This is a genomic window from Vibrio sp. V04_P4A5T148 (genome assembly GCF_963875605.1).
GTDB lineage: Bacteria > Pseudomonadota > Gammaproteobacteria > Enterobacterales > Vibrionaceae > Vibrio > Vibrio anguillarum.
This window is the reverse complement of record NZ_CAWNMS010000049.1, coordinates 1-57,671: the sequence shown is the minus strand read 5'-3', so window position 1 is coordinate 57,671 and position 57,671 is coordinate 1. Positions and strand designations below refer to the sequence as shown.

The window sequence follows — 57,671 nt, the reverse complement described above, 5'->3', positions numbered from 1 at the left end:
GTTTTTGAACGTTATTGATGAAATAAAGGCTTTGCTATTGTCAACAACGTGTAAAACTTGCTAACTATATGCGCAACATTTGTGCATGATTTAAGTCAAAAATGGTCTTAATTTCGGTTAAAATCGGTAAAATTGTGGTTTGACCAGCAATGACCCACTTGCAACTTTCCCTAGTTAGAATAAACTACGGAACCATCGCATTAGGCGAAATCTGTAAAGGAAAAGAAAACATGAGCAACATCGAAGAACGCGTAAAGAAAATCATTGTTGAACAGCTAGGTGTAGACGAAGCAGAAGTAAAGAATGAAGCTTCTTTCGTAGAAGATCTAGGTGCTGATTCTCTAGATACAGTTGAGCTAGTAATGGCTCTAGAAGAAGAATTCGATACTGAAATTCCAGATGAAGAAGCTGAGAAGATCACTACTGTTCAAGCTGCAATCGACTACGTAAACAGCGCTCAGTAATATCTCTCCCCAGGCGGCCCTCTGGCCGCCTGAGTTTTTCTAACTCTTCTATACCTCTCATAGAACTTTTCAACTCCGGAGAATATGATCGTGTCCAAGCGTCGTGTCGTTGTCACTGGCATGGGTATGTTGTCACCGGTAGGCAACACTGTAGAATCTTCTTGGAAAGCCCTGCTAGCTGGTCAAAGCGGTATCGTTAATATCGAACATTTTGATACCACCAATTTTTCAACTCGTTTTGCAGGTCTAGTCAAAGACTTTAACTGCGAAGAGTATATGTCTAAAAAAGATGCCCGTAAGATGGATCTCTTTATCCAGTACGGTATTGCGGCGGGTATCCAAGCACTTAATGATTCTGGTATCACAGTAACTCCAGAAAATGCCCCAAGAATCGGTGTTGCTATCGGCTCTGGTATTGGTGGTCTTGACTTGATTGAAACTGGCCATCATGCCTTGGTAGAAAAAGGCCCACGTAAAGTGAGCCCGTTCTTTGTACCCTCAACGATTGTCAACATGGTTTCAGGCAACTTGTCTATCATGCGTGGTCTTCGTGGTCCAAATATCGCTATTTCTACCGCATGCACAACAGGTTTACATAACATTGGCCATGCGGCACGTATGATTGCATACGGTGATGCCGATGCGATGGTGGCAGGTGGTGCAGAAAAAGCATCGACACCACTTGGCATGGCGGGTTTTGGCGCAGCAAAAGCATTGTCTACGCGTAATGATGAACCGCAAAAAGCGTCTCGTCCTTGGGACAAGGGCCGTGATGGCTTTGTTCTAGGTGATGGTGCGGGTGTTATGGTTCTTGAAGAATATGAACATGCTAAAGCACGCGGTGCGAAGATTTACGCTGAGTTAGTTGGCTTTGGTATGTCTGGTGATGCTTATCACATGACTTCACCAAGCGAAGACGGTTCAGGCGGTGCGTTAGCGATGGAAGCCGCGATGCGTGATGCGGGCGTAACAGGTACTCAAATCGGTTACGTCAACGCTCATGGTACTTCGACTCCAGCTGGTGATGTTGCGGAAATTAAAGGTGTTAAGCGCGCTTTAGGTGAAGAAGGTTCGAAACAAGTTCTTGTCTCTTCTACTAAATCGATGACTGGTCATTTGCTAGGCGCGGCTGGTTCTGTAGAAGCCATTATCACCGTTATGTCATTAGTTGACCAAATTGTTCCACCAACCATTAACCTTGATGATCCAGAAGAAGGTTTAGGCATTGATCTTGTTCCACACACTGCCCGCAAAGTGGAAGGTATGGAATATGCAATCTGTAACTCTTTTGGTTTTGGTGGTACAAACGGCTCGTTGATTTTCAAAAAAATCTAATGATTGTGGTTGTGACACTTGAGTTTGAACGGCTTGATGCTTAGCATTGAGCCGTTTCTTTTTGTGGAGTAAGCACGATGTTTTGGGTAAATGGACAACCTAGTGACACTCTATCTCTTACTGATCGCTCTTTTCAGTATGGGGATGGTTGCTTCACAACGATTCTCGTTTGCGATGGTGAGCTTCAATATTGGGATATGCACGTTGAACGCATGGAATCTTGTTTGCGGTGTTTAGCTATTCCCGCCCCTGATTGGCGGCAAGTTGAACATTGGCTCTCAACGATCGTTCCTAGTACCGCGAAATCCGGTGTGAAAATTCATATTAGCCGCGGACAAGGTGGTCGGGGTTATAGCCCTGCTAACGTTGGCGATTCTCAAGTCACTATCAGTACCTTTGAGTATCCAGCCCATTATGGGCAGTGGATAGCCGATGGTATCGAGCTTGGTGTTTGCCAACAGCGGATGGGACTCTCGCCATTATTGGCGGGTCACAAACATAACAATCGACTAGAACAAGTTTTATTGAAGTCAGAGATGGATGCAAAAGGGTACGCTGACGGCATCGCGCTAGACATCAATGAGCATGTCATAGAAACTACGGTTGCAAATATTTTTTGGGTGTCAGGGGATAGGTTATGTACGCCAAGCTTAGACAATGCAGGCGTAGCTGGGGTTATTCGCCGTGTATTATTGGCGGCGGCTACCGATCTCAAGGTTGAGGTGAGAGCATTCTCATTAGAAGAGTTATTGTCGGCAGATGAAGTGTTTATTACTAACTCCTTATTAGGCGTTGCGCCTGTCACGGCAATTGCAAATACGATTTTCCCTATTGGTAAAATAACACGCTATTTTCAGGAGCGTTTTAACTCGTGATTAATCGAATTCTCGTTGTATTACTACTGATCATTATCGCCGTTGGAGCTGGATATTTCTACATTGAGCGACAGGTAGATGCTTATTTAGAACAGCCTCTATCGCTTCCTTCATCGCAAGTCGTGACCATAAAATCTGGTACAAGCCTTAATGGCGTATTAACGCTATTGAATGAGAAAAAATGGATAACGGATTTTTCGATGTACAAGTTAGTGCGACGTCTGCATCCTGAAATAACCAAAATTAAGGCGGGAACTTACCAAGTACAACCCGGAGATCGATTGATCGATCTCTTAAGTGACGTGATATCCGGTAAAGAGCATCAGTTTTCTATTACCTTTGTCGAAGGGAGCCGCTTTAATGAGTGGCGAGCTCTGCTTGCACAAACCGAAGGCGTGACAAACACGATAGCTGATTTGGCAGAAGCCGACATTGCCCAAAAATTAGGCATTGAGCAGCAAAAGCTTGAAGGATTGTTTCTAGCGGAGACTTATCATTTCCCTTTTGGAACGACCGATCTTGAGATCCTAAAAAGGGCCAATAGACGTCTTGAGAAAATACTCGATCAACATTGGGTCAATCGCCAGCCAAATCTGCCAATTAAAACGCCTTATGAAGCGTTGATTTTGGCGTCAATTATTGAAAAGGAAACGGCTATTGCTTCAGAGCGAGGGCGCATTGCCTCCGTTTTTGTCAATCGACTCAATAAACGGATGCGGCTACAGACTGATCCTACGGTCATTTACGGGCTTGGCGATGCCTACGATGGCAATCTTCGTAAAAAAGACTTAAGAACACCGACGCCATTTAATACTTATACTATTTTTGGTTTACCTCCTACGCCTATTGCGATGGCGGGGGAAGCCTCAATCAAAGCGGCATTAAACCCAGAGCAGAGCAATTATTTGTATTTTGTTGCCAGTGGCTCTGGTGGACACGTTTTTTCTAAAACATTGAATGAACATAATCGCGCTGTTCGCGCTTATTTAAAACAGTTAAGAACCCAGTCATGAATGCTAAATTTATTGTTGTAGAAGGTTTAGAAGGCGCAGGAAAAAGCACTGCTATTCAATCCATTAGAGAAACACTTATTGAGTTCGGCGTGACAAATATCACTCATACTCGTGAGCCGGGTGGAACTGTTTTAGCAGAAAAAATGCGCGCCTTAGTTAAAGAAGAGCATGAAGGTGAAGTGCTTCAGGATATGACTGAGCTGTTATTAATGTACGCCGCTCGTGTTCAATTGGTTGAAAATGTGATTAAGCCTGCACTTGCGGCTGGTTCGTGGGTGGTTGGTGATCGCCATGATATGTCCTCTCAAGCCTATCAAGGTGGTGGGAGGCAAATTCCGCTAGAAACGATGCAAAACCTTAAAAAGGTAACGCTAGGTGATTTTAAGCCAGATTTTACTCTCTATTTGGACCTAGATCCGAGCATCGGTTTAGAAAGAGCCAGAGGTCGAGGTGAGCTTGACCGTATCGAAAAAATGGATATTGGTTTTTTTGAGCGCACGCGTGAACGTTACCTTGCCCTAGCTAAGGAAGATAAAAGCGTGGCTGTGATTAATGCTGAACAAACAATAGAAGCGGTGGCATTCTCTATCAAAGCAGCGTTAACCCAGTTTCTAGAAACCAATATGCTAGAGAGAAACTAGGGCTAAACATTGAGTAACAAATTAATGATAAATGATCTGTATCCTTGGTTAGCAGGCTATTGGCTTCAGTGGCAAACCAGCCTCAATAACCAGCAGTTCCCAGCGGCGAGCTTACTCGTTTCTCCCTCAGGGCTGGGCGCTGAACGGCTCATTGAGAAGTTGAGTGCAGCAGTGATGTGTTCGCATAGCCATTCAGAAGCGTGTGGGTTTTGTCATAGCTGCGAATTGATGAAGTCTGGTAGTCACCCTGATTTTCATCTGATCTCGCCTGAAAAAGAGGGGAAGGCGATTACCGTTGATCAAATTAGGCAATGCAATAAGTTGGCTCAAGAATCGGCGCAGCTTTCTGGTGCTCGCTTTATCGTTATTAATCCCGCCGATTCCATGAATGAATCAGCAGCGAATGCACTGCTCAAAACGTTAGAAGCTCCGGGGCGCAATTGTTTTTTCTTACTTGTCGCCTCTCGTGTCAACCCATTACTCCCAACCATTATCAGTCGCTGTCAAAAAACGGTGCTGACACCACCGAGCAGTGAACAAGTCTCGCATTGGTTAAGTGAACAGACATCGCAACCTGTCCCTCCTTATGCGGCGCATTTAAATGGTTATTCACCACTAAATACGTTGGCGTTTATTCAATCGGGAGAGTTAGCAAAATATCAGGCTTTTGAGCAAAATATTGCTCATTGCTTAACCGATACTAGTGCCGATATTTCCGCTTGTGTGAAGCAGATTAATGAGGCGCCTACCCAATATTTGGCTTGGTTGTGGACCATGTTGACCGATACGCAAAAGGTACAATTTGGCGTGGTTGAACAGCAGCAGCTTCCGATTAGCCTTCGATTAGCAAAACAGATCAGCTACCCAGTACTTTATCGCCAAACCAAGGCATTAACTCGTTTGATGGAAGAACTAAAGACGTTTAGTGGGCTCAATAGCGAGCTACTGATCAGCGATTGGCTATTTAACTTTAATGATGAGAAAACATGTTTGTAGATTCGCACTGCCACTTAGATAAACTTGATTACGATACGCTCCATATCGATGTTGCTGATGTAGTAGAAAAAGCTCGTCAAGCCAATGTTAAGCAATTGCTTTCTGTTGGCGTAACGCTGGATTCTTTTGAACCAATGTTAGAGCTTATTCAGCCCTTTGATAATGTTCATGCTTCTTGTGGTGTTCATCCACTTGACGTTGAAAATCATTTTGAATTGACCCGCTTCCATCAATACGCGAGTCATCCCAAAGTGGTCGCGATTGGCGAAACGGGGCTAGATTATCACTATCAACCGGAAACGGCTGAATTACAGAAGTTACGGTTTTCACAGCACATTGAAACCGCCGTTGCCCTTAACAAACCTTTGATTATTCATACACGAAATGCCCGGGCCGATACTCTTGAAATGCTCCGTGATGGTGGGGCAGAAAGGTGCGGTGGTGTTATCCATTGTTTTACTGAAGATCTTGCCTTTGCACAAGCCGCTATGGAGCTTGGCTTTTATATTTCTATCTCAGGAATTGTCACGTTTAGACAAGCGACAGAATTGAAAGAAGTTGTGAAGGCGCTGCCCTTGGAACGCTTGCTGATTGAAACTGATTCCCCTTATCTTGCGCCGGTTCCACACCGTGGTCAGCAAAATCAGCCGGCCTACGTTGTTGAGGTTGCTGCTTATATCGCACAGCTAAAAAATCTGTCATTAAAAGAAATTGAAGAAAAAACGACCGAAAATTACCAAAATCTTTTTTTGCGACGGAAAGTTGAATTGTCGTGAGAAATGCGTGTAAGACGGCGTTTTTTATCAAGTTAGCGTGATAATTAACAACTTATTACCTTGTTTACTTAATCTGTTGAAAAAATAAGCTTGAAAGTTAAAATTGTAATTTTGTTACTAAAAATAACAAGTGCGCTAATTTTATTCACTCTGTGAAATTAATGGTATTGTTAACAATGTCATTATAAAACATGTAGTTATATTAATTGATTGGCAGAGTTTACACCCTCCCGCATTGTGATCGGTCTATTGTTTTGAAACAAAATTTCGTTACTAACTAGAAAGTTTGAGTGGCATCAAGATATATTTAGAGGCGAAAAATATAATGCGATATGTGGTTACATTTTCATTGGGTGCTAACATTTAGGCTACGGGGGTGTGCCGTTAGAACCCAAACAATTCTAATAACTTAATCAGGAGCATAAACATGTTTAAAAACCTTTTTGCAAACCTGCAGAAAGTTGGTAAGGCTCTGATGCTTCCAGTATCAGTTTTACCAGTTGCGGGTATTTTGCTTGGTGTGGGTGCAGCGAACTTTAGCTGGCTACCAGAAGTTGTTTCACATTTAATGGAACAAGCTGGTGGTTCGGTTTTTGGTCAAATGGCACTACTCTTTGCAGTAGGTGTAGCATTAGGCTTCACGAATAACGATGGTGTTTCAGGCCTGTCAGCAATTGTTGGCTATGGCATCATGGTTGCGACGCTAAAAGTAATGGCAGTCGTAATGGGTGTTGATAACATCGAGACGGGCGTTCTTGGTGGTATCCTTGCAGGTGGTGTTGCTGCTTGGGCATTCAATCGTTTTTACAAAATTCAACTTCCTGAATATCTTGGCTTCTTCGCGGGTAAACGTGCAGTACCAATCATTACGGGTTTCCTTGCGATTGCTCTAGGTATTGTTTTATCTATCATTTGGCCTCCTGTAGGTTCAGCTATCGCAACATTCTCTGATTGGGCTGCTAACCAAAACCCAGTAACCGCATTTGGTATCTACGGTGTTGTTGAGCGTTCATTGATTCCATTTGGTCTTCACCACATCTGGAACGTGCCTTTCTTCTATGAAGCAGGTACATGTACCAACAATGCAGGAACTACCGTTCACGGTATCATGACTTGTTTCTTGACTGCTGATGATGCGTCTCGCGCTGCAGGTAACGGTTTCGGTCAACTAGCGGGTGGCTACCTATTCAAAATGTTCGGTCTTCCAGCTGCAGCAATTGCAATTGCACACAGTGCTAAACCAGAAAACCGTGCCAAAGTAATGGGTATCATGGCGTCAGCTGCATTGACTTCATTCCTAACGGGTATTACAGAACCTATTGAGTTCTCGTTCCTATTCATCGCTCCAGTACTTTATGTTGTTCATGCTTTGCTAGCTGGTCTTGCTTATGTATTGACTAACGCTCTAGGTGTTGTTCACGGTCACACGTTCTCGAACGGTTTCATTGACTTTGTTGTTCAATCTCCTCGTGCTGAAAACATGTTGCTATTGGTTGGTCTAGGTATTGCTTATGCAGTTCTATACTATGTCGTGTTTACTTTCGTTATCCGTACGATGAACCTGAAAACTCCAGGTCGTGAAGATGAATCTGAAGAAGCTTCTTCTGCTACAGGTAGTGAGTTAGCTGGTGAACTTGTTGCAGCCTTTGGTGGTAAAGAAAACATCACTAACCTAGATGCATGTATTACTCGTCTACGCGTTTCTGTTGCTAAAACAGAAGCAGTAAACCAAGAGAAATTGAAACAGCTTGGTGCTGCGGGTGTTGTTGTTGTATCGGGTGGCGTTCAAGCTATCTTTGGTACTAAGTCTGACAACCTTAAAACTGAAATGGATGAGTGGATCCGTAACCACGGTTAATTCATATCTTTTCATTCCCCTATAAAAAAGGAGGCGAAAGCCTCCTTTTCTTTTGCCGCTAACTCGCTCATTAGCCATTCCCTATTTTTATAAGTTGATCATTGCCATCTCATTTATTAGTTGAGTTGTCCGCTTGCGGCGATAAGACGGATCTCTCGCTTGGCTTGTTGACTTAACTCTCTTTTATCTCAAACGATAATCAAGTAAGGGCTATTTCGCTCTATTCCTTTATTCACATCACTTGTTTAATTTTGCTGTGGTTTGGGTGGCATGAATAGGTTTGGCTTCAAGAGGCAGGTGTAGCGGTTGTCGACAGGCATAAAAAAAGCCGATGATGACATCGGCTTTTAGAATCAACAGGATTATTGTTTGTTCATGGCTTTTTTAATGCAGATGGCGGCGCCACCCCACGTAATGCCCAAACCAATAATCATCATAATAATTGCACTTGTCGTCATTAGTTGCACTCCTTGCGGCTTGTTGCATTGATTGTTACGCCTATAGCGAATAGTAACCCGATCATGACCCATCCTAGGGTGAGGTCATAACCACCGTAACCCTCTGTGAATAGAGCGTTCAGTTTTGTGGCGACAATAATGGCCAAAATCACAGGTGAGATAAAGCGCAGACAAATATCAAACCACACGCCAATATTGAAATCGGAAATGCTGTTCACGTATTTGCGTACGTCAGAAATCTTAAATAGCCATGCCATAAGCGTAAGTTCCACTAGACAGCTCGCCATAATGCCCACGTTGTTTGCGAAGTGGTCGACAAGGTCGAGTAGCAACAGGCCACCGTTGGTCGCAAAGGCCATTGAAACCAAAAACCCTACGCTGATAACTACATTAGCGGCCTTTTTACGGCTCCATTTTAGCTTATCGATGACGGCTGAGGTGACGGCTTCAATGATTGATATGTGTGAGCTTAGGCCTGCAACAACAAGTGCAAAGAAGAAGATTGGCCCAAGAATATAGGGCGCTGGCAATAGGTTGATAGCCGCTGGTAACGTAACGAATGCAAGCCCAACGCCCGCAGACACGACTTCTGTCAACGGTTTGCCTTGTTCATGAGCCATGTAGCCAAGAACAGAGAAAATCATAATCCCCGCCAGAATTGAGAAACCACAGTTGATCAATACTGTCATGAAGGCGTTATTCGTTATGTCTGATTTCTCAGGAAGGTAGCTGGAATACGCCAGCATGATGGCAAAACCAATACTTAGGGTGAAGAAAATCTGTCCATAAGCAGCAGCCCAAACCTTCACATCCCAGATCTTGTCAAAGTCAGGCTCAAACATGTAGTTCACACCATCTAATGCACCTGGTAGGAAAATCATGCGGCCAATCAAAAGCAGTACCATGATAAACAGTATTGGCATCATGATTTTTGAAGCGCGTTCGATTCCAGATTTCACTCCACCGACGATAGCAGCATAAGTAATGGCCCATGCAATCAGCATTGCAATGGCGATTTTCCATTGAATACTACCGAGATTGGTCGGTGAATTATCGCCTAGTGCTAAATAGTTGCTAAAGAAGAAAGCGTTAGTATCGGTTCCCCAACTTTGTGTAAACGACATACCAAAGTAGGAAATAGCCCAGCCAATAACGGCCACATAATACACAGCAATAATAGCGGCAACCCCTACTTGGAACCAACCTAACCATTCAAATTTTGCGTGAATTTTAGCCAGAGTGGCTGGTGCTGAACCGCGATGCTTTTGACCCATGCTGAACTCTAGGATCATAAACGGTATACCCGCTGTGATCATGGCGAAAAGGTAAGGGATGAAGAATGCACCACCCCCATTCTCATAAGCCATATAAGGGAAACGCCATATGTTTCCAAGACCGATAGCCGAACCTACGGCAGCCAGAATGAACCCTGCACGGGATCCCCATTGTTCTCGCTTCATTGTTTACTCCTTTACGACTTCCCTGAGGTATGAAGCTTCTCTTCGGCTGCGGAGCCAGTGTTGGAGTGATGAATACTATCGGTACACTAAATAGACCGTGAATATTTGCGCCATCATCCATGAACTGGCAAAAAGTTAGTGTTATATGTTGTCAGCTTTCAGAGAACTCAGAATATTGTTCTTAATAGTTCGATGTGTGTTTGCTGTATCTGAAATAATCAGCTACGCATGGGTTCGAGACTACAGACTAATCTAAGTTAAGGCAATAGATTGTAAATGTTATTCTCTGGTTTTTTGATGGTGTATTAGTTGTTAATTAATTGGGATTTAGGTGGAATGAACGTCATTTTTTAATAAGAATGGAATTTATAACTTCGTTGTCTAAAAAATATAAATGATAAAACTATTTTTTGTCGAAGAGTGTATGACTGAAAAACATACACTCACTAGTGAATCACACCACAATTTTATCTTGGTTTAAAAACGAACTGTTAGGCCGATATTAGCCGAAAATTGATTGATCCAATCAGATTTAAAACGAATCGCGCACGTTTCTGAAGAGGGCAGTGTGCAGGTTTCTGAAGTTTCGTTGTCAACAGAGGTACCTAACCAACGCACTTGGCTATTCAGCGCAATGTTATCGGTAAAGGCATACTCAAAACCCCCAAACAAGCTTGAAGAAAAACCATATTTATCTTTAGCCCAGTCAACATCCGTATAAGAACCACCGATACCTAGGCCTATATAAGCGGTCAATTGTTGGCTTGTCGGATAATAAATGCTGCTTTGAAAGTGGAGATAATGGATGTTGGCATCCGTGTTAATGGTTTCAACAGAGGTGTTTTGAGTGGCATAAAACAGACCAATTCGGCCTTTTTCGTAATCAGTTTCTATAGCGAGGCCATAACCAGAGGAAGCTTTTAAATCGTATTCATTGCTGGCTTGATCCTCGACTTCGCCCCCAATGATATACCCAAAAAAGGGAGAGACGATGACTTGCGCTTGTGCATAGTGAGCAGATAAAGCTCCTATGATAAGAATGATTTTATTGTATTGATGCATAATTATTAACCTAAGCCACTTTTTAACGATTAGGTTATTGTGATGGTAACTCCATAATTGTGCACGAAAAACCAACGATTCTTGAAGATACTTCACACTGATGTTATTACTTTGTTATCTGATAGGAGGTGGCTATGGAACTTGATCTAAAATATGCATTAGTGATTACTGCAACGGTCTTTACTATTCTCGTCGGTTTTGGTTTGATCGCTATCAGCCATTAATCAACGAGGGTTCTGCTGATGAACACTAGTGGAACTATCTCTGATAAAGAGACGAGAGCGGATTTAGATCGGCTCTCGAAGTACATTGGAGGAAAAAATGCATTGGTTGCCCAAGGTGGTGGCCAAAGAGGTATTTTTACCGCAGGTGTGTTAGATGCGTTCCTTCTTTCCAATTTTGATCCCTTTGATGAATTTTATGGCACCTCTGCAGGTGCATTGAATTTGTGCGCTTACCTATGCCGTCAACATGGGTTAGGCAAGGCTTTTATTTTAGAACTAACCACGGATGCTAATTTTTTTAATCTATTTAGCTACGTTCGGCGTAAGCAGTTCATGAACTTGGATTGGGCTTTAGATCGCATATCGGAATTTCCTTATCGGTTGGATGTCGATATGGGAGCCCAAGTCCTTGCGAAAAGAAAAGCTTATGCTGCTGTTACCTCAGCACACTCACTCCACGACCATTATTTCCCGATATTAGCAAGTAACTGGAGAGAGGTGTTGATTGCCACCTGTGCGATTCCCCGCTTATATCCGCATGAAGTCAAGCTGAGTGATGACCTATATATTGATGGTGGAGTATCGGCATCAATTCCAGTTCAGGAGGCATGGCGTAGAGGTGCCCGTTTTGTCGCGGTAATCCGCACTGAATGTCCTGATGTCGACGCGGTAGAGAGTGGGTTACCGATGAAGCCGTTGCCTTCTGCTAAGCCTTACAACGAGGCTCATTGGTTACATGAACCTTTGCAAAATATTCAAGGTCAGTGGCGACAAAAATTGTCTTACTGGAAGCAAGAGTGGAGTGGTCTTCTCCATCAACAAATAGAACGTTCTAAGCTACAAAAACGTGAGCAAATGAATTTGGAGCTACTCAATGGTGGACGCTGGTTATTTGGCGCTGATGATATTTATCGCTTGAGTCATTTAATTGGTGACAAGTTTGATTCGGGGTTAGCGGATATGTTAATGGTGCATTACCAAACTTATTCTCTTACTCAAGAATTTTTGCGTGCGCCGCCGGATGATGTTTACATCCTACAGATTGTGCCCAGCGAACCATTGAGGTCAAGATCTCTCTTAAGCAGTCAAGAAGATCTGCTTTATGATTATGAGCTGGGACTGACGGCGGGTTATCGCTTTATCGACCAATTTAACCAAGCGCAGTCGGCATATCAGTCCCGTATTGCATCATCGGATTATTTTCCCCGCGACCATTAAGTCAACGGGGATCACGGGTTATTCAAGGACCGGCAGGATACGCATGCAGTTGGTTGACCCTTCGACATCCATAATGTCACCTTGAGTGATGATCACTAAGTCACCGAACTCTAACAATTTTTTCTCCTTAAGCGTATTGAGAGCTGCAACGGCCACATCAAAACCAGTGTCTGCTTTGGTATCAAAATAGACGGGTGTGACTCCCCGATATAGAGCGCAGCGGTTTAAACTTCGTTCATTGGGCGACATAGCAAAGATAGGCAGTACAGAATTTAAGCGTGAGGTCATAAGCGCTGTTCTTCCTGATTCGGTCAGAGTCACCATGGCTTTGATTCCTTCCATGTGATTGGCCGCGTAGATAGTGGACATCGCAATGGTCTCTTCAGCAGTCACAAACGAAGTATCGATTCGGTAATTTTGTTGGCTAGCTTCGATCATTTTTTCCGCGCCGACACACACTTCGGCCATCGAACGAACCGTTTCTACTGGGTATTTCCCAGCAGCAGTTTCACCTGAAAGCATCACCGCATCGGTTCCGTCAAGCACCGCATTGGCAACATCCATTACCTCCGCGCGGGTTGGCATTGGGTTCTCTATCATTGACTCCATCATTTGTGTTGCTGTGATCACTACTCTATTGAGTGCCTTAGCGCGGCGGATCAGCTTTTTCTGCACACCAACCAGCTCAGGATCACCAATTTCTACCCCCAAGTCACCACGAGCGACCATGATCACATCGGAGGCCATAATGATGTCATCAATATTGTGATCACTGGCCACGGTTTCTGCCCGTTCCACTTTCGCCACGAGCTTGGCCTCAAGGCCTGCATCACGAGCGAGGCGGCGCGCGTATTTCATATCTTCGCCATTGCGAGGAAATGAAATGGCCAGATATTCAACCTGTATTTCGGCGGCGAGTAGTATGTCTCGTTTGTCTTTTTCGGTCAGCGCTTCCGCCGATAAACCGCCACCCTTTTTATTGATGCCTTTGTTATTTGAAAGTGGACCACCGACGGTGACTATGGTGTGTATTTTAGCACCATCGACTGCTGTGACGAGTAGTTGTACTCGTCCGTCGTCCAATAGCAGCAAGTCATCCTGTTGCACATCTTGTGGTAGTTTTTTGTAGTCAATGCCAACCGAGTCTTGGTCACCTTGCCCTGGGGGGAGCTCTGCATCAAGAACAAATCGGTCACCTTCATTTAAGTAGACTTTTCCTTCTTTAAATGTGGAGACTCTAATTTTTGGTCCTTGTAAATCACCAAGTAAAGCGACATGGCGACCCAACTTAGCAGCGATAGCTCTTACTCGTTGCGCTCGCAGTTTATGGTCCTCGGAGCTACCATGTGAAAAATTCATGCGCACAACATTTGCGCCAGCTTTGATAATCGCCTCTAATATCTCGCCTTTGTCTGTTGATGGGCCTAAAGTAGTCACGATTTTTGTTCTTCTTAACACAGCGGTCATTGTGTTCTCCTGATGGGGCGGGAATCTAGATTGAGTATATGCAAGATCTGGCGAAAGAAAGGGAATAAGAGTGAAATTTATCGACAGGTGTCAGATGATTTTTGTCACAAAAAAAGAGGAGTTTCATATTTTTTGAATGTAAACAAATGGCAGTTTATTGGCTAAATACACGAAGATCTAGGTATATCCGTGATGCTTGTCACGGCAATATACTAAAGCGCTTCACAATTACTTCGCAAAGTAAAAAAATTGGCATGTTATTGATTTCTGGAGCTCCCAATGTATATGGCGCAACCAGGCCATATTGATCATATCAAACAGGTCAATGCTGGTCGTGTATATAAACTCATTGACCAAAAAGGTCCCATTTCTCGCATCGATTTATCGAAGGAGAGTGAGCTTGCTCCGGCAAGTATTACCAAAATTACTCGTGAGTTAATTGAAGCTCATTTAATCCATGAAACGACAGTACAAGAAGCGATCAGCCGTGGCCGCCCAGCCGTTGGTTTACAAACCAATAATGAGGGATGGCAATTTTTATCCATGCGTTTAGGGCGTGGTTACCTAATTATTGCCCTGCATGAGTTGGGTGGTGAAGTGTTGATCGACACCAAAATTGAGATCCATGAGCTAGACCAAGATGACGTGCTCGCTAGGTTGCTTTACGAAATTGAAGAATTTTTTCAAACCTACTCGTCGCAATTGGATCGAGTGACGAGTATCGCAATTACCTTGCCCGGTTTAGTGAATTCAGAGCAAGGGATTGTGCTGCAGATGCCTCATTACAATGTGGAAAATCTGGCTCTTGGTCCTGAAATTTATAAGGCAACGGGCCTACCTGTATTTGTGGCGAATGATACCCGAGCTTGGGCACTGGCTGAAAAGTTGTTTGGCCACTCGCAAGGCAATGAAAATTCGGTTCTTATCTCTATTCACCACGGTTTAGGGGCCGGCATTATCCTTGATGGCAGGGTGCTGCAAGGTCGGCACGGGAATATCGGTGAGTTAGGTCATATCCAAATTGATCCGCACGGTAAACGTTGCCATTGTGGCAATATTGGCTGTTTGGAGACAGTCGCCAGTTCGCAAGCAATTCGTGAAGAAGTGGCGCTGCGTATTGCAAACGGTGAGGTTTCATCATTGACTGAGCACAGTGAAATCACTATTGAAGATATCTGTGAGGCCGCAGCAGAGGGTGACCCATTAGCGGTGGATGTGATAGAGAAACTAGGGCGTTATTTAGGGGCCGCAATCGCAATTGTGATCAACCTGTTTAACCCAGAAAAAATTCTTATCGGTGGTGTTATCAACCAAGCTAAGAACGTGTTATACCCTGCATTGCAAAAATGCATCGAAGAGCAGAGCTTACCTGTCTATCATCAAGATCTCGAATTAGTGGAATCACGTTTTTATAAACAGGCAACCATGCCCGGTGCGGCTTTGATTAAACAAGCTCTCTATGATGGACTTTTGCTGATGAAAGTTGTCGAAGGTTAATTTTTTCGCGGTTAGATCATTTATATTTTTTACAATTAACCCATATGGCTATACTGTTATGTGAGTTCACTATAATTTTCGGGATTTCGTATGTCAGGTGTTTTAAATACGGTTGACCAGCGCACCAATCTTGTCGGAGAGAATCGACTTGAGTTGCTTTTATTCAGCTTAAATAGCCGGCAAATTTTTGCGATCAATGTATTTAAGGTGAGGGAAGTGATCAAAGTTCCTCAGTTAACGAAATTGCCCGGTTCTCATCATAATATTACGGGTGTAGCCTCATTGAGGGGAGTGCCAGTTCCTGTCATTGATTTGCGCAGTGCGATCGGTTTTCCTCCATCTCGCTTGGATAGCCAGGAACAGAACCTCATCATCACTGAGTACAATCGAACCATTCAAGGTTTTTTGGTTGGGCAAGTTCGCAATATTATCAATACCGCATGGACTGAAATTCAGCCACCACCGCGTTTAGCTGGCCGTTCTAATTACCTTACCGCTATCACCCATGTTAAAGAGGTCAACAGTAGCCATATTGTTGAAATCATTGATGTTGAAAAAGTGTTAGCTGAGATTATTGATTATGACGTTTCTATCTCAGAAGGTGTTCTTGATCATGATTTGGTTGCGGAGATGGTCGGGCGAAAAATTCTGATTGTGGATGATTCTTCAACGGCTCGTAACCAAATAAAAGGGACGCTCTCACAGCTTGGTTTGGAAATTGTCGAATGCAGAGATGGCTTAGAAGCATTGAATCTTCTGAAGTCGTGGAGCGATGAAGGAAGAGATGTAACGAGTGAGCTTTTACTGATGATCACCGATGCTGAAATGCCAGAAATGGACGGCTATAAACTGACTTCCGAGATCCGTAATGATCCGAGAATGAAATCACTATTTATTACGTTAAACACGTCACTCAGTGGCAGCTTTAATGAAGCCATGGTACAAAAAGTGGGTTGTGATCGTTTTATCTCTAAATTCCAACCCGATTTATTAGTACAAGTGGCACAAGACCGATTACGTGATGTGCTTTCGTAAGATTTTTAGCCATCATTACAATAAAGTCGTCTCTAATGTAATGTGCTGACATGAAATAGTAACGTTCACCTCAAACGACAATGCCTTGCTGATGAGGCAAGGCATTGAAAGATTAAGAAAAAGCTAAGCCATTACTCTTTCGGTTGTGCATCGATACATTGACCATTCACGGCTTGGCTTTCCGGCGCCATTAAATAGAGATAAAGCGGCATGATATCTTTAGGCGTTTTCAACAGCTCCACATCTTCAGCGGGATAAGCTTTGGCGCGCATGCCTGTGCGCGTGCCACCGGGATTAATTGCATTCACTCGAATTGATGTGTTGCTTAGCTCATCAGCTAGCACTTGCATCATCCCTTCTGTGGCGAATTTTGACATAGCATAAGTGCCCCAAAAAGCACGACCATCATGGCCTACGGTTGAAGACGTAAATACAATCCGCGCATCTGGAGATTTGTGCAGCAATGGCAGCGCCGCTTGGCTGAGTAAGAATTGCGCTTTGACGTTGACCTGCATGACATCGTCATAAGAATCTTCACCGATCTGCTCAAACGGGCTGATCACACCCAAAAGACCCGCGTTATGTAGCACACCATCTAAGCGACCAAACTGCTCTGCAATGGTATCGATCATATCGAGGTAATGTTGCTTGGTGGCTCCTTTCATGTCCAGCGGAACAATCGCAGGTGTTGCGTAGCCAGCGTTTTCTATCTCATCATAAGTTTGTTCTAACTTTTTCACCGTGCGGCCGAGCAAAATGACGGTTGCGCCGTGGGCTGCATAGCTGATGGCGGCTTGTTTACCGATACCGTCGCCAGCACCTGTAACTAAAATGACTCTATCTTTGAGGGCATCTGCAGAAACTGAATAATCCACCTTGTGCTTCCTTATTGTTATGATTTGCTTTAAGTCTTCGTGACAAGGTGGTTACAATACACCAAATTAAAACCTATGAGGATTAGGACGTTGGAATTTTTATTGGACTACGGCCTATTTTTGGCCAAGATTGCGACAATCGTCGTCGCTCTTGTTGTGCTATTGGTCATTGTGAAATCAGTGGGCGGAAAAAACAGCGCGCAGAAAGGCGAGCTGGAAGTGGTGAATTTAACCGAGCGTCATAAAGAAATGGTCGAGCAGATGGAACAGCATCTGCATGATGATGCTTTCTTGAAGGCTCGCGATAAAGCAGAAAAGAAAAGCGAAAAAGAGAAAAACAAAGTACGTGACAAAGCGATCAAAAAAGCGGCCAAAGAGGGAGCGTTAGATACCAAACGTGAACCGCATCTCTTTGTCTTGGATTTCAACGGCAGTATTGATGCCAAAGAAGTGAGTTCGCTACGCGAGGAAGTGACCTCCATTCTCGCCGTTGCTCGTCAAGGTGATGAAGTGTTGCTGCGTTTAGAGACTGGCGGTGGCATGGTGCATGGCTATGGTTTAGCTTCTTCGCAGCTCGATCGCATTAAAGCAGCTGGGTTACCCCTAACCATCGCAGTTGATAAAGTGGCCGCCAGCGGTGGTTATATGATGGCGTGTATTGCTGATAAAATTGTGGCCGCTCCTTTTGCGATTGTCGGTTCTATTGGCGTTATCGCGCAACTACCTAACTTTAATAAACTGCTTAAAAAACATGATATTGAATTTGAACAACTGACCGCAGGTGAATACAAACGCACGCTGACTATGTTTGGTGAAAACAGTGATAAAGCGCGCGATAAGTTCAAGCAAGAACTCGAAGAGACTCACGAACTGTTTAAAGATTTTATCCGCGAGCATCGCCCAGCGCTTGACCTTGAGAAAGTGGCCACTGGCGAACACTGGTTTGGGACTCAAGCTCAAGAGCTCGGTTTAGTTGATGAGATCAAAACTTCTGACGACTTAGTGGTTGCTGCGTGTAAAGATAAAACGGTACTGGCAATCCATTATGTGCAGAAGAAAAAACTGACTGATAAATTGGCTGGTGTTGCGGGCGAAGCGGCTGATAGCGTGCTTCTGAAATTGATCAGTCGCGGTCAACGGCCAATCGTTTAGGTTAGGTGCGTCTTTCTCGAAGCAGGCAGATTATTTTTCAAGAGAGTATTAAGCGGAGAAGTGCGTTACTTCTCCGCTTTTTGTATCGAGAAAACCCCCAGCTAGGCTGGGGGTTCCGTAAAGCTTACAGCTATAAGTCAGTTATATAACCCCTTTCAATTTGATAAAAACGTCTTGTGGTCTGGCAACTGCAAGAGTTAATTAAGAATTGAAAGGGGGTCCCAATGGGGGACGAAAAGAGCTTAGCGCACACGCGATAGAATTGTAAATATCATGTAGTTTTTGCACCTAAGTACCGAAGGCAGGTGTTCTATGGTNTTTTTGTATCGAGAAAACCCCCAGCTAGGCTGGGGGTTCCGTAAAGCTTACAGCTATAAGTCAGTTATATAACCCCTTTCAATTTGATAAAAACGTCTTGTGGTCTGGCAACTGCAAGAGTTAATTAAGAATTGAAAGGGGGTCCCAATGGGGGACGAAAAGAGCTTAGCGCACACGCGATAGAATTGTAAATATCATGTAGTTTTTGCACCTAAGTACCGAAGGCAGGTGTTCTATGGTGAGAAACGAAGGGCAGTAGGCGAGATACTTAGAAAACTATGTGAATGGAAAAGTGTGAATATTATTGAAGCGGAGTGCTGCGTAGATCATATTCATATGCTTTTAGAAATACCACCGAAGATGAGTGTTTCATCATTTATGGGGTATTTGAAAGGAAAAAGTAGCCTGATGCTATATGAGCGATTTGGAGATTTGAAGTTCAAGTACAGGAATCGAGAATTTTGGTGTCGAGGGTATTATGTAGATACGGTAGGAAAAAATACCGAGAAGATACAAAGTTACATAAAGCACCAACTAGAGCAGGATAAAATGGGAGAGCAATTATCGCTCCCGTACTCAGGTAGCCCGTTTACGGGCCGCAGGAAATAGTCATATGCAAATGTCAGATCACTATGCGCCTGCTAGGGCGCTGCCAGTAGGAAAGCCTTATAGGCGCATATGAAAAACCACCGGCTATGCCGGTGGATACTTTTTTATCACGTCGGCTGTTAATTATACGCGCGTGCGACACGTCCAAGTGATGACAGTTGATAATGTTCAGCGTATGCGGGGATGAAGATTGAGTGACCTTTTTTCACGGTTAGAGACTCACCATTGTCATGGGTTAAGGTCGCATCAGCATCAATGGCAAAGATAATTTCGGCACTGTTGATTTTCACGTTAACTTGCGCGGCATTGAGGTAAATCGCAAACTTAAAATCGCGGACTGGGACAGGGAACAATAATGCTCCATTTTCTTCGATAGGTTTCAATAACAGGCTTGAAGCGGGTTTTTCTTCAAATAGCGTGCATGATGCGAGCTCTTCAATATCCATGTGTTTGGGTGTTAGGCCAGCGCGCAACACGTTGTCTGAATTGGCCATGATTTCAAGCCCGGTACCTTTCAAGTAGGCGTGTGGCGTTCTGGCGTCTAAAAACATGGCCTCACCCGGAGCTAAAGTGAGTACATTGAGCATTAATGGAGAAAATAGACCGATATCACCGGGGTACTGTTGTGCCAGCTCTAAAATGAGCTCAAAAACATCATCATCTGAATGATGATGGGCATACGCTAATAATGCATTCACCGCATGTTCTTTTTGCTCGCCAGTTAATGATAGCAATGCACTAAAAAAGGTTTTTAAACCTTGTGATGTTGGGTTGTGTGCAAAAGCATCGACCAGGGTTGAAATCGCATTGATATTCAGCGTTTGAAATTGTTCAACAATCTCTGTGATTGGGCGAAACCCATTCATCGCTTGATAAGGGGTAAGGGCGTAAACCAATTCCGGCTTGTGGTTAGGATCTTTATAGTTGCGATGTCCGGCATTGAGTGGGATCCCCGCTTGGTTTTCTTTCTCAAAACCAATTTCCGCTTCTTGCTTACTTGGGTGAACTTGAATCGAAAGGGCGTTCGCTGCGGCAAGTACTTTGAAAAGATAAGGTAACTCACCAAAGGTTGTTGCAGTAGCAGCAGAAAGAAACGCTGTTTTATCTTGGTTGATCATCTCAAGCAACGAAACAGGTTCTCCATTCACATGAATTTGTGAGCATCCATTTGGGTGTGCTCCCATCCAAATTTCTGCTTGTGGAACGTTGTTTGGGTTAGCAATATCAAACAAGTGCTGAATCGAAGTCGTGCTTCCCCACGCATAGTTTTGGATGACATTGTCCATCAAAAAGAAAGGTTGTTTGTTATTGGTCATAGTACATCTCACAAAAAATCAAAATAAAAACAAAGCAGCAGTACATAGAGTAAGCGAAATAAAAAACTCCCGAGTTAAAGCGGGAGTACAACATAAAGTCAGAAGCTCAGCGTTGATGAACATCAAGCACTCTCGGGGGAGAGTGCTTGATCATTAAGCCGTTGCTTGTTGTAATTTCGCTTGGCGCATTTTTTTCAGAGTGATACAAACAACACCTGTCACTACAGCACCGGTTGCCATGCAAAGCAAAGCTAGCAAAGGCTTATTCATGGCACCGAGCAATGCTACTACAGGACCGCCGTGGGCAACACTGTTTGTAATACCAAAAGTGAACGCCATAACCGCTGCAACCATCGACCCCAAGATGTTTGCTGGAATGACTGACATCGGATCTTGCGCGGCAAATGGAATCGCCCCTTCAGAGATACCAACCAAGCCCATTGCACCGGAAGCTTTCCCTGCTTCAATTTCAGAGGCTTCAAACAAGTTCAGTTTACGGCCCAGAACGGTTGCTAAAGCCATACCGAGTGGCGCGACTGGAATGGCACACGCCATTGCACCCATAAATTGAGTTTGACCGCTGGCAATCATACCAACAGAGAAGAGGAATGCCACTTTGTTAAATGGGCCACCCATATCAAAGCCAGCCATGCCACCGAGCACAATACCGAGCAGTATCACGTTACCTGAGCTCATGCTCGTAAGTAGTGCGGTTAAGCCATCCATCAAGCTTGCAATCGGCGCGCCGATAACAAAAATAAAGAGCCCAGAGATAAAGAGTGAGCCTGCGATGGGTGCAATCATGATTGGCACAAGTGGTTGAATAAACTTGTGAAAATGGATGCTTGTTAACCATTTGATGAAATAACCGACTAAAAGGCCTGCAATAATGGCACCGATAAAACCTGTACCGGCATCTGCGCCGTAGAATGACCCGTTGTTAGCGATCCAACCACCAATTAAGCCAGGAGTCAGAGCGGGGCGATCGGCGATCGCATACGCGATGTAACCTGCAAGAATGGGGATCATCAACGTAAAAGCAACCACACCGACGTTCAGCACTTGGTTCCACATACTGCCGTCAGGAATGGCCATACCAGCTTCGGTTGGCTCGCCGCCAATAGCGAGTGCTAAAGCAATCAACAAACCGCCAGTAACAACGAATGGGATCATATGCGATACACCATTCATCAAATAGCGGTATAAATCGGAGCGAGCTTGCGCCGCTTTGCCTTTCCCATCTAAAGTCTTGGCACTGGCATCGGCTTGATATTTTGGTGCGCTGAGGGCTTTTTCAATCAACCCTTTTGCATCACGAATCGGCGCTTTAACACCAGTTTCAATCAGTTTTTTACCCGCAAAGCGCACCATGTCAACTTGCTTGTCGCAAGCCACGATGATCGCATCAGCTTTAGCGATCTCTTCATCCGTTGGGCTGTTTTTCACCCCAATCGAACCGTTGGTTTCGACTTTAATTTGATAACCCATCGCGGCGGCCCCTTTTTCCAGCGCTTCAGCGGCAAGATAAGTGTGTGCAACACCGGCTGGGCAGCCCGTTACGCCAATCAAAAAGCCTTTATTAGCTTCAACATCGGTTGCTTTTTCGGTTTTTTGTAGCAACAAATCTAGCGCTGCTTGCTCTGTTTTGGCGTCTAAGAAACGTTGGATGAACCCTTCTTCAATCAGCTTAGAAGAGAGCTCTGCCAGCACTCCAATATGATGATTTGAACCACCATCAGGAGAGGCTATCATGAAAAATAATTTAGAAGGCAAGCCATCTTCCGCGCCATATTCGATACCGCTTTTGCTGATGCCTATCACAACTGCAGGCGAGATAACGGCGGAACTTTTGGCATGAGGCAGCGCGACACCATCTTCAAATCCAGTGTTACCAAGCTCTTCACGAGCATAGATATCGGCTAAAAACTGCGATTTATCGCTGATGCGTCCTTGTTCTAACAGTACATCGACCAGCTCTGAGAAAACGCCATCTTTTGATGTTGCTTTCAAATCAAGCCGGATCAAGTTCTCATTAATGAGTTGAGTGATCATGTTTCGTCCCCTATATGGTTTTTATCCCCTTCGCACTTAGAGCTGAGCCATGTTGGCTGAAACTTCAAACTGTTTGGGGATATTGTTATTGCGCACCGCGCTTTTTGTTGGAGATATTGTGAGCGCCTCGGGTGAACAGTGGTAGTGTACGAAACTGGCATTTACTGGATTATTGTAACCTGTGGCTGCAAACGTGATCAGGCTCTTATTTTGGTTTTAGGGTGATAATTTGAATTTATGATTAATTTTTTATTTTAATTCAATTAGATAAATTGATTATTTTGCTTTTTCGATCGGAGTTATCGAATGCGTAATGATTGGTGATTCATGAGGTATTGGATTATAGTTGCCTCGTTTATTGATGGGTATAGGGTGAATTTTGTGATCCCAGTATTTAAAAATGTGATTGAAGTGCTGCTCTCGGAGCGAGAAAGTTTTAATCGAATATGGTTTGCTGGGGACAAAATAACGCCGCCAGCGTTCAGTTACCAAGTCAATTTCCCTCGTCTAGAATTGGTTTTAAGCGGCGTGTATAGCAATGAAATCGAAGAGATTGAACACGGTATCAGTAAGGTCAACATTTTATCTGGTGATGCGCTTTATATACCCCCGAACTGCTGGAATAAACCCGATTGGCAAGAGAGCTGTTCGGTCTTGAGTTTGCTATTTGGCCGTCGTCAAATGGGGTTTAGTTTGGTCAGTAAACACAAAGGCGAGAGTGGTTTTTATGATGTTCAGAAACACAGTATCCCAACGCGTACTGGGCACGCGATTGATCACATGCTCGAAGGGCTAAATGCATTAGCACGTGAGCCTCAGAAAAGCCCAATGGACGAACATTTGTTGTTGGCTCTGTTGAGTTACAGCGCCACAATGCTTGATCAACCGACCGCTTCTCCTAAAAAGCGCAGTGAAGATTTATATCAAGGCATCTGCATCTATATCCAAGAAAATTTTCATCGCAATATTTGCCGTGACAGCATCGCACAGCGGTTTAACATTTCCGCCAACCATTTATCGCGCATGTTTCGCCAACAAGGACACATGACTCTTGCTGATTACATCACTTGGGTAAGAATTGAACGGGCAAAATTTATGTTGAAGAAATACACCTTTCGTTTAGCCGAAGTGGCCACGCGCTGTGGATTTCAAGATGTGAATTATTTTTTCCGCGTATTTAAAAGCAAAGCGGGTATGACTCCATCTGAATATCGAACTCTGTCGCAATAAAGCTATTCATTTTGTATTGGGTCGCACGGCTTAGCCATCACGTGCAGCAAAATGGCTTTAAGGGTTTCTTCTCTTTTTGCCGTAAGTAGCCATTGACGATGTTCCTCTTCCAGCAACCAACGAGTTAACTGCGTGACCGGTTTAATCACGGTTCGCGGCGCTGATGTCGGCAGTAATAAGGTGATGATCAGCGACACATCGCCGGATTTTTCTGACCATGATAGCGGGTTTGCTAACCAGTGAACCGCCAGTGTTGGCTGGGCAACTCGTGCGTGAATGATATGGGGTAGCGCTATTCCACGGCCAATAATGGTCGGGGAGATGGCTTCTCTTTTTTCCAGCGCATGCAAAATATCATGGCAATGTGCGGGCATGATCTGCTTAGCAATCGTGTCGAGTGCCTCTGATTTGCTAACCACTGAGCCTAATGTGGCGTAATGCCACTGTAGCGAAAAAGGCAGTTGAAAAGCTAGGTGGGTGGCAAACGCCAATTCCGCTTTAGCATTTTGTTTGTGCGATGTTGAAATAAGCAGTGTGTGCTCGCGTAAATACTCTGTCATCACCATACAGGCCAACTCGGCGTCGAGCCCTTCAATGGCAATTTGGCATACATCTCCCGGGTTTGAACCAAGGCTTAACACTTGCAGTGTATGGTTGAGCATTGCCTTGTTGTCGCGCGTGATGTTAAACAGCACCACCACCGAGCGAAAATGGCGGTTGAGATCTTTCAATTCATTTAATTGCCAGCTGACTAGACCGCCTGCTTTTAAAACAAAAGTGATGCGCGTTGTGATCATCGGCGGTTACAAATGACGATCTAAAACAGATTGAGCGTTCGTTAACACTTCTTCAATGGACACCTGAACCGTTTTGCAACCAACAAAACGTTCACGCTGTTCAATGTCGATATCTGAAGCGATGAGGATCAGATCCGCGTTGACAATATCTGCCACTGTCAGTGGGTTCTCGACACCCATTGCTCCTTGGGTTTCGACTTTAATTGAGATATTACGCTTATTCGCTTCTTTTTTGAGTGCGTCTGCGGCCATATAGGTGTGCGCGATGCCTGTTGGACAAGCGGTTACTGCGATAATTTTCATAACGAAAGATAATAAAGAAATGATGAGTGAGTATAAGGAGGATGAAAGCGTGACTCAACCGAAGTTTACGCTAAGCCAGTACCCTAATGACTGTAGCACTCAGGCTACTCGGCTTTGCACATAAACTTTGCACTGGCCGTAGAATAGGGAAGCCCATCATAAAAAATGGTGCTGCACAGATAGTAAATGTGACGTTTTTGTTTGATAAGATGCGCTTCGACTTGCAACGGTACATTCAGTGGAATAGGGTGCACATAACGTACGTTTAGCTCTGCCGTCATCGCATAAATGCACTGTGCAAACAGACAATGCGTCATGGCAGCGTCATGTAAAGTGCTGATAAGTCCACCCTGCATGACCCCTTGATAGCCTTGCATCTTTTCTGTTGCTACAATCTGTGCGCATACGCTCCCCGTTTCTGTTTGGTTAAATTGCAGTGTGTGCGTTTCAGAAAAGAACGGGGCACAACACACCGCGCAGTGGCAATGTTGTATGGGAGGTTGAATGTTCATAAGTTCACCAAACTGTTTTTAAATGATTAGGAGAAGAAAATGGCAAGACCCAAAAAAATTCGTCGTGTTTGTGGTCAAGTGGCGTATGCATGCTTCAAACCCAACGGTGTCAAATTATCTGAATTGAACACAGTAGATTTACTGCTAGAAGAACTTGAAGCGTTGCGTTTGGCTGATAAAGAGGGGCTTAGCCAATTACAAGCGGCTACGCAGATGGGCATATCGCGACAAACCTTTGGTAATATCGTTAACCAAGCAAGAGCGAAAGTCGCGACTTGCTTGGTGGAAGGTCATGCGTTGATGTTGGTTGAGCGCTAACGCTCGTGATCAGGTTCTTGAATTTGATACAACACCTTCTGATGCTCATCACAAACGTCTACGCAGTTACATTCTCTTTCAATATCGATATTTGCTAACCCACCACAACTGCCTTGCAGCGAGCGGCGGCGAAACAAAACACCGATCGCCATCAAGACAATAATGCCAATAAAAAACGCAAAGGTTATAACATAAGTCATTATTTTCCCTCGACAATCGCTTTTACTTTCAGCACTTTCTTCAACGCTTCTATGGTAGTTGGTGACAGCATTCTGGGTGCCAGTTTGTTATGTTTATCCACTTTCTTCGATCCACATTGACTAGCACAACGTTTCTTCGATTTATTGGCTGAAGGCTTGCCAAAAGAGACGTCGGTGACGGGCAGAAGATGGTTTGGATGAAGTGATGTTAATTGGCTGCCTCTTGGTGCGTAATATACCTCAATCTTCTTTTCTAAAATTGCTGCTAACATATTTTGTCCGATATTGCGGACGATAACAGCGTCCACTCTATTCTCTCTTAGCAGTGCAAGTAGCTGTTTTTTGTGGCCACAACTGCCCTCGGTTTTAGTAACGTCAATACGTTGGCTAGTGGCGGTGGTATCGTCCACAATCATCAATTGAGGCGCTTTGGCAAAGTGATTAAAAGGCGAGTTTTGATCACAAGGGATGGCATAAATCATCATGGCTCCTAAAGTTTATCGGGTTCTTGTATTTAAAATACACCTTATTACTGGCATATGCCAATAATAAGAATGACAATGTAAGAATTCATTAATTAAAAGTCGTGGTGCTGTTTGGTAAATCGAGACCCGATATGGTGTAAAAATACGCGAATAAATTGCAGGCGTATGTAACAAGCCTCATCTACACTTTGTGAGCAGTCAAATGAAAGTTAAATCTATTGCATATTGGAAACTCGCAAGTGTAAACGTTAACATCTGGTGTTTTGAGAGGTATGATCTCTTTCGTGGTGGATCGCACTTTTAAAAAGAGAAATAGGTCTCGATGTTACATTACGTTACGTATGATTACTTAGTTTTGTAATAGTTATCAAACTATTCACAAGAAACTGCATGAAAATGCGATTTCAAAACTGAAATTTTAACTGGTTCACATTAATTGTTTGTTTTACTACTATACTTTGAAAGGTAAACGTTTTCACTGCTGTTTCTCAGAGTTAACGTTTCTCCCCCTACACAACGTAATAACAACACTAACAAATAGGACTTGTTCAATGAGAAAGTTAACTACTTTAGCCATGCTTGCGGCTGGTATGAGTTTCGGCACTCAAGTCATGGCTGACACAACGATCGGTGTGACCGTTTATAAGTACGATGATAACTTTATGTCAGTTGTTCGCCAAGCAATTGAAAAACAGGCAAATAATGACGGCAACACCAAGGTTTTGATGAATGACTCACAAAACAGCCAATCAATGCAAAATGACCAAGTGGATGTCATGTTGGCTCGTGGCGTGAAAGCACTGGCGATCAACCTTGTCGACCCTGCAGCTGCACCAAGTATTATTCAAAAAGCGAAAATGGATGATGTTCCTATCGTTTTTTACAACAAAGAACCGAGTGCTAAAGCGCTCGCTTCATATGACAAAGCCTATTATGTGGGTACAGATTCAAAAGAGTCGGGCATCATCCAAGGCGATCTCATTGCGCAACACTGGAAAGCCAATCCTGCTTGGGATAAAAACGGTGACGGTGTACTGCAATATGTAATGCTGAAAGGCGAACCAGGTCACCCAGATGCGGAAGCTCGTACTTCTTATTCTGTGAAAACCATTAACGAAAATGGCATCAAAACAGAAGAGCTACACATGGATACTGGTATGTGGGATACCGCCATGGCAAAAGATAAAATGGATGCTTGGTTATCTGGCCCCAACGGCAGCAAAATCGAAGTCGTGATTGCCAATAATGATGGTATGGCGATGGGTGCGATTGAAGCGTTACGTGGTGCGGGTGCGAAAGTACCAGTATTCGGTGTTGATGCGTTAGCAGAAGCATTAGCATTAGTTAAATCTGGCGACATGGCAGGCACTGTGCTTAATGATGCAGATTCACAAGCGAAAGCGACATTTGAACTTGCACGTAATTTAGCCAACGGCAAAGCTGCAACCGAAGGCACTCAATGGGAAATGGCCAATAAGATTGTTCGTGTTCCTTATGTTGGTGTGGATAAATCGACACTCGAGTAACCTAAAGTTCAAGGGGGAAGTCATTCCCCCTTTACTCCCTAACTTATAGGGTGTTTATACAATCAATAATAAATAATTGCTGATTAAATTTTATTTAATATTGAATGGTATTAATCAAAGAATAAATAAGTGATGCCATGGTAAATCAAGAGCATGAATTTCTGTTAGAAATGACAGGAGTGAGTAAAGAGTTTCCCGGGGTTAAGGCATTAGATAAAGTTAATTTGAAAGTTCGACCACACTCTATTCATGCGTTAATGGGAGAGAATGGTGCAGGTAAGTCGACGCTATTAAAATGCCTTTTTGGAATTTATGATAAAAACGAAGGTGATATTATATTTTTAGGCGAACATGTGAATTTTCAATCGTCTAAGCAAGCTTTGGAAGCGGGTGTTTCCATGGTCCACCAAGAGCTTAACCAAGTATTACAATGTTCTGTAATGGATAATATTTGGCTAGGGCGTTACCCAAAGAAAGGACTCTTTGTCGATCACGATAAAATGTATCGCGATACCAAAGAGATCTTTGATGAACTCGATATTGATATAGACCCGAAAATTAAAGTGGCTAAATTATCGGTATCACAAAGGCAGATGGTCGAAATAGCGAAAGCGTTTTCTTACAACGCGCGCATTGTGATCATGGATGAACCCACGTCCTCTTTGACTGAAAAAGAGGTATCGCATCTTTTTACTATCATTAACAAGTTGAAAGAAAAAGGCTGTGGCGTGGTGTACATCTCTCACAAAATGGAAGAAATATTTACTATTTGTGATGAGATAACCATCTTGCGTGATGGGCAATGGGTTGATACGAGGCCGTTGAAAGGGCTCGATATGGACAAAATCATTTCGATGATGGTTGGCCGTGAATTAACACAGCGCTTTCCCACAAAGACCAATGTGCCAAAAGAAATTATCCTCGAAATCAAAAATTTAACAGCACTGAACCAACCCTCTATTCAGGATATTTCGTTTGATCTCAGAGAAGGTGAAATCTTAGGTGTGGCTGGGCTCGTCGGTTCAAGACGCACTGATATTGTGGAAACCATTTTTGGGGTTCGTGAGCGTAGTAACGGCCACATTATGTTACATGGCCGAGAGATGAAAAACCGTGATGCGCATGAAGCGATCAATAGTGGTTTTGCGTTGGTGACAGAAGAGCGTCGTTCAACCGGCATTTACAGTAATTTAGATATTACCTTTAACTCTTTGGTTGCCAATGTGGATGAATACAAAACCAAATTAGGTTTACTGAGTAATAAAAAAATGAGGAGTGATACACAGTGGGTAATTGACTCCATGAGTGTAAAAACACCTTCTCATGAAACATCAATCGGTTCTTTGTCTGGTGGTAATCAGCAGAAAGTCATTATTGGCCGTTGGTTGTTAACTCAGCCAGAAATATTAATGCTTGATGAGCCGACTCGGGGTATTGATGTCGGAGCAAAGTTTGAAATTTATCAATTGATATTGGAATTAGCGAAAAAGAATAAAGGGATTATTATTATCTCTTCCGAAATGCCAGAGTTGTTAGGCATTACCGATAGAATATTGGTGATGAGTAATGGCCGAGCTGCGGGAATCGTTAATACTAAAGACACTTCACAGAATGAAATATTAGAGCTGGCCTCTCGTTACCTCTAGGGAAATTATTATGGATTCAGTTAAAACATTTGCAATGAAGCACCTAAAGGAAGGTGCGATCTATGCGGTTCTATTTATTCTTCTGGCAATTATTATTATTCAGGAGCCATCATTTTTAAGTTTACGCAACTTTAGTAATATATTAACGCAATCTTCAGTGCGCGTTATTATTGCATTGGGTGTGGCGGGGCTGATTGTAACGCAAGGAACCGACCTTTCTGCTGGACGTCAAGTGGGTTTAGCCGCTGTAATTTCGGCAACACTTTTACAATCAATTGATAACGTCAACAAAGTATTCCCCAGCATTGGTGACGTGCCGATTGTGGCTGTGATTCTTTGTGTGTGCGCGATCGGCGCGATCATCGGCTTAGTGAACGGTGTGATTGTTGCTTATTTAAAAGTAACGCCGTTTATCGCCACATTAGGCACCATGATCATCGTCTACGGGATTAACTCTCTCTACTACGATTCGGTGGGTGCATCTCCAATTGCAGGTTTTGATGAGCGTTTCTCTTCATTCACTCAAGGTTTTATTCGATTTGGAGATTTTAGATTTTCGTACATAACCTTCTACGCCATTATCGCGATTATCTTTACATGGATTTTGTGGAATAAGACCGTTTTTGGTAAGAACATTTTCGCGGTCGGTGGTAACCCAGAAGCCGCAAAAGTTTCTGGTGTTAATGTGCCACTGACGCTACTGAAAGTGTATGCTTTATCGGGTGTGTTCTATGCGTTTGGCGGTATGTTGGAAGCTGGCCGTATCGGCAGTGCGACCAATAACCTTGGCTTCCTGTACGAGTTGGATGCGATTGCAGCCTGTGTTGTGGGTGGCGTGTCATTTGCTGGCGGTGTCGGAAGCATTGCGGGTGTGGTCACGGGTGTGCTTATCTTCACTGTGATCAACTATGGTATGACCTACATTGGCGTGAGCCCTTACTGGCAGTACATCATTAAAGGCGGCATTATTATTTTCGCTGTCGCGTTGGACTCAATGAAGTACGCGAATAAGAAATAGCCGCCTAAGAGCAAAAATACAATTTTCGACATTTAATCGCCGAAAATTATCGAAATAAAATAAACAAAGAGCGCTTTTATCGGCGCTCTTTTGCTATTGCCCAGTAGGAAGCGTACGTTTTTCAAAATAGCGTACAATCTCCTCGATCAATATTTTGATACGTGACGGTTGGTGATCACGATTGGGATAGAGCAGATGCAAGTCCGATCCTGTGGCCAAATCGTGTGAACTAAAACTTTGCCGATAATCTTCCAAGAGAAGAACGAGTTTCCCAGCATTGAGGTCGGGTTGAATATCGAGTTGTGATTTGAGTGCAATACCTGCGCCTTCGAGTGCCCACTGACGAATCACTTCGCCATCATTAGACAAACGTGATGGTTTGATCAGAATATCTTGAACGACATCTCCTTTAAGAAAAGACCAACGCGTTAATGATTCACTTTTGCGTAGCATACCCAAGCAAGCATGCTGTTTGAGATCCTCTGGGTGCGTCGGTTGACCATGACACGCTAAATATGCGGGTGAGGCACAAAGAACGCGGCGACTTGTTGCTAATTTTCTGGAAACCAATTGACTATCTTTGAGTGTGCCGTAACGCAATACCAAATCAAGTTTTGTTTCATATATCCCTAACACACTGTCACTAAAGGTAATCTGAGGCACAATTTTAGGATGTCTTGCTAAGAAGGAGTCGAGCAGTGGCAGCAAATGTTGTCGCCCGAGATCTTTGGGTGCTGAAATTTTTATATTGCCTTCCAAGTGTGTTTTCTCGGCGAATAGCGAAGACTCGACTTCAGTGATGTTGGCTAAGGTTTGTAAACATAATGGATAGAAACGTTCGCCGGCTTCCGTCAATGCAATTTTACGTGTGGTTCTTTGCAGCAATTTCACGCCATAGTGGCGTTCAAGCTCTTGCAGTTTTAGTGTGACTGAAGCGGCGGACATATTGATGGCTTTTGCGGCGGCCGCCAACCCTTGTTGCTCAACAATGGCAACAAAGACCTCCATGTTCAATAATTTGTTCATTAAGATTCTATATCGCAGTTATTGTTAAGTAATCCTAAATACTCTTTTTAATTATAGCTAGATTATTTAGTGATTCTTTTGTTATAGCCTATGGATAACAACCCAATACAGAGCGATTGAATGATGAGTAGCTTATTTTCCCCGATACAAATCGGTCCACTTTCTTTGAATAACCGGCTGGTAATGGCCCCGATGACGCGTGCTCGGACAAGTCAACCGGGTAATGTTCCCAACGACATCATGGCGCAATATTATGCTCAGCGAGCGAGTGCTGGTCTGATTATTGCTGAAGCAACACAAATATCAGACGATAGCCAAGGATACTCATTTACTCCTGGCATATACACGCCAGAACAAATAGTGGGTTGGCAGCAGGTCACTCAAGCCGTGCATGACCGCGGAGGAAAAATAGTGAATCAGCTATGGCATGTAGGGCGAGTATCGCATCCTGTTTTTCAACAAGGTCAAAAGCCGATGGCTCCTTCAGCTATTGCTCCAGTCGATACCAAAGTCTGGATTGCACAGCCGGGGAGTGCCGGTGAGATGATGGAATGCGTTGAACCAAGAGCAATGACATTGCAAGAGATTAACCAAGTGGTACGCGATTTTGCTAATGCTGCACACAATGCGATTGCGGCTGGCTTTGATGGCGTCGAAATTCATGGTGGTAATGGCTATTTGATCGATCAGTTTTTGCGAACCAATTCGAATCATCGCACTGATCAATATGGTGGCAGCAGAGAAAACCGCTTACGTTTTCTTATGGAAGTTGTGAGTGCAATCATTGATAAGGTTGGTGCTGACAAAGTTGGAGTTCGCTTGGCGCCTTACATCACATTTAAAGATATGAACTGCCCAGATATCGTCCCAACGATTTTACAAGCCGCGGAGCAATTACAGAAACTCGGTATTGCGTATCTGCATTTGTCAGAAGCTGATTGGGATGATGCTCCACAAATCCCTGAAGATTTTCGCCGACATTTACGTGAGCTGTTCACCAATACCATTATTGTTGCAGGCCGATATGACGTTGAGCGAGCAAACCAAATCTTGGAAAACGGCTACGCTGACTTAGTCGCATTTGGGCGTCCCTTTATTGCGAATCCAGACTTAGTCGAGCGTTTGAAAATGAACCGTACATTATCGGCATTTGATCCAAGTTGCTTATTTGGTGGAGGTACTAAGGGATATACAGATTATCCAAACCATTCCTAAATCGAGATAGCCAGCAGTCGTTTGTTCTATGATTCTGCTGGCTTTTTTACAACTGGTTGGCCGTTATAAAGCAATGAGCCATTAACGCGCGCCAAAATGATACGCTAAAAGTAATAAGGCCACAGAATAAACATCCATGTGAATGCTGAAAATATCAACGCGATCAGTACGGCAGCTGAACCGATGTCTTTGGCGCGGCCACTGAGTTCGTGCCATTCGCTACCGACGCGGTCAACCACGGCTTCCACGGCGGAATTCATCAACTCCACAATCACAACTAAGACTAAGCAACCAATCATCATGATTTGCTCAATTTTAGTGACAGGCAAAAAGAAAGTAATGGTAATCAACAAAATTGAAGTGACAGTTTCTTGTCGAATAGCGGCTTCGTTTAGCCACGCGGCTTTCAGCCCTTGTATTGAATAACCTGTGGCATAAAACAGACGCTTTATACCCGTACGACCTGGTTTCATAAAATGAACAACCTAATAATGAATAACTATGACAATGGGCATGAGTGAATTACGTGTAGACGTAAAATAGCCTTCGCCTCGCACCCTCATGTTAAAAAAGAGAATCAATGACGTCAGTTCACTGATTCTCTTAAGTGGCCCGATATTAAACGCCCACCACGGGTAGTACAAGAGTAAAGCAAGCGCCTCCGAACACACTTTTAGCCACCGATACTTGGCCGTTGTGGCGTAAAACGATCTGTTTGACGATGGCCAAGCCTAATCCGAAGCCTGATTGTCGCTCTCCACGTGAGAGATCCGCGCTGTAAAAAGCATCAAAAATGAATGGCCAGTGCTGCGGGTCAACCCCTTCTCCATCATCATGGATATCAATTTGCACTGCTTGACCTGCGTTGATCACGGAGGTTTCAACGGCTATTTTGCTTTTGGCGTATTTCTGAGCATTACCCAATAAATTATCCAGAGCTCTTTTGAGAAGGTATGGATCGACTTGTAAAGTGGCGACTTGTGCTAATGGCAGCAACTGGATCTCGACTACGCTGTTGCTACGCCATTTACCTAGTATCGGTTCGAGCCAGTAATTGAGCTGAATTGTCTGCATATTGAGTTCGTTCTCTGGCCTTTCAACTTTCGCGTAGTAAAGAAGCTCATCGACCATCGTTTCCATCTCTTCGGTATCTTCGATGATACTGGCGACTTTCGCCGCTTGTTTTGGTGTCAGAGATTCATCGGCCAACATTTCTGCTTGCCATTGGATCCGAAAGATAGGGGTGCGTAACTCATGAGCTACGGCATTACTCAGCGCTTTATTGCTGAGCACCAAAGCGGAAATTTTGCTCGCCATGTAGTTAAAGCTTTTGTTTAAAGAGCCGACTTTATCGCCGCTTTTGATGGAGGCGCGAGCGGTTAGATCACCAGCGGCAAAGGCTAAGGTCACTTTTTCCAATTCACGCACTCGCCGACTGATGAACCAGATCAGCAACACACAGTACAGTGCAAAGCCGACGACAAGCAGCAAAAGTGAGAGATTATCTGCGAAGAAAATGGCTTGCCTCAGTGGTGATTCTTCATCGGGTTTAAAGCTGTAAATTGGTGAGGTGGACGTCAGGCGCAGCCATAAAAAACGATCATCATCGTAGTAGGTGTAGGCATTGGGGGCGGTGGTAAAGAAAAACGCTCGCACATCCGAGGGTAAGGTCTTTTCAGTATGCGTCTCTATCAGTTGTCGTGTTTTATCGGCATATTTTTTTAGTACATTTAAGGTGTTGGCTTCACCTTCATGCTGATAAATACGAGTGACCAAGTCATGAAATGCTTCAGCTTGATAATCTTCAAGTACGTAATCGTAGTCAGTACCAAGCTGGTAAACGACCAGTTCAATGGTAATGAGTGTCGCTAAAAAAAAGAGCAATAAACCAACAAAAGATTCAACGTAGATACGACGCATACAGGTTTCTTCTAAAATACGTGGTCATTACCACGTGTCTGGTACAAAAAGGTATCCTTTCCCTCGGACCGTAATAATGCGTTTCGGTGTGGAAGAATCATCACCGAGTTTTTTACGCAAAATGACAATCTTGTTATCGACGGTTCTATCAAGCCCATCGTATTCAATCCCGCGTAACGCTTTGGTTAATACATCCCGTGATAGGACTTGATCTGGTGTTGATGCCAGTAGCCACAGCAAGTCGAATTCGCTGTCGGTCATCGCTACGGCCTCACCATTCATTTCACACAGATGTCGAGATTGATTGAGAGACAAGGCCCCAAATTCAAGCACGGTTTTCGCGGTTTGAATTGGCTCGTTGTCGACTCTGCGCAGTAACATACGCATTCTTGCAAGCAAGACGCGTGGTTTAATCGGCTTTGTCACAAAATCATCAGCACCAATTTCCAGTGCTGCAACGTGATCAAAATCGTCATCACTGGCGGTTAGCATCAATATCTTACCGTTGTACATCGGACGGATCTGTCTACAAATTGTCAGCCCATCTTCACCGGGTAGCATTAAATCCAGTAACACGATATCTGGTTGTTGCTCTAAAATGACCGCGCTCGCTTTGGCACCTTCAGCAAGGGCAACGACGCTAATATCTTGACTTTCAAAGTATTCTGTTAACATTTCTCTGAGTTTTAGATCATCTTCAACGATGATTAAAGAGTGTCTATCCGTCATGGAGACTCCTAGATAGGTACGATGAACGACATGACAATCGCTGACATTGGAAAAATTTGAAGTGCATAGTAAAGCAAAGACCCAGCATTTTCGCTAGGTCTTTGTATGGTTGGATGAGTTTCTATTGATACCATCTCTTGTTATTCAACGGCTTTGGTCGGTGAAGAGCGAAGTTTGTTCGCCAGCATCACCACAAGTGGGCTAGTCAACATCACGACTGCAAGCACGGTAAACACGAAAGTGATCGGACGTTCCCACAAGAAGCTTAACTCCCCATCGCTGATCATCAACGCGCGGCGAAGGTTCTCTTCCATTAATCCACCCAAAATAAAGCCAAGCAGCAGTGGTGCCAGCGGGAAGTTGGCTAACCGTAGAGCAATCGCCCCCATCGCGACGATCAACATTACGTAAACATCCATAGTGTTAAACGAAACCAAATAAACACCGGTGATTGAGAAGAACAAAATCATCGGCAGCAATACGGTTCTTGGCACCGCCAATAGCCTTGAAATATATGGAATAAGCGGCAAGTTAAGGATGATCAGTACAATATTACCGAGATACATTGAGATGATGACAGACCAAAAGACATCAGGGTGATCAACAAATAAACGAGGACCAGGTTGAATGCCGTAAGAAAGCAGGGCTCCAAGCATGATCGCTGTGGTGCCAGAGCCGGGAATGCCGAGTGTCAACAGCGGAACAAAAGATCCGCTAGAGGCGGCGTTATTGGCAGACTCTGGTGCAACAAGCCCACGCAAAGACCCTTTACCGAACTCTTCTTTTTTATCTTTGGGCGCTAAGCTGCGCTCCATACCATAACTCAAAAATGCGGCGATGGTTGCGCCAGCGCCGGGCAACACGCCAGTGAAAAAACCTAAAATGGAAGCACGAATTGAAACGGGAGCCGCTTCTTTAAATTCTGCTTTGGTGATTTTCATACTGCCCAAGTTGCTGATTTTATTCTGTTCATCTGTACGCGTGTCGTTTTCTGGTTTTAAAATACCCATTAATGTCTCGCCTAAAGCGAATGTCGCCATCGCCAGCAAGAGGAAGCTAAAACCGTCCATTAAATCAGTTAAGCCAAAGGTAAAACGTTCCACACCTACGCCTTTATCAATACCAACGGTAGAGAGCATCAAGCCAAGAACAACCATCATCCATGCTTTAAGGACTTGTCCTTTGCCAGCAAAGGCGGCGACCGCCGATAGACCGAGTAGCATCAACGCAAAATAGTCAGAGGATTGAAAACTCAGTGACACGCTGGCCAGTGCAGGCGCTGCGACCAAGAGCATAATCGCTGACAAGGTTCCGCCTGTAAAAGAGGCGTAAGCGGCGATGGCTAACGCTTTACCAGCTTGGCCTTTTTGCGCCATGGGGTAGCCATCAAACGCGGTGACCACGGTTGCCGAGCATCCGGGAGCATTAATCAAAATGGAGGAAGTGGAGCCGCCAAAAATAGCGCCGTAATAAACGCCGGCCATTAAAATCAAACCTGAAGATGGTTCAAGGCCATAGGTGATCGGGATCATCAACGCGATGGCCGAAATAGGGCCAAGCCCGGGCAACATGCCGATAAAAGTACCAACGAAACAGCCCACAATCACCATGAAGATGTTCATTGGCATCATGGCGGTAGAAAGCCCTTGTAAAATTCCATCTAACATAATCAGTTCCTACCAGAGTGTGAAAATAACGCCGGGCTCAAGGTAAATGTCCAAACCTTGAGTAAGCAGCAGATAAAACGCGATGACAAAGGGAAAAGAAGCACCAAATAACACTGATTTGCGTCTTTCACCCAAAATATAAAAGCCAGCGAGTAGAAAGAAACTGGTGGCCAGTACGAAGCCTAAATAGGTTAGACCAAGTCCGTACAGCGCCATCAACACTAAAAAACCAATCAACAATTTCCAGTTGAAGTGCAATACCGCGCCGCTTTGTTTATCGTGCTGCCCTAAAACCAGCATCAACAAAGAGAGGCCAATTCCAGCGTAAGTCAGCAGAGTCGGCAAGGTTTGGGCGTTAAACGGTTCGTATTCATCACCGGGAAACATCGGTATTTGAGTCGTTTGATAGCCGTAGCAAAGGCTAAGAACAAGGAAGATCAACGCGCCAACGCGATCGCGGCACAGTAAATATTCTTTGCTGAAAAATTTGGTTGGCAGATCCGACATATCCAACTCCATGGTAAAAATAGGGGAGAAAAGAGCCGTGTAGCAGCGAGTTAATGAATTGATTAACTAAGGGCAAAGGGATAGGTGTATGGAGGTTTTCCTATCCATATTTGCCTGATAAACAAAGGAGTATTGAGCATAACTGCACACGGCAAAAGTGTTGCTAGCGGGGACAAGGCAAGGAACTGTCCCCTTAGCGACCTTACTTCAGGAAACCGAGCTCACGCATCAGATCACCCATCTCTTTTTCTTGGGCTTCTAAGAAGGCGTAAAACTCTTTATCCGCTTGATAATTATCGATCCAACCATTACGGTCGCGGACGATTTTCCATTCATCGGTGGTGTACATTTTCGCTAATGCTGCGTTCCACTGATCAATCTTCTCTTGGCTGATCCCAGGGGCTGCGAAGAAGCCGCGCCAGTTAGCAAATACAGTTGGGTTGCCGTAGTCAGTTAATGTTGGAATATTCGGGGCAGATTCCAAACGTTTAGGGGCGGTGATCGCCAAAATTTTCACTTGGCCAGACTTGGACATTTCAAGCACTTCACCTAAGCCTGTTGAAAGCAGTTGTGTTTCACCAGAAAGCAGTGCCGCCATGGCTTTGCCACCCGCGTCATAGGCGATGTAGCGAACTTCTTTTGGATCCAACCCTTGCCCTTTGAAGGCGGCCGCGGCGACTAAGTGATCCATACTGCCACGAGCAGAACCGCCAGCGACTTTGACTTTACGCGGGTTGTCTTTGAAATCGGCAACCGCATCTTCCCACGTTTTGTATTTTGAATCGCCCGCAGCAACGATAGCGCCATAATCAGAAACAGTGGCGGCAATCGGTGTTAAATCGCGGAAGGATTGTGGAAAAACACCGGATAAAGAACGAACAACAATCGGTGTAGAGTTGACCATCAAGGTATCTTCTTGGCGGTCTGCGGTTTCAATTAGGTGTGCAATCGCTTTACCACCACCGCCACCGGATAAGTTTTGGTAAGACACATTGCCGACAATGTCGGTTTTCATCAGTACATCACCTGTACCACGAGCCGTCATGTCCCAACCACCACCCGCGCCACCGGGTACTAAAATGTGAAGTTTCTCAATATCAGCGGCGAAGCTGCTAACAGAAAAGGTTGCAGCCAGTATGGATGCAGTGAGGGTTGGTTTGAACTGCTTAAACATATTCACGTTCCTTATGTAGGGCGCATCTTCATCTTTACCTTGGAGCGTTTGTGATTGAATGCTACAGGCGGAGATAGGGTGCTTATCGTTGTTATCATGACTGCATCAATGATCTAATGCAGATACGTTAAGTTAATAACCTGTTACAGGTTTGTCTCTAATGCGTAGATAAAAACAATATAGGGCATAAAAACGTTTTTGTTCATAAAGTTCACAGCGTTATTTTGCTGCGTTGTGTGACGAGTCTTCGTTAGCGTCTTGTCTCACTATCTACTAGCAGTAATCGGGTGTTATTCATTGCAAATTGCGCGGCTAAGGCGTCATTACCTTGCTGAAGTAAGGTCGTGATACTGGGTAGCAGCAAGAAAAAGATCAAAGGTTCGGGATATTGGGCTTGCCATTGATGACGCTCATCTAACACATGCCCTTCGAAGTAGACGGTGAGTACCACACTGTCCGATGAAAAGTGCGATCCATGGAACCGCCCTAAAGTATGCGTCGAGCCCCATATTGAACTCAGTGGTCGCTCCGATGTGCTTTTAAGATAGAGATCAACAGCTACACTTTGCGATTGAGAACCTTGCGGTTGAGAATATCGATGAACCGTTAAGCGCTCACCCGAATACTTGCCTTGCTGGAAAGGCAAATAACCTAAGTTGTTCGGTGTTACACGGCCATCGTTTGCACACATTTGAACCGAATCGGGCATTTGCTGGCTGCTGTACAATTCACAAGCAAATTGAGCAACAAGTTGCTGTACTGCGCTTTGAAATAAGCGAGCATCAAATGAGTGTTCTTGCTCAAGGTGTAAATTTAATTCAGGAAAAACAATAGGTAACTGGTTTGTTAGCGCGTTGAGGTCATTGATCGTAACCGATTGATTCTCCTCTATTGCCGTGCGAATAATATTTGGGTTGTCTGCCAATGAAAGATCATCTTCAGAATAGATCGCCTCACTCAGTAGTGGGTAGCTGCGCGGATTTTTCGGTTTACTGTTGTAAGCAATGCATCCAGATAAGAGCAACGAGCAGGCGAGAGCGTAACCAAAAGGAGAGTGCGTGATTCTCTTGCAAAGATTCATAAGTGACGGCCGTGTCATCGGTAATGGGTTGCACTGCTTATTCTATCTGCGAAATCGACACTTTTCTCTTTTCAAGCTCACAGAGTTTTATCTTCTTCGGGTTCAAATTTAATCATTAAGTTTCTTATACATTAGTCTAATGTGTCGACAATCTTATTGATTATCGATGGTTTTATGGTCTATTTTAACAGTGAGTTTTAATGATTGTTAACACATATAAGTGTGTGAGTGCTTTGCGTCTCAGCATGAATCCAACCTGTGAGCGATAACAAGATGAATAGTGCACTAACACTAAACAGTACTGATACAAAATCACACGCTGTTGAACGAGAAAAAGAGAACACCAAATCGGAAAACCTTACGGAGTATCTGATTGAGGCGATTGTTGAAGGGCGTATAGCACCGGGCAGCAAGATTTCAGAACCCGAACTCGCCAAACGTTTTCAAGTCAGCCGTGGGCCACTGCGTGAAGCGATAATGCGTGTGGAAGGCTTGGGGTTGATCGAACGTGTTTCACATGTGGGCGCGCGAGTCATTGAGTTGTCACCCGGTAAGTTGGTGGAGCTTTATGCAGTACGCGAAGCGTTAGAGGGTATGGCGGCAAGGTTAGCGGCGCGCAACATTTCGCCCTCTGAATTACAAGGGCTAGAGGCGTTATTGTCGACACATTCGAATCATATTGAGCAAGTCGAAGGGGCTTCCTATTTTCATCAACACGGTGATTTTGACTTTCATTACCGCATCATCAAAGCCAGCCGTAATCATAAATTAGTGACTTTATTGTGTGATGAGCTCTATCACTTACTGCGCATGTATCGTTATCAATCGCCACGCTCACATTCACGTCCGAAGGAGGCGTTGGATGAGCACAAATACATTCTACAAGCGATCAAAAACGGCGATGAAGAACTGGCTGAGATGTTGATGCGACGCCATATTTCGGGCAGTCGAATCTTGATTGAACAGCAGATAGTAAAAGAGTAAGCCACAGTGCTGTGGGTAGAAAATAATCATGCCTGCAATGAAGCAAACCAAGAACCACGCATAGAGCGGCCTTGAATAAGGGCGATAACCAAGCGACTGATTAGGAGAATCTCATGAGCTTAAGTCAGGGGGCGAAATTTAGACTCGCTGTTCAACAAAATGATCCACTGCAGATTGTCGGCACGATCAATCCCTATTGCGCAATGATGGCCAAACGTTTAGGCCACCAAGCCATTTATCTGTCGGGTGGTGGCATCGCTAACGCTTCGTATGGTTTGCCCGATTTAGGTATCACCACATTAAATGATGTGCTGGTGGATGTTGAGCGCATCACCAATGCGTGTGATTTGCCTTTGCTGGTGGATATTGATACCGGTTTTGGCGGCGCATTTAGCATTGCTCGCACTATCAAAGCGATGGAAAAAGCGGGCGCTGCTGCCGTGCATATGGAAGATCAAGTTGCGCAGAAACGCTGCGGGCACCGCCCTAATAAAGCGATCGTCAGCCAGCAAGAGATGGTTGACCGCGTTAAAGCTGCGGTAGATGCACGAGTGAACCCAGAGTTTGTGATCATGGCGCGCACCGATGCGTTAGCGGTGGAAGGCATTGATAGCGCCATTGAACGTGCCATTGCTTGCGTGCAGGCCGGAGCCGATATGATTTTCCCCGAAGCGATGACCACTCTTGAGCAGTACGATCGTTTCTCCACCGCGTTAAGCGCAGCTTGTGGTAAGTCAGTACCGATTTTAGCCAACATTACTGAGTTTGGGCAGACGCCGCTCTACCCATGTGCAGAACTTGCTCAAGTGAAAGTGGATATGGTGCTTTACCCATTGAGTGCGTTTCGTGCGATGAATAAAGCGGCTGAGAATGTCTATCGCCATTTATTAGAGCAGGGCAACCAACAAGCTTTGCTCGATAGCATGCAAACCCGTAGCGAGCTGTATGACTATCTCAATTACCACGATTACGAAGATAAGCTCGACGAGCTTTTTTCATCAAAGGAATAATAAAAACAAAGGAAAAGGAGTTCAATATGTCAAACGCACCACTGGGCGGCGCAGGTCTGCGCGGTCAAAGCGCGGGAGTCACCGCTTTATGTACTGTCGGAAAAACTGGGACGGGTCTAACTTATCGAGGTTATGACATCACCGATCTTGCCAACCATGCACAGTTTGAAGAGGTCGCTCATCTGTTATTGATTGGCCATTTACCTAATCAAAGTGAACTTGACCAGTACAAAACCCGCTTAATGGGATTACGAGGTTTACCGCAGCCGTTAAAAGCCGCGCTAGAGCTGCTACCAGCCAGTACACATCCAATGGACGTAATGCGCACCGGCTGTTCTGTTTTAGGCAACCTTGAAACCGAGCACAGTTTTGCTGAGCAGTTGAGTGCGACCGAACGGATGTTGGCACTTTTCCCCGCTATTATCTGTTATTGGTATCGTTTCAGCCACCAAGGCATCCGGATTGACACTGAAGATCAAAGCGAAGCATGCATTGGTGGCTACTTCTTAAAAATGCTGACAGGAAAAGCACCGAGCGAGCTGCATAAGCAGGTGATGCATTGCTCATTGATTCTGTATGCAGAGCACGAGTTTAATGCATCAACGTTTGCCGCACGCGTCTGTGCTTCTACGCTGTCAGATATTCACTCTTGCGTAACCGGGGCGATTGGCACACTGCGTGGCCCGTTGCATGGTGGAGCCAATGAAGCGGCGATGGCGATGATCGAACGCTGGCAAACACCGGACGAAGCTGAGGCCAATATTCTGCAAATGTTGGCTAATAAAGACAAAATAATGGGTTTTGGTCATGCTATTTATCGTGAAAGTGACCCGCGTAACGCATTGATCAAACGTTGGTCAAAAGCGTTATCTGAAGCGGTGGGTGATACGCATTTGTACGCGGTATCAGAACGTGTTGAAGCGGTGATGAAACGTGAGAAAGACCTATTTTGTAATGCGGATTTCTTCCACGCTTCGGCCTACCATTTTATGGGTATTCCTACGCCATTATTTACCCCTATTTTTGTGATGAGTCGATTAACCGGCTGGGCCGCTCATGTGTTTGAGCAGCGCGCTAATAACCGAATTATTCGCCCAAGTGCCGATTATGACGGTCCTGAACATCAAGAGTGGATACCAATAGAGCAGCGTTAATGGGATGAAATCAAGCCATGCTCCTTTGGTGTATGGTTTGATGGCAGGTAAAACCTAGCTCGCTAGACGATGTTTTGAATAGACAATGTTTCGAATAGACAGTTTTATGGGTGGAATTGATGAGTCATCAAACGATCAACAGCCAATACAAAAAAGTATTACCAGCGACCGCGCTGGAGTATTTTGATGCACGAGAAGCGGTCAATGATATCCAAGCCGGAGCGTATGATCGGCTGCCTTATACCTCACGGATACTGGCGGAAAACTTAGTCCGCCGCTGTGAGCCGCACACATTGGTTGATTCGCTGAAACAGCTGATTGAGCGTAAGCGCGATCTCGACTTCCCGTGGTATCCGGCGCGTGTGGTGTGCCACGACATTTTAGGGCAAACCGCTTTAGTGGACTTGGCGGGGTTAAGAGACGCGATTGCTCAGCAAGGCGGTGATCCATCCAAAGTAAACCCTGTGGTGGAAACGCAACTGATTGTCGATCACTCACTCGCGGTTGAACATGCCGGCTTCGAAGCTGACGCGTTTGAAAAAAACCGTGCGATTGAAGATCGCCGCAATGAAGATCGCTTTCACTTCATCGAATGGTGCAAAACCGCCTTTGAAAATGTCAGCGTTATTCCGGCAGGCAATGGCATCATGCACCAGATTAACTTAGAAAAAATGTCGCCCGTCATCCAAGTGAAAAACGGCTTAGCATTTCCAGATACTTGTGTCGGTACTGACAGCCATACTCCTCATGTCGATTCATTAGGTGTGTTGGCGATTGGCGTCGGTGGGTTAGAAGCTGAAACAGTGATGTTAGGTCGGCCTTCGATGATGCGTCTGCCCGATATTGTCGGCGTTAAACTAACCGGTCAACGCCAAGCGGGGATCACCGCGACCGACATTGTGCTTGCCATTACGGAGTTCTTGCGAAATCAGCGCGTGGTGTCTTGTTATCTGGAGTTTTTCGGAGAAGGCGCTCGCGCATTGACGATTGGCGATCGCGCAACGCTTTCCAATATGACACCTGAATATGGTGCAACCGCAGGCATGTTCTATATTGATGAGCAAACCATCAACTATCTCAAACTCACGGGTCGAGACGCACAGCAAGTAGCCTTGGTTGAACAGTACGCTAAGCAAACCGGCTTATGGGCCGATGATTTGATTGAAGCGCAATACGAACGGGTGCTGGAGTTTGATCTCTCAAGTGTACAGCGCAATTTAGCCGGGCCTTCGAATCCTCATCGCCGTTTGCCGACAAGCGAACTGACCGAGCGCGGTATTGCGGGGGCGTGGCAAACCAAAGAAGGCGAATTACCTGATGGCGCAGTGATCATCGCCGCCATTACTTCGTGCACCAATACCAGTAATCCGCGCAATGTCGTGGCCGCCGCATTGCTGGCGAAAAAGGCCAATCAATTGGGTTTGGTTCGCAAACCTTGGGTCAAAACCTCTTTTGCACCGGGCTCAAAAGTAGCCAAACTTTATTTAGAGGAAGCCGGTCTGCTGCCTGAGCTAGAACAGCTCGGTTTTGGCATCGTCGCTTATGCATGCACCACCTGTAATGGCATGAGTGGCGCGCTTGATCCTAGGATTGAGCAGCAAATCATTGAACGCGATCTCTATACGACGGCTGTGCTATCAGGTAACCGAAACTTTGATGGCCGCATTCATCCCTATGCGAAACAGGCTTTTCTTGCCTCTCCGCCATTGGTGGTGGCGTATGCACTTGCGGGTACGATTCGTTTTGATATTGAAAAAGACGCGTTGGGAATAGATGCGCAAGGCAAGCCGATTTACCTCAATGACTTATGGCCAACCGATGAAGAGATCGATGATGTGGTGGCGCGCCATGTTAAGCCCGAACAGTTCAAACAAATCTACATTCAGATGTTTAAATTAGATGAGCACATGGCCAAACAAAAGCCACTTTATGATTGGCGCCCCATGAGCACTTATATCCGTCGTCCGCCTTATTGGGAAGGTGCGTTAGCGGGTGAACGTCGGTTGTCAGCCATGCGACCTTTGGCGATTTTAGGTGACAACATCACTACGGATCATTTATCGCCATCGAACGCTATTTTAGCGACCAGTGCCGCTGGGGAGTATTTGCTCAAAATGGGCGTTCCGGAGCAAGATTTTAACTCCTATGCCACGCATCGTGGTGACCATCTAACGGCGCAACGCGCCACTTTTGCTAACCCCAAACTGTTCAATGAGATGGTGCAAGAGGAGGGCAAAGTAAAGCAAGGTTCGTTGGCGCGTATTGAACCTGAAGGCTTGGTTACCCGCATGTGGGAAGTGATAGAGACTTATATGGGTCGTAAGCAGCCATTGATCATTATTGCTGGGGCCGATTATGGGCAAGGTTCGTCACGTGATTGGGCGGCGAAAGGTGTACGTTTGGCGGGAGTTGAAGCCATTGTTGCCGAGGGGTTTGAACGGATCCATCGCACGAATTTAGTCGGGATGGGTGTTCTGCCACTGCAATTTAAAACGGGAACAGACCGCCACACACTGCAACTCGATGGTACTGAGCTTTATGATGTGGTGGGAGATATTAAGCCGGGCGTCGACTTAACCTTGGTGATCACTCGTACGCAAGGCGCAAATAAGGGCGAACAGCAGAAGGTTACGGTGACTTGTCGTTTAGACACGGCTGATGAAGTCAGTGTGTATCAGGCTGGTGGCGTATTGCAGCGTTTTGCGCAAGATTTTCTGGCTCAATGACGCTAAGGATAAAGGAGTATCAGGTGAGTAACTCATTAAAAATTCCGGCGATGTATATGCGCGGCGGCACCAGTAAGGGCGTGTTTTTTCGGCTTGAAGATTTACCCAAAGAGGCTCAGCAAGCGGGAGAGGCACGAGATCAACTGCTGTTGCGTGTCATTGGTAGCCCCGATCCTTATGGCAAACAAATTGATGGCATGGGCGGCGCAAGTTCTAGCACCAGCAAAGCCGTGATTCTCTCCAAAAGTGAGCAAGCCGATCACGATGTCGATTATCTATTCGGCCAAGTTTCGATAGACAAAGCGTTTGTAGACTGGAGCGGCAACTGCGGTAACCTTTCTGCGGCAGTAGGGCCATTTGCGATTCACAGCGGTTTTCTCGACCCAGAACAGATCCCTAATAACGGTGTAGTGACGGTTCGCGTTTGGCAAGCCAACATTGGCAAAACCATTCTTATTCATGTGCCAATTGAGCAGGGTGAAGTGCAAGAGTGTGGTGATTTCGAACTCGATGGGGTGACCTTTCCCGCCGCTGAAATTGCGGTTGATTTTCTCGATCCTGCCGATGATAGCGGTGTGATGTTCCCAACCGGAAATGTGCTCGACCAACTGCAAATCCCCGGCATGGGAACCTTGAATGCAACGCTCATTAATGCGGGCATTCCGACGATTTTTATCGATGCTCACGACATCGGTTATCAAGGTACTGAACTGCAAGAGGCGATCAACAATGATGATCATGCCTTGGCGATGTTTGAAGCAATTCGCGCTTATGGCGCTGTGAAAATGGGTTTGATTGAGCATATTGAACAAGCCCAACTGCGCCAACATACGCCTAAAGTAGCGTTTGTAGCAAAAGCGCAATCCTATTTGTCATCCAGTGGTAAAGCGGTATCGGCGAACGATGTCGATATTGTGGTGCGCGCGCTGTCTATGGGAAAACTGCATCATGCGATGATGGGAACGGCCGCCGTGGCCATCGCTTCAGCGGCCAGTGTCCCTGGAACGTTAGTGAATATGTTGGCGGGCGGTGGAGCAAAAGAATCGGTCACTTTTGGTCATCCATCCGGTACGCTGAAAGTGGGCGCTAAAGCCGTTTTACGAGAGGGTCATTGGGGAATAGAGAAAGCCAGTATGAGCCGTAGCGCGCGGGTGTTAATGGAAGGTTGGGTGCGAGTCCATCGTTAAGCCTCAAATCATGTTAAGGGAAATGTTATGTCGGCATATTTAAAGGAATATCAATGGGCTCAATCTGAACCTGAATCATTTTGGCAGGCTCAAGCTCGGCAGATTGAGTGGTTTGAGTTTCCCCAAACTATCTTACAAAAAGATGAGCATGGCATTGAACGCTGGTTTACCGATGGTGTACTCAATACCTGTTGGTTGGCGCTAGATTTCCATTGTGAACAGGGGCGAGGTGAGCAAACCGCGCTGATTTATGATTCCCCAGTGACCGGAAGAAAGCGTCAATATAGCTATACACAATTACGAGATCAGGTAGCGAAAGTAGCGGGAATGCTGGCAATGCAAGGTGTTGCTAAAGGCGATCGGGTGATCATTTATATGCCAATGATCCCGGAAGCAGTGATGGCGATGCTCGCTTGTGCACGGCTTGGCGCGATTCACTCTGTCGTTTTTGGCGGTTTTGCACCCAATGAATTAGCGGTGCGTATTGAAGATGCTGAACCGAAAGTGATCATGACGGCATCTTGCGGTATCGAAATCAATAAGATTTTACCCTACAAACCCTTAGTTGACCGTGCCATTTTAGACAGCAAATGGAAGCCGGAAAAAGTGGTGGTGTTACAACGCTCGGAGCATGTGGCTGACTTAAATAATGAGCGAGATCTAGAGTGGAATCGAGCCGTTAAAGAAGCGCCGCCGCATGATTGCGTGCCGGTTTTGGCGACCGATCCGCTTTATATTCTTTACACATCAGGTACAACAGGCAAACCCAAAGGGGTGGTGCGCGACAACGGTGGTCATGCAGTCGCGATGAAGTACTCCATGTCAACCATCTACAATATGCCTCAACAAGGTGTTTTTTGGGCTGCGTCGGACGTGGGGTGGGTAGTCGGTCACTCTTACATTGTTTATGCACCCTTGATTCACGGTTGCACCACTATTTTGTATGAAGGTAAACCGGTGCGCACACCCGATCCGGCTGCATTTTGGCGAGTGTGCCAAGAGTATAAGGTGGACGTACTTTTTTCTGCGCCTACCGCCTTTCGCGCCATCAAAAAAGAAGATCCCAATGGCGATCTACTCAAACATTATGATTTATCCACTTTAACCACTATTTTTATGGCCGGAGAACGTCTTGACCCGCCGACACTTGAATGGGTAGAACAGCACACTCAAAAGCCAGTAGTTGACCATTGGTGGCAAACCGAAACCGGTTGGGCGATTGCTGGAAATCCGATAGGGCTTGAGTCAATGCCAATTAAAGCGGGGTCAGCAACGAAACCGATTCCCGGTTATCAGGTCGAGATTCTCAATGAGCTAGGTGAAGTGATGCCCGCCAATCAACAAGGGTTTGTGGCGTTGAAACGCCCCTTACCACCAAGTTGTTTAGCGACGGTATGGCGTGATCACGAACGATTTGAGTCCGGTTACCTTGCTCAATTTGACGGTTACTATGTTTCTGGTGATGGTGGCTATTTGGATGAAGAAGGTTATCTCTTCATCATGGGGCGAATTGATGATGTGATAAACGTTGCAGGCCATCGTTTATCTACGGGGGAGATGGAAGAAATCGTCGGTGCTCATCCTGCGGTTGCCGAATGTGCTGTAGTTGGAGTGTATGACGAGCTTAAAGGGCAGTTGCCGCTAGGGTTGGTGGTGCTTAAAGATGGCGTTAAGGTGGATGAGCGCGACTTGGAACAAGAACTTGTTAACAAAGTGCGCAGTGAAATTGGTGCGGTAGCGTGCTTTAAGCATGCGTTAATTGTTGATCGTTTACCCAAAACGCGCTCTGGTAAAATTCTGCGTCGAGTCATTCGACAAATTGCCGATGGCGAAGAGTATGCTGTCCCTTCAACAATTGATGACCCAATGAGCTTGAGTGAGTTAGAAAAAGCGCTCCATCACTAGCGGCTACCCTATAGTTGACGATTAATCGAGGCGCCTCAGATGAATGAGGCGTTTTTATTGCCAATTTGCAATCCGCATTTTATTTGTTTCTCTTAGTTCCTCTGTCTTAGTTCTAAGACGAGATTAGCGCTCAATCGACCCAAAACGCTACGCATGAAGATATATTTTTTAATCACTATCTTATAGAATCACGGCCAAAGCTTTATTCATTCAGAGCGCGAAATATGTCGTTAGTTATCATAACTCCTGCTTGTGATCGTGATTTACCGCAACTGAATCAGTTGATGTATGACCTTCATCATGAGCATCACCTTGCTTGCCCTGAGCATTTCAAAACAGCAGAAGAGATTGAACAAGAAAAAAGTATTGCTCGTTATTTAGATGATCCGGAATGTTTGGTTTACGTTGCCAAAATAGACAGTCAAATTGTGGGATTTATATCGGGTCACTTTTGCGAGTTAATTTCAAGCGTGAGCAAAGCGGTACCAATCGGCAGTATTGATGAGCTTTACGTTGAGCCACAATATCGTCAGCAGCATATCGCACAGCAGTTGTTTCAAAAAATGGAGCAGACATTAAAAGAGTACGGTATTACCCAAGTCTTTGTCGAAGTGTGGGATTTTAACCAAGGAGCGCAATCTTTTTATCAACGTTCTGGTTTTTCATCGCATATACATTGGTTAAGAAAGTCAATCGATAGCAAGTAATTCGATAATAATAATCATGGATTTTTAATGTGTTAAAACAGTTTTCATTGTTGAGTGTCTGTTTGCTGTCGTTGTTCTGGTCAAGTGTTGGTGTCGCTCAACAACCCGTAACGCTACCAGATAATATTCGTGGTGCTCTATGCCTAGTTAAAGCCGATCATAAGATCGTGCTCGTTAACGAGGTGATCACCAAGCAGATTTCATTGCCAGGAGGGACGATATCTCCCGGTGAATCTCCAGAATTGGCCGCGCAAAGAGAAACATGGGAAGAAACGGGCCTTGTTGTAACGGTAGGGCGCACGTTGGGGTATACGGATACGGCTGTCGTTTACAGCTGTCGTAGTGATTCCGATGTGATTGCTTTTGAGTCAAAAAATAGCCGTAATGGACATGAGTTGCCTATTTGGTTTGCTCCTCATTATGGTGTCGAGGTTGCTAGCGCAATGCTGATCGATCCGTATCGTATTGATGCAAGTCAGTATCGTTACCCTGAGCAATGGGATCGGATCAAAACCATGTATCAAGAAGCGGATAGCCAACCCGTGATTTATGTAGAGAATCTGGTTTCTGCTGCGCCTCGGTTTCACCAAATCGAATTAGGCTGGATGATGAAATTGCAGAATACGGTCGCGGAATGGCCGTATACGCTGAGTTCGTCGATTTATCAAATCGCAGTATGGATCACCAAATTGACGGATCCTTTATTGCTGATAGTTTTATTTCCAGTGATTGCCTGTTATCTGGGTAAAGAGTCTGTTTATAAGATATTTTTTGTGGTTACCGTGAGTTCATTATTGTCATTGGTGGCTCAGCAAGGATTTGCATTACCAAGACCTCATGCCTATATACCATTGTTGGAACTTTGCCAAAGTTACGGGTACGGTTTTCCAAGTTTACCGATTGCAGTTTGGTTTGGTGTAGGGATATCACTATTGCGAGCTTTTGATCATCTCGATTTCAACCGAATGTTTGTGGGTTTTATCGTGTTGATGGGGCTATTAATGTTGGCCAAATTCTATATTGGGGAAGCCTTCATCAGCGATATGGTGATAGGTGGATTGTTGGGCGCTCTGGTTGCGTGGCACATTGTTCGTTTAGATGAACAATCTTATACCGACGTCAGAACACTGCTGGGTTCGCGTGGGGTATGGTGGGGTTTAACGATCACGGTTGCACTGCTGGTTATGATCTGGCCCTTGCCTAGTTTCACCGCTTGGTTAGCCATTTTGCTGACGGCATCGGCTTTAGTTATGACAAAGAGCACTGAACCACTACACATCACTCTTCAACGAATGTGGCTGCTGATCATTTTGTTATTAGCACTCAATCAAGTGGTGTTATTTGGTGCCACGCTCGTTTCATACAGCAGTATTTTCTCTTTAATGGTTGAAACGCTACGCTTGCCACTACTCATGCTCATCTTTGCATGGTTCATGAGAAAATGCTGTGCTTAACCTGGTTGTTTAGTTAACATCCCGATTAAAGACGCCTCGACTGAGGCGTCTTTAATGCCTATTCGTGAGACTCACCGAGTACAAATTTTTCTATAGCAACTGCCACACCATCGTCGTCGTTACTAAGTGTAATATAGTCGGCTAGCTGCTTCGTTTGTTCCATCGCATTTGCCATTGCAATTCCAAGTCCTGCGTATTGCAGCATGTGATGATCATTTTCAGCATCTCCCATACAAATAATGTGTTTAGCCTCGATCCCCAAGTGCTCGGCAATCGCTTTGACACCGACGCCTTTATTACTTTGTGTGTTTAAGAATTCAAGAAAGAATGGTGCACTTTGTACAATAGTAAACTGCTGATAGAGCTCCGGAGGAAGTTGTTCAATGGCTTTCTGTAGCAAGCTCGGCTCTGCCACAATCATTGCTTTGATGATGGGATGATCATCTTCAAGCTGTTCAAAATCCATTTCCGTGATCGGCAGTCCGTTGATTCTTGCTTCAAGCTCGGTATATTCACTGATTTTAGGCGTGATCAGACCATGAACTTGGCTAAAGGCGTGTGTATTCACGTTAAGTTGGTTAGCAAGGTTAGCGACTAATTTTGCAGAGCGGCCATCGATAATTTTGTGATGAATAATTTCACCACTGCCAATGTTTTGAACCATTGAGCCGTTGTAGTAAAGGACAAAATCCTCATTTGAGTTTAAATGCAGTTCTTGCAACTTATCGCGCATGCCATCAATAGGACGTCCAGACGCCAGCACAACTCTAACTCCTTTTTCACGAGCTTTGGCTATAGCCTGTTTTGTTCTGGCTGTGATCTGTTTTTGGCTATTGAGAAGAGTACCGTCCATATCTAAAGCGATGAGTTTATACATGACTTACCTAAATTAAGTGAAGAAGAAAGCCAGCAGCTTATGCAAGTTGAGATGTGATCGCCACTGATTTAGTCAAATTTTTACGCACGTGATGGGTTTAGTTTGACCTAAGGCAAGGCATCTATTAAGGTCAGCGACCTGCATTTTTTGATATTGAGTTAGGCTGAGTTTACGTTGTACAAAATTAATGAAATGTTTGAGACCATCCAAGGTGAAGGGGTATACACTGGTGTGCCTTCTGTTTTTATTCGTTTACAGGAGTGCCCTGTTGGATGCGCTTGGTGCGATACAAAGCAGACGTGGGATGCCACACCGCAAGACGAACGTCCTATCAATGAAGTTCTCACCAAGACACAAGATAGCCCAGCTTGGTGCTCAGTCAGTGCAGATGAGCTGGTGTTACTTTACAAAAAGCAGGGTTATAACGCCAAACATATTGTAATTACAGGTGGTGAACCATGCATTTATGATCTGCGTTCACTTGCGCAAGCATTTGAGGCAATGGGGTGTCACATTCAAATTGAAACCAGTGGCACATTCCCGGTTCAAACCTCGGCAAATACATGGGTGACAGTGTCACCAAAAATTGCAATGAAGGGCAAACTGCCTGTACTCGATTCAGCTCTGTTAAGAGCAAATGAGATCAAGCACCCCGTCGCAACGGCTAAGGATATTGAACAGCTAGATGCGTTATTGCTGCGAGCACAAGTTCCTGATTCAACGGTGATTGCTTTACAGCCCATTAGCCAGAAAGAGCGGGCAACCCAACTGTGCATTGAAACATGCATTGCGAGGAACTGGCGTTTATCGATTCAAACGCATAAATATTTAAGTATTGCCTGAGGAGATGAAAATGAAAAAAGCCGTTGTGGTATTTAGTGGTGGCCAAGATTCAACAACCTGTTTGGTTCAGGCATTAAAAGAGTTTGATGAAGTGCACGCCATCACCTTTGATTATGGCCAACGCCATAAACTCGAGATTGAGGTTGCCAGCACCTTAGCGAAAAAGTTAGGTGTAGCTGCACATAAAGTCATGGATGTAAGCTTACTCAATGAGTTGGCGATCAGTTCACTTACTCGTGACGATATTCCAGTATCACACGAGTTACAAGAGAATGGGTTACCGAACTCGTTTGTGCCGGGGCGTAACATTCTGTTTTTGACCCTTGCGGGTATTTACGCGTATCAAATAGGCGCAGATGAGGTGATTACCGGTGTTTGTGAAACAGACTTTTCTGGTTATCCGGATTGCCGAAATGATTTTGTTAAAGCGATGAACAGTGCTTTGGTGCAAGGGATGGATCGCCCATTCAACATTCGTACTCCTTTAATGTGGCTAAACAAAGCAGAAACTTGGGCATTGGCTGATGAATATGGCGCTCTCGATCTGATCAGGCATGAGACACTGACTTGTTATAACGGTATTATCGGAGACGGCTGTGGTGGTTGCCCATCATGTCAGCTGCGTAAGGCGGGTTTAAATGATTACTTATCAAGTAAAGAATCAATAATGAATGCGCTTTACAACAAGAAATCAATAGCTTAATGATTTATCGAATAACAAGTGATTTGATAAAGTGATGTGTAAATGGGTGTTCTACGCTTGGCTAATTTAAGAATTGACCAATAGAGCACCCACTCACTTTAGCTAAAGATACATTTTAGCTAGATCGGCAGGCTCGATTTCTTTACCTTCTAAGCTTGCATTCCAGTTAGTGCCAATTAATACACCATCTTCATCAAGGGTAATCAACCAATCTTCTACGAAAATATCGAGAGGAATTTCTAATACTTCGAAGTCAGACCACTCTTCAACATTGTGAGTTTGTGCATCTTCTTTGGTTGACCAAAAAGGCATAACTTCACTACTTTCAAATTCTGTCGAGTCGCATGCCAGCCAACCATCTTCATTTTTTAAGCCCCATACTAGTTGGGTCTCTTTTGTTTGTTCAATAAACAATTCTAAGTTTGCTTGAAGGTCAGCAGTTAATTTGCTCATTATCTTTATCTCATAAGGTGATGACGCGCAAGGATAGCATTTTGTGCTAGTAAACTCATTAGAATTTTAGACAGAAAAAAGGGGCGAAAACGCCCCAATCCTCGATAAATATCGATTTCAACGCTCGCGTTTGGTGAAAATGGTCCACTCTTCTTTCACCGAACCTTTGTGGCCGACGACAGTGGCGACAACTTTTCTATTCATCGCATGGCTAATATCATCATCACCATTTTCTGTCAGTTCAGTATCACCAAAACCAACAATACGGACACGAGTATGGCTAATGCCGTAACTAACAAGCGCCTTCTCGACGTTATAAGCTCGGTTTTTCGATAACTCTAAGTTATAACCTGGATTCCCAACCTTACTGGCATAACCTTGTAATTCAATCGAAGCTGAAGGGTATTGCTTGAGAAAATTGGCCATTGACCGTATTTGACTTAGAAACACAGGGTTGACTATTGCTGAATCATTCGCAAACAGAATTCTAAGCTGGAGTTGCTCTTCGGTTTTAATGAAAGTGCCACAACCATCATTATCGATCTCTGACTTCAATGGTGTTTCGGGGCACAAATCTCTGGCATTAATCACGCCGTCAAAATCATCGTCACGTAAATCGTCTATTTGATCAGCGAGTGGCATATCAATATATGGATAATCATCTCTAGCAGATGAAGTCGTCGAGGTGATAAAGAGTAAGCTCGCCATCATTGGCCATAAGTATTTCAACATGTTAGTACTCCACCGCATCATGCCACTCTTTGGGTGTATCCACTCTCAACGAACTCAACAATGACCCAGTTGCATTCATAACACGGTATTTTGCATACTGTTCATCGTATTTGGCATCGAGATAACCTTTTCTTGCTTCGAAAAGCTCATTTTCAGTATTCAACACATCCAATAGTGTTCGCTTGCCGAGCTTATATTGTTTTTCATAAGCAATAACCGTATCTGAAGCAGAATCAACATGATCGGCTAAAAATTCTTTTTGTTGTAATGTCAAATCAAGAGCGCTCCAAGATAAACGCAACCCCTCTTCAACACTACGATAAGTCCGATCTCTTAAATCTTTCGCTTTGTTCATTTGGTAGGCTGCACTGTCGGTGCGCGCAGAATCTGAACCACCATTGTACAGGTTGTAACGCATCCTAATCATGGCCGATAATTCATCGCTGCTACCTTCTATCCCACCGGCATCATCACGCCATGTTTGTGCAGCTTCGAAAGATAACGTTGGGTAATTTGTTCCCTGAGTTTGTTTATATTGAAACTTTGCGGAATCAACATCGGCTTGCGCTACTTTGATGACCGGGTGATCTTGGTAGGCTTTTTCTAAAGCGTCATCAACGGTAAAAGGCAAAGCAGAATGGTCTGCTCTAGGGAAAATTAAATCTTGAGGAGGTTGACCTACCAACCGTTTAAACTGGGTATGTATATCAAACAGATTATTCTGTGCAGCTAAAAGATTGCCATGGGCTTTAGCTAAACGAGCTTCAACCTGAGAAAGATCAGCGGTTGAACCAATGCCTGATTCCACACGCTTTTGTATATCACGATATATTTTCTTATGTACTGAGAGGTTGCTTTCAGAAAGTGTCAGTATTTCAAACGCTTTCGTTGCATCGAGATACACCTTAGTGACCTCTAATGCGATATCTTGAGCGTCAGCTAAGAGTTGGAAACGAACCGATTCGGCATCAGCCGAAGTACGATCAATATCGTTTAAAGTCGAAGAACCATCCCAAATCAGTTGGGTTAAGGTAATGGTGGCTTCTTTACGAGTAAGTTCATTTTCAGTACCAGAGGCTAAATCAACCGCTTCGTAGCCAATACCAGCATCGAGATCGATCCTTGGAAGATAAGCACCAGAAGAGGCTTCGCTATTATAGCGCTTACTCACATATTCGTTATATGCACTTTTAATATTTGGATTGGTTGCAAGCGTTATTGACACCGCTTGCTCAAGAGTCTGGCTATATACAGAGATCGGGAAGCTGAGTGCGATGGCGTAGCTCAACGTTTTCATATTCATCCAATTCACTTGGGCACTCCTCTAGGAACTTCTACTTCTTTTAAGCCGCAATAGTACGGCATTAGCTGTTGCATTATCGAGACGCTTGATGGAAAAACGCAACAAAATAGCATTAAATTCTCATCAGTAAACAGTAACATATTCATTACATTCGTGATTTTAGCAAAGAATCATACACCAAATCATCAATTAACATTTATTAAACATTGTTGATTGTTTTTATAATAAAGTACATCTTTAGTGTGATATTGATTCAAACTATAAATGTGTGACTGAAGTCTCCACCTACGTCACATAAGAAGGTGTAAAAATGGTTTTTCCTTTGTATTACAGGTGTTAAATGCTAATTTATTACCATTAGAAATGACAAATTACGTAGCAAAGATGTAGGAATGTAAACAGTCGCATCGTTGTGAATTCGGAAGTTATTAGAGGTATTATATGGAACTTGGTTCTTTTTCTTTAGGTACAACATTAACTTTCGGTCAGATGATCGTTGTGGATGCAAATGGCAATGTACGGGTGCTTCAGCCAGGAGAAAAAACCTTGCCTGGTGAAATAATCATCAGTGCCAGTAACGCTACCCAAGACGATGTAGGCAATAATAATGATGTACAAATATCAAGAGTTAACGCTGATGGTCGCAACGTAGACATAACCAATGACATCAATGAAATTTTCGCAGCATTAGAGCAAGGCCAAGACCCAACACAGCTAGGCGAAGATCTTGCAACTGCAGCGGGTGAATCGAACGGTTCAAGCCCGACGGGCTCAGTCAGCATCGCTCGCGACGCTTCGGAAACCATAGCCGCAACAGAATTCTCCACGTCAGCACTCACCGCGCTAGGCCTATCTGAAACACAAAGTTTAACGCTATTAGAAAGCTATTCTCAAAGTGCTTTAGGGTCAATTGTGACGGGCACCAACGATGCGCCAGTGGCGGCGGCGGATGTAGAGGCCGGCGCGACCGAAGGTGGCGATGTGATCAGCGGCACGGTGACGGCGACCGATGTGGATACGGCGCAGGGCGACCTGACGTACAGCCTGGTTGATGCGAATGGCGATGCGGCGAGTGCGCCAGCTGGCTTCACGTTGACAGGAAATGCTTGGACGTTCGATCCGAAAGATGCGGCTTACGACTCCCTCGCGGTAGGCGAGACGACCGACGTCGAAGTGACCGTCCAAGTTGCCGATGGCCAAGGTGGCACAGACACCCAAACGATCACCATCACAGTGACGGGCACCAACGATGCGCCAGTGGCGGCGGCGGATGTAGAGGCCGGCGCGACCGAAGGTGGCGATGTGATCAGCGGCACGGTGACGGCGACCGATGTGGATACGGCGCAGGGCGACCTGACGTACAGCCTGGTTGATGCGAATGGCGATGCGGCGAGTGCGCCAGCTGGCTTCACGTTGACAGGAAATGCTTGGACGTTCGATCCGAAAGATGCGGCTTACGACTCCCTCGCGGTAGGCGAGACGACCGACGTCGAAGTGACCGTCCAAGTTGCCGATGGCCAAGGTGGCACAGACACCCAAACGATCACCATCACAGTGACGGGCACCAACGATGCGCCA

Annotated in this window: 54 protein-coding genes and 2 pseudogenes; 32 read left to right on the top strand and 24 right to left on the bottom strand. The window is 44.8% G+C overall.

What is annotated here, in order from left to right; genetic code table 11:
- The first annotated feature begins 230 nt into the window (after positions 1 to 230).
- From acpP to ptsG, 8 genes are all read left to right on the top strand, one after another.
- Entirely contained in the window at positions 231 to 464 is a 234-nt protein-coding gene (gene acpP, locus AACT18_RS10890) for an acyl carrier protein (RefSeq protein ID WP_014204679.1), read from the top strand.
- Between the two features lie 90 nt (positions 465 to 554).
- A complete protein-coding gene (gene fabF, locus AACT18_RS10885) occupies positions 555 to 1,799 on the top strand; it encodes a beta-ketoacyl-ACP synthase II (protein ID WP_026028275.1) in 1,245 nt (414 codons plus the stop codon).
- Between the two features lie 77 nt (positions 1,800 to 1,876).
- Positions 1,877 to 2,674: an aminodeoxychorismate lyase gene (gene pabC, locus AACT18_RS10880; RefSeq protein WP_094125422.1), complete on the top strand. Its 798-nt coding sequence runs from the start codon at positions 1,877 to 1,879 to the stop codon at positions 2,672 to 2,674.
- On the top strand, positions 2,671 to 3,687 hold the full coding sequence (mltG, locus tag AACT18_RS10875) for an endolytic transglycosylase MltG (protein WP_094125421.1): 1,017 nt from the start codon (positions 2,671 to 2,673) through the stop codon (positions 3,685 to 3,687). The genes pabC and mltG overlap by 4 nt, the downstream gene beginning before the upstream one ends.
- Entirely contained in the window at positions 3,684 to 4,328 is a 645-nt protein-coding gene (tmk, locus tag AACT18_RS10870) for a dTMP kinase (RefSeq protein ID WP_017045261.1), read from the top strand. The genes mltG and tmk overlap by 4 nt, the downstream gene beginning before the upstream one ends.
- Positions 4,329 to 4,337: 9 nt before the next feature.
- The gene (gene holB / locus AACT18_RS10865) at positions 4,338 to 5,324 is read left to right on the top strand and encodes a DNA polymerase III subunit delta' (protein ID WP_094125420.1); all 987 of its coding nucleotides are present in this window, start codon (positions 4,338 to 4,340) and stop codon (positions 5,322 to 5,324) included.
- Complete coding sequence (locus AACT18_RS10860) at positions 5,315 to 6,100, top strand: TatD family hydrolase (protein ID WP_094125419.1); 786 nt, start codon at positions 5,315 to 5,317, stop codon at positions 6,098 to 6,100. The genes holB and AACT18_RS10860 overlap by 10 nt, the downstream gene beginning before the upstream one ends.
- A gap of 427 nt (positions 6,101 to 6,527) precedes the next feature.
- Positions 6,528 to 7,958 carry a PTS glucose transporter subunit IIBC gene (gene ptsG / locus AACT18_RS10855; RefSeq protein WP_013856413.1) on the top strand — a complete coding sequence of 477 codons (1,431 nt, stop codon included), beginning with the start codon at positions 6,528 to 6,530 and terminating at the stop codon, positions 7,956 to 7,958.
- A 362-nt stretch (positions 7,959 to 8,320) separates the two neighbouring features.
- Here ptsG and AACT18_RS10850 read toward each other — a convergent pair whose 3' ends face one another.
- From AACT18_RS10850 to AACT18_RS10840, 3 genes are all read right to left on the bottom strand, one after another.
- Complete coding sequence (locus tag AACT18_RS10850) at positions 8,321 to 8,416, bottom strand: MetS family NSS transporter small subunit (protein ID WP_010319106.1); 96 nt, start codon at positions 8,414 to 8,416, stop codon at positions 8,321 to 8,323.
- Complete coding sequence (locus AACT18_RS10845; RefSeq protein ID WP_017045264.1) at positions 8,416 to 9,876, bottom strand: sodium-dependent transporter; 1,461 nt, start codon at positions 9,874 to 9,876, stop codon at positions 8,416 to 8,418. Before AACT18_RS10845 ends, AACT18_RS10850 begins: the two co-directional genes overlap by 1 nt.
- A 477-nt stretch (positions 9,877 to 10,353) precedes the next feature.
- Positions 10,354 to 11,034 (bottom strand): outer membrane beta-barrel protein, encoded by a 681-nt coding sequence (locus AACT18_RS10840; protein WP_094124669.1) that lies wholly within the window; start codon positions 11,032 to 11,034, stop codon positions 10,354 to 10,356.
- A 38-nt stretch (positions 11,035 to 11,072) separates the two neighbouring features.
- Between AACT18_RS10840 and cydH the strand changes: the two genes are divergently transcribed.
- Positions 11,073 to 11,162 carry a cytochrome bd-I oxidase subunit CydH gene (cydH, locus tag AACT18_RS10835; protein ID WP_094123948.1) on the top strand — a complete coding sequence of 30 codons (90 nt, stop codon included), beginning with the start codon at positions 11,073 to 11,075 and terminating at the stop codon, positions 11,160 to 11,162.
- Between the two features lie 18 nt (positions 11,163 to 11,180).
- Positions 11,181 to 12,380 (top strand): patatin-like phospholipase family protein, encoded by a 1,200-nt coding sequence (locus AACT18_RS10830; RefSeq protein WP_094124670.1) that lies wholly within the window; start codon positions 11,181 to 11,183, stop codon positions 12,378 to 12,380.
- Between the two features lie 18 nt (positions 12,381 to 12,398).
- Here AACT18_RS10830 and pyk read toward each other — a convergent pair whose 3' ends face one another.
- Positions 12,399 to 13,847, bottom strand: a complete 1,449-nt coding sequence (gene pyk / locus AACT18_RS10825; RefSeq protein WP_017045267.1) for a pyruvate kinase — start codon at positions 13,845 to 13,847, stop codon at positions 12,399 to 12,401.
- Between the two features lie 279 nt (positions 13,848 to 14,126).
- Here pyk and mlc point away from each other — a divergent pair, with 279 nt between their 5' ends.
- On the top strand, positions 14,127 to 15,344 hold the full coding sequence (mlc, locus tag AACT18_RS10820; protein ID WP_013856420.1) for a sugar metabolism global transcriptional regulator Mlc: 1,218 nt from the start codon (positions 14,127 to 14,129) through the stop codon (positions 15,342 to 15,344).
- Between the two features lie 90 nt (positions 15,345 to 15,434).
- Positions 15,435 to 16,379 carry a chemotaxis protein CheV gene (locus AACT18_RS10815; RefSeq protein WP_017048555.1) on the top strand — a complete coding sequence of 315 codons (945 nt, stop codon included), beginning with the start codon at positions 15,435 to 15,437 and terminating at the stop codon, positions 16,377 to 16,379.
- A gap of 131 nt (positions 16,380 to 16,510) precedes the next feature.
- Here AACT18_RS10815 and AACT18_RS10810 read toward each other — a convergent pair whose 3' ends face one another.
- The gene (locus tag AACT18_RS10810; RefSeq protein ID WP_094125654.1) at positions 16,511 to 17,254 is read right to left on the bottom strand and encodes a YciK family oxidoreductase; all 744 of its coding nucleotides are present in this window, start codon (positions 17,252 to 17,254) and stop codon (positions 16,511 to 16,513) included.
- Between the two features lie 90 nt (positions 17,255 to 17,344).
- Between AACT18_RS10810 and sohB the strand changes: the two genes are divergently transcribed.
- The 3 genes and pseudogenes from sohB to tnpA all read left to right on the top strand — a co-directional run bounded on the left by sohB (position 17,345) and on the right by tnpA (position 19,333).
- A complete protein-coding gene (gene sohB, locus AACT18_RS10805) occupies positions 17,345 to 18,406 on the top strand; it encodes a protease SohB (protein ID WP_094125653.1) in 1,062 nt (353 codons plus the stop codon).
- 224 nt (positions 18,407 to 18,630) lie between these two features.
- A pseudogene (locus tag AACT18_RS10800) lies at positions 18,631 to 18,768 on the top strand (transposase).
- A gap of 103 nt (positions 18,769 to 18,871) precedes the next feature.
- Positions 18,872 to 19,333, top strand: a pseudogene (gene tnpA, locus AACT18_RS10795) (IS200/IS605 family transposase).
- 119 nt (positions 19,334 to 19,452) lie between these two features.
- Here the strand turns inward: tnpA and manA are convergent.
- A complete protein-coding gene (manA, locus tag AACT18_RS10790; protein WP_202599036.1) occupies positions 19,453 to 20,649 on the bottom strand; it encodes a mannose-6-phosphate isomerase, class I in 1,197 nt (398 codons plus the stop codon).
- Between the two features lie 153 nt (positions 20,650 to 20,802).
- On the bottom strand, positions 20,803 to 22,701 hold the full coding sequence (locus AACT18_RS10785; RefSeq protein WP_094124954.1) for a PTS fructose transporter subunit IIABC: 1,899 nt from the start codon (positions 22,699 to 22,701) through the stop codon (positions 20,803 to 20,805).
- A gap of 327 nt (positions 22,702 to 23,028) precedes the next feature.
- Here AACT18_RS10785 and AACT18_RS10780 point away from each other — a divergent pair, with 327 nt between their 5' ends.
- On the top strand, positions 23,029 to 23,931 hold the full coding sequence (locus tag AACT18_RS10780; RefSeq protein ID WP_017049831.1) for a helix-turn-helix transcriptional regulator: 903 nt from the start codon (positions 23,029 to 23,031) through the stop codon (positions 23,929 to 23,931).
- Between the two features lie 2 nt (positions 23,932 to 23,933).
- On the opposite strand, the gene AACT18_RS10775 is transcribed toward AACT18_RS10780, so the two are convergent.
- The 3 genes from AACT18_RS10775 to AACT18_RS10765 all read right to left on the bottom strand — a co-directional run bounded on the left by AACT18_RS10775 (position 23,934) and on the right by AACT18_RS10765 (position 25,543).
- Entirely contained in the window at positions 23,934 to 24,728 is a 795-nt protein-coding gene (locus AACT18_RS10775) for a PTS sugar transporter subunit IIA (protein WP_017049830.1), read from the bottom strand.
- A 6-nt stretch (positions 24,729 to 24,734) separates the two neighbouring features.
- Complete coding sequence (locus AACT18_RS10770) at positions 24,735 to 25,031, bottom strand: PTS fructose transporter subunit IIB (RefSeq protein WP_094125758.1); 297 nt, start codon at positions 25,029 to 25,031, stop codon at positions 24,735 to 24,737.
- A 104-nt stretch (positions 25,032 to 25,135) separates the two neighbouring features.
- Positions 25,136 to 25,543 carry a PaaI family thioesterase gene (locus tag AACT18_RS10765; RefSeq protein WP_019282873.1) on the bottom strand — a complete coding sequence of 136 codons (408 nt, stop codon included), beginning with the start codon at positions 25,541 to 25,543 and terminating at the stop codon, positions 25,136 to 25,138.
- Positions 25,544 to 25,582: 39 nt separating this feature from the next.
- Between AACT18_RS10765 and AACT18_RS10760 the strand changes: the two genes are divergently transcribed.
- On the top strand, positions 25,583 to 25,861 hold the full coding sequence (locus AACT18_RS10760; RefSeq protein ID WP_141138076.1) for a DUF134 domain-containing protein: 279 nt from the start codon (positions 25,583 to 25,585) through the stop codon (positions 25,859 to 25,861).
- Here AACT18_RS10760 and nqrM read toward each other — a convergent pair.
- A complete protein-coding gene (nqrM, locus tag AACT18_RS10755) occupies positions 25,858 to 26,061 on the bottom strand; it encodes a (Na+)-NQR maturation NqrM (RefSeq protein ID WP_013856966.1) in 204 nt (67 codons plus the stop codon). The two genes, AACT18_RS10760 and nqrM, sit on opposite strands and share 4 nt — an antisense overlap.
- Positions 26,061 to 26,546 (bottom strand): NifB/NifX family molybdenum-iron cluster-binding protein, encoded by a 486-nt coding sequence (locus tag AACT18_RS10750; RefSeq protein ID WP_231140389.1) that lies wholly within the window; start codon positions 26,544 to 26,546, stop codon positions 26,061 to 26,063. The genes nqrM and AACT18_RS10750 overlap by 1 nt, the downstream gene beginning before the upstream one ends.
- Before the next feature lie 551 nt (positions 26,547 to 27,097).
- Here AACT18_RS10750 and mglB point away from each other — a divergent pair.
- The 3 genes from mglB (at position 27,098) to mglC (ending at position 30,736) form a co-directional block, all read left to right on the top strand.
- Positions 27,098 to 28,072 (top strand): galactose/glucose ABC transporter substrate-binding protein MglB, encoded by a 975-nt coding sequence (mglB, locus tag AACT18_RS10745; protein WP_026027227.1) that lies wholly within the window; start codon positions 27,098 to 27,100, stop codon positions 28,070 to 28,072.
- 137 nt (positions 28,073 to 28,209) lie between these two features.
- Entirely contained in the window at positions 28,210 to 29,718 is a 1,509-nt protein-coding gene (gene mglA / locus AACT18_RS10740; RefSeq protein ID WP_013856963.1) for a galactose/methyl galactoside ABC transporter ATP-binding protein MglA, read from the top strand.
- 10 nt (positions 29,719 to 29,728) lie between these two features.
- Complete coding sequence (gene mglC / locus AACT18_RS10735) at positions 29,729 to 30,736, top strand: galactose/methyl galactoside ABC transporter permease MglC (protein WP_013856962.1); 1,008 nt, start codon at positions 29,729 to 29,731, stop codon at positions 30,734 to 30,736.
- Positions 30,737 to 30,829: 93 nt separating this feature from the next.
- Here the strand turns inward: mglC and AACT18_RS10730 are convergent, their stop codons facing one another.
- Entirely contained in the window at positions 30,830 to 31,762 is a 933-nt protein-coding gene (locus AACT18_RS10730) for a LysR family transcriptional regulator (RefSeq protein WP_047689171.1), read from the bottom strand.
- 123 nt (positions 31,763 to 31,885) lie between these two features.
- Here AACT18_RS10730 and AACT18_RS10725 point away from each other — a divergent pair, with 123 nt between their 5' ends.
- Entirely contained in the window at positions 31,886 to 32,977 is a 1,092-nt protein-coding gene (locus AACT18_RS10725; protein WP_202599050.1) for an alkene reductase, read from the top strand.
- A 104-nt stretch (positions 32,978 to 33,081) separates the two neighbouring features.
- Here the strand turns inward: AACT18_RS10725 and AACT18_RS10720 are convergent, their stop codons facing one another.
- The 7 genes from AACT18_RS10720 to AACT18_RS10690 all read right to left on the bottom strand — a co-directional run bounded on the left by AACT18_RS10720 (position 33,082) and on the right by AACT18_RS10690 (position 40,055).
- Entirely contained in the window at positions 33,082 to 33,450 is a 369-nt protein-coding gene (locus tag AACT18_RS10720) for a diacylglycerol kinase (protein ID WP_017046154.1), read from the bottom strand.
- Between the two features lie 145 nt (positions 33,451 to 33,595).
- Positions 33,596 to 34,897, bottom strand: coding sequence for an ATP-binding protein (locus tag AACT18_RS10715; protein ID WP_094125331.1), 1,302 nt, complete (start codon positions 34,895 to 34,897; stop codon positions 33,596 to 33,598).
- Between the two features lie 27 nt (positions 34,898 to 34,924).
- Positions 34,925 to 35,626 (bottom strand): response regulator, encoded by a 702-nt coding sequence (locus AACT18_RS10710; protein WP_094125330.1) that lies wholly within the window; start codon positions 35,624 to 35,626, stop codon positions 34,925 to 34,927.
- Positions 35,627 to 35,766: 140 nt separating this feature from the next.
- Positions 35,767 to 37,293 carry a tripartite tricarboxylate transporter permease gene (locus AACT18_RS10705; protein WP_017046152.1) on the bottom strand — a complete coding sequence of 509 codons (1,527 nt, stop codon included), beginning with the start codon at positions 37,291 to 37,293 and terminating at the stop codon, positions 35,767 to 35,769.
- Positions 37,294 to 37,302: 9 nt separating this feature from the next.
- The gene (locus AACT18_RS10700) at positions 37,303 to 37,800 is read right to left on the bottom strand and encodes a tripartite tricarboxylate transporter TctB family protein (protein WP_176428337.1); all 498 of its coding nucleotides are present in this window, start codon (positions 37,798 to 37,800) and stop codon (positions 37,303 to 37,305) included.
- Positions 37,801 to 38,002: 202 nt separating this feature from the next.
- A complete protein-coding gene (locus tag AACT18_RS10695) occupies positions 38,003 to 38,974 on the bottom strand; it encodes a tripartite tricarboxylate transporter substrate binding protein (RefSeq protein WP_094125328.1) in 972 nt (323 codons plus the stop codon).
- 250 nt (positions 38,975 to 39,224) lie between these two features.
- The gene (locus AACT18_RS10690) at positions 39,225 to 40,055 is read right to left on the bottom strand and encodes a hypothetical protein (RefSeq protein WP_094125327.1); all 831 of its coding nucleotides are present in this window, start codon (positions 40,053 to 40,055) and stop codon (positions 39,225 to 39,227) included.
- A 273-nt stretch (positions 40,056 to 40,328) separates the two neighbouring features.
- On the opposite strand from AACT18_RS10690, the gene AACT18_RS10685 reads away from it, so the two are divergent.
- The 8 genes from AACT18_RS10685 (at position 40,329) to AACT18_RS10650 (ending at position 51,182) form a co-directional block, all read left to right on the top strand.
- Positions 40,329 to 41,039: a GntR family transcriptional regulator gene (locus AACT18_RS10685; RefSeq protein WP_026028009.1), complete on the top strand. Its 711-nt coding sequence runs from the start codon at positions 40,329 to 40,331 to the stop codon at positions 41,037 to 41,039.
- 113 nt (positions 41,040 to 41,152) lie between these two features.
- Entirely contained in the window at positions 41,153 to 42,049 is an 897-nt protein-coding gene (gene prpB, locus AACT18_RS10680; protein WP_017046149.1) for a methylisocitrate lyase, read from the top strand.
- 26 nt (positions 42,050 to 42,075) lie between these two features.
- Positions 42,076 to 43,203 carry a bifunctional 2-methylcitrate synthase/citrate synthase gene (gene prpC / locus AACT18_RS10675; RefSeq protein WP_094125326.1) on the top strand — a complete coding sequence of 376 codons (1,128 nt, stop codon included), beginning with the start codon at positions 42,076 to 42,078 and terminating at the stop codon, positions 43,201 to 43,203.
- A gap of 119 nt (positions 43,204 to 43,322) precedes the next feature.
- Positions 43,323 to 45,929: a Fe/S-dependent 2-methylisocitrate dehydratase AcnD gene (gene acnD / locus AACT18_RS10670; RefSeq protein ID WP_094125325.1), complete on the top strand. Its 2,607-nt coding sequence runs from the start codon at positions 43,323 to 43,325 to the stop codon at positions 45,927 to 45,929.
- Complete coding sequence (gene prpF, locus AACT18_RS10665; RefSeq protein WP_094125324.1) at positions 45,926 to 47,116, top strand: 2-methylaconitate cis-trans isomerase PrpF; 1,191 nt, start codon at positions 45,926 to 45,928, stop codon at positions 47,114 to 47,116. Before acnD ends, prpF begins: the two co-directional genes overlap by 4 nt.
- Positions 47,117 to 47,143: 27 nt before the next feature.
- The gene (locus AACT18_RS10660; RefSeq protein WP_094125323.1) at positions 47,144 to 49,021 is read left to right on the top strand and encodes a propionyl-CoA synthetase; all 1,878 of its coding nucleotides are present in this window, start codon (positions 47,144 to 47,146) and stop codon (positions 49,019 to 49,021) included.
- 224 nt (positions 49,022 to 49,245) lie between these two features.
- Positions 49,246 to 49,728 carry a GNAT family N-acetyltransferase gene (locus AACT18_RS10655; RefSeq protein ID WP_094125322.1) on the top strand — a complete coding sequence of 161 codons (483 nt, stop codon included), beginning with the start codon at positions 49,246 to 49,248 and terminating at the stop codon, positions 49,726 to 49,728.
- A 29-nt stretch (positions 49,729 to 49,757) separates the two neighbouring features.
- Complete coding sequence (locus tag AACT18_RS10650; protein WP_094125321.1) at positions 49,758 to 51,182, top strand: bifunctional NUDIX hydrolase/phosphatase PAP2 family protein; 1,425 nt, start codon at positions 49,758 to 49,760, stop codon at positions 51,180 to 51,182.
- A gap of 58 nt (positions 51,183 to 51,240) precedes the next feature.
- Here the strand turns inward: AACT18_RS10650 and yidA are convergent, their stop codons facing one another.
- Complete coding sequence (gene yidA, locus AACT18_RS10645) at positions 51,241 to 52,059, bottom strand: sugar-phosphatase (RefSeq protein WP_094125320.1); 819 nt, start codon at positions 52,057 to 52,059, stop codon at positions 51,241 to 51,243.
- Between the two features lie 192 nt (positions 52,060 to 52,251).
- Between yidA and queE the strand changes: the two genes are divergently transcribed.
- Both queE and queC read left to right on the top strand, forming a co-directional pair.
- Positions 52,252 to 52,902: a 7-carboxy-7-deazaguanine synthase QueE gene (gene queE, locus AACT18_RS10640; RefSeq protein ID WP_033197471.1), complete on the top strand. Its 651-nt coding sequence runs from the start codon at positions 52,252 to 52,254 to the stop codon at positions 52,900 to 52,902.
- Positions 52,903 to 52,912: 10 nt separating this feature from the next.
- Positions 52,913 to 53,605, top strand: a complete 693-nt coding sequence (queC, locus tag AACT18_RS10635) for a 7-cyano-7-deazaguanine synthase QueC (protein ID WP_176428315.1) — start codon at positions 52,913 to 52,915, stop codon at positions 53,603 to 53,605.
- 102 nt (positions 53,606 to 53,707) lie between these two features.
- Here queC and AACT18_RS10630 read toward each other — a convergent pair whose 3' ends face one another.
- From AACT18_RS10630 to AACT18_RS10620, 3 genes are all read right to left on the bottom strand, one after another.
- The gene (locus AACT18_RS10630) at positions 53,708 to 54,058 is read right to left on the bottom strand and encodes a DUF2750 domain-containing protein (protein WP_094125086.1); all 351 of its coding nucleotides are present in this window, start codon (positions 54,056 to 54,058) and stop codon (positions 53,708 to 53,710) included.
- A 117-nt stretch (positions 54,059 to 54,175) separates the two neighbouring features.
- Positions 54,176 to 54,811 (bottom strand): OmpA family protein, encoded by a 636-nt coding sequence (locus AACT18_RS10625; RefSeq protein ID WP_094125085.1) that lies wholly within the window; start codon positions 54,809 to 54,811, stop codon positions 54,176 to 54,178.
- Positions 54,792 to 56,102 (bottom strand): TolC family outer membrane protein, encoded by a 1,311-nt coding sequence (locus AACT18_RS10620; protein ID WP_094125084.1) that lies wholly within the window; start codon positions 56,100 to 56,102, stop codon positions 54,792 to 54,794. Before AACT18_RS10620 ends, AACT18_RS10625 begins: the two co-directional genes overlap by 20 nt.
- Positions 56,103 to 56,534: 432 nt before the next feature.
- Between AACT18_RS10620 and AACT18_RS10615 the strand changes: the two genes are divergently transcribed.
- Positions 56,535 to 57,671, top strand: a 1,137-nt coding sequence (locus AACT18_RS10615) for a retention module-containing protein (RefSeq protein WP_141138117.1), incomplete at its 3' end; no start/stop codon positions are given.

What these genes read in the sequence shown, in the direction of transcription:
- AACT18_RS10690 (WP_094125327.1), bottom strand. Translation starts at nt 40,055, where the DNA reads ATGAATCTTTGCAAGAGAATCACGCACTCTCCTTTTGGTTACGCTCTC.
- AACT18_RS10660 (WP_094125323.1), top strand. Translation starts at nt 47,144, where the DNA reads ATGTCGGCATATTTAAAGGAATATCAATGGGCTCAATCTGAACCTGAA.
- mglB (WP_026027227.1), top strand. Translation starts at nt 27,098, where the DNA reads ATGAGAAAGTTAACTACTTTAGCCATGCTTGCGGCTGGTATGAGTTTC.
- pyk (WP_017045267.1), bottom strand. Translation starts at nt 13,847, where the DNA reads ATGACCGCTGTGTTAAGAAGAACAAAAATCGTGACTACTTTAGGCCCA.
- AACT18_RS10630 (WP_094125086.1), bottom strand. Translation starts at nt 54,058, where the DNA reads ATGAGCAAATTAACTGCTGACCTTCAAGCAAACTTAGAATTGTTTATT.
- manA (WP_202599036.1), bottom strand. Translation starts at nt 20,649, where the DNA reads ATGACCAATAACAAACAACCTTTCTTTTTGATGGACAATGTCATCCAA.
- AACT18_RS10765 (WP_019282873.1), bottom strand. Translation starts at nt 25,543, where the DNA reads ATGAACATTCAACCTCCCATACAACATTGCCACTGCGCGGTGTGTTGT.
- pabC (WP_094125422.1), top strand. Translation starts at nt 1,877, where the DNA reads ATGTTTTGGGTAAATGGACAACCTAGTGACACTCTATCTCTTACTGAT.
- AACT18_RS10730 (WP_047689171.1), bottom strand. Translation starts at nt 31,762, where the DNA reads ATGAACAAATTATTGAACATGGAGGTCTTTGTTGCCATTGTTGAGCAA.
- AACT18_RS10775 (WP_017049830.1), bottom strand. Translation starts at nt 24,728, where the DNA reads ATGATCACAACGCGCATCACTTTTGTTTTAAAAGCAGGCGGTCTAGTC.
- AACT18_RS10860 (WP_094125419.1), top strand. Translation starts at nt 5,315, where the DNA reads ATGTTTGTAGATTCGCACTGCCACTTAGATAAACTTGATTACGATACG.
- AACT18_RS10770 (WP_094125758.1), bottom strand. Translation starts at nt 25,031, where the DNA reads ATGAAAATTATCGCAGTAACCGCTTGTCCAACAGGCATCGCGCACACC.
- acpP (WP_014204679.1), top strand. Translation starts at nt 231, where the DNA reads ATGAGCAACATCGAAGAACGCGTAAAGAAAATCATTGTTGAACAGCTA.
- AACT18_RS10845 (WP_017045264.1), bottom strand. Translation starts at nt 9,876, where the DNA reads ATGAAGCGAGAACAATGGGGATCCCGTGCAGGGTTCATTCTGGCTGCC.
- mglC (WP_013856962.1), top strand. Translation starts at nt 29,729, where the DNA reads ATGGATTCAGTTAAAACATTTGCAATGAAGCACCTAAAGGAAGGTGCG.
- AACT18_RS10705 (WP_017046152.1), bottom strand. Translation starts at nt 37,293, where the DNA reads ATGTTAGATGGAATTTTACAAGGGCTTTCTACCGCCATGATGCCAATG.
- AACT18_RS10785 (WP_094124954.1), bottom strand. Translation starts at nt 22,701, where the DNA reads ATGATCACTCAACTCATTAATGAGAACTTGATCCGGCTTGATTTGAAA.
- tmk (WP_017045261.1), top strand. Translation starts at nt 3,684, where the DNA reads ATGAATGCTAAATTTATTGTTGTAGAAGGTTTAGAAGGCGCAGGAAAA.
- AACT18_RS10695 (WP_094125328.1), bottom strand. Translation starts at nt 38,974, where the DNA reads ATGTTTAAGCAGTTCAAACCAACCCTCACTGCATCCATACTGGCTGCA.
- mlc (WP_013856420.1), top strand. Translation starts at nt 14,127, where the DNA reads ATGTATATGGCGCAACCAGGCCATATTGATCATATCAAACAGGTCAAT.
- queE (WP_033197471.1), top strand. Translation starts at nt 52,252, where the DNA reads ATGTTTGAGACCATCCAAGGTGAAGGGGTATACACTGGTGTGCCTTCT.
- AACT18_RS10750 (WP_231140389.1), bottom strand. Translation starts at nt 26,546, where the DNA reads ATGATGATTTATGCCATCCCTTGTGATCAAAACTCGCCTTTTAATCAC.
- prpC (WP_094125326.1), top strand. Translation starts at nt 42,076, where the DNA reads ATGTCAAACGCACCACTGGGCGGCGCAGGTCTGCGCGGTCAAAGCGCG.
- AACT18_RS10655 (WP_094125322.1), top strand. Translation starts at nt 49,246, where the DNA reads ATGTCGTTAGTTATCATAACTCCTGCTTGTGATCGTGATTTACCGCAA.
- ptsG (WP_013856413.1), top strand. Translation starts at nt 6,528, where the DNA reads ATGTTTAAAAACCTTTTTGCAAACCTGCAGAAAGTTGGTAAGGCTCTG.
- AACT18_RS10760 (WP_141138076.1), top strand. Translation starts at nt 25,583, where the DNA reads ATGGCAAGACCCAAAAAAATTCGTCGTGTTTGTGGTCAAGTGGCGTAT.
- AACT18_RS10780 (WP_017049831.1), top strand. Translation starts at nt 23,029, where the DNA reads ATGAGGTATTGGATTATAGTTGCCTCGTTTATTGATGGGTATAGGGTG.
- AACT18_RS10830 (WP_094124670.1), top strand. Translation starts at nt 11,181, where the DNA reads ATGAACACTAGTGGAACTATCTCTGATAAAGAGACGAGAGCGGATTTA.
- AACT18_RS10710 (WP_094125330.1), bottom strand. Translation starts at nt 35,626, where the DNA reads ATGACGGATAGACACTCTTTAATCATCGTTGAAGATGATCTAAAACTC.
- AACT18_RS10700 (WP_176428337.1), bottom strand. Translation starts at nt 37,800, where the DNA reads ATGTCGGATCTGCCAACCAAATTTTTCAGCAAAGAATATTTACTGTGC.
- acnD (WP_094125325.1), top strand. Translation starts at nt 43,323, where the DNA reads ATGAGTCATCAAACGATCAACAGCCAATACAAAAAAGTATTACCAGCG.
- mglA (WP_013856963.1), top strand. Translation starts at nt 28,210, where the DNA reads ATGGTAAATCAAGAGCATGAATTTCTGTTAGAAATGACAGGAGTGAGT.
- AACT18_RS10625 (WP_094125085.1), bottom strand. Translation starts at nt 54,811, where the DNA reads ATGATGCGGTGGAGTACTAACATGTTGAAATACTTATGGCCAATGATG.
- AACT18_RS10725 (WP_202599050.1), top strand. Translation starts at nt 31,886, where the DNA reads ATGAGTAGCTTATTTTCCCCGATACAAATCGGTCCACTTTCTTTGAAT.
- AACT18_RS10815 (WP_017048555.1), top strand. Translation starts at nt 15,435, where the DNA reads ATGTCAGGTGTTTTAAATACGGTTGACCAGCGCACCAATCTTGTCGGA.
- cydH (WP_094123948.1), top strand. Translation starts at nt 11,073, where the DNA reads ATGGAACTTGATCTAAAATATGCATTAGTGATTACTGCAACGGTCTTT.
- AACT18_RS10850 (WP_010319106.1), bottom strand. Translation starts at nt 8,416, where the DNA reads ATGACGACAAGTGCAATTATTATGATGATTATTGGTTTGGGCATTACG.
- prpB (WP_017046149.1), top strand. Translation starts at nt 41,153, where the DNA reads ATGAGCTTAAGTCAGGGGGCGAAATTTAGACTCGCTGTTCAACAAAAT.
- yidA (WP_094125320.1), bottom strand. Translation starts at nt 52,059, where the DNA reads ATGTATAAACTCATCGCTTTAGATATGGACGGTACTCTTCTCAATAGC.
- nqrM (WP_013856966.1), bottom strand. Translation starts at nt 26,061, where the DNA reads ATGACTTATGTTATAACCTTTGCGTTTTTTATTGGCATTATTGTCTTG.
- AACT18_RS10715 (WP_094125331.1), bottom strand. Translation starts at nt 34,897, where the DNA reads ATGCGTCGTATCTACGTTGAATCTTTTGTTGGTTTATTGCTCTTTTTT.
- AACT18_RS10685 (WP_026028009.1), top strand. Translation starts at nt 40,329, where the DNA reads ATGAATAGTGCACTAACACTAAACAGTACTGATACAAAATCACACGCT.
- prpF (WP_094125324.1), top strand. Translation starts at nt 45,926, where the DNA reads ATGACGCTAAGGATAAAGGAGTATCAGGTGAGTAACTCATTAAAAATT.
- AACT18_RS10720 (WP_017046154.1), bottom strand. Translation starts at nt 33,450, where the DNA reads ATGAAACCAGGTCGTACGGGTATAAAGCGTCTGTTTTATGCCACAGGT.
- queC (WP_176428315.1), top strand. Translation starts at nt 52,913, where the DNA reads ATGAAAAAAGCCGTTGTGGTATTTAGTGGTGGCCAAGATTCAACAACC.